49 protein-coding genes (1 of these 49 running past the window's edge) are annotated in these 57,671 nt (G+C 38.5%); 30 read left to right on the top strand and 19 right to left on the bottom strand.

Features of this window, described 5'->3' with window-relative positions:
- The 5 genes from putA to H4J69_RS11875 all read left to right on the top strand — a co-directional run.
- Positions 1 to 3,101, top strand: partial view of a bifunctional proline dehydrogenase/L-glutamate gamma-semialdehyde dehydrogenase PutA gene (gene putA / locus H4J69_RS11895; protein WP_182244683.1) — the 3' portion only. Its footprint begins 724 nt before the window's first position; the window shows 3,101 of its 3,825 coding nt (coding positions 725-3,825); its start codon lies beyond the left edge, outside the window; its stop codon occupies positions 3,099 to 3,101.
- Between the two features lie 225 nt (positions 3,102 to 3,326).
- Positions 3,327 to 3,797: a Dps family protein gene (locus tag H4J69_RS11890; RefSeq protein WP_182244682.1), complete on the top strand. Its 471-nt coding sequence runs from the start codon at positions 3,327 to 3,329 to the stop codon at positions 3,795 to 3,797.
- A gap of 88 nt (positions 3,798 to 3,885) precedes the next feature.
- Positions 3,886 to 5,004: an efflux RND transporter periplasmic adaptor subunit gene (locus H4J69_RS11885; RefSeq protein WP_182244681.1), complete on the top strand. Its 1,119-nt coding sequence runs from the start codon at positions 3,886 to 3,888 to the stop codon at positions 5,002 to 5,004.
- A 2-nt stretch (positions 5,005 to 5,006) separates the two neighbouring features.
- Complete coding sequence (locus H4J69_RS11880; RefSeq protein ID WP_182244680.1) at positions 5,007 to 8,048, top strand: efflux RND transporter permease subunit; 3,042 nt, start codon at positions 5,007 to 5,009, stop codon at positions 8,046 to 8,048.
- A 303-nt stretch (positions 8,049 to 8,351) separates the two neighbouring features.
- On the top strand, positions 8,352 to 9,080 hold the full coding sequence (locus tag H4J69_RS11875; RefSeq protein ID WP_182244679.1) for a PRC-barrel domain-containing protein: 729 nt from the start codon (positions 8,352 to 8,354) through the stop codon (positions 9,078 to 9,080).
- A gap of 352 nt (positions 9,081 to 9,432) precedes the next feature.
- Here H4J69_RS11875 and H4J69_RS11870 read toward each other — a convergent pair whose 3' ends face one another.
- Complete coding sequence (locus H4J69_RS11870) at positions 9,433 to 9,636, bottom strand: hypothetical protein (protein ID WP_182244678.1); 204 nt, start codon at positions 9,634 to 9,636, stop codon at positions 9,433 to 9,435.
- 445 nt (positions 9,637 to 10,081) lie between these two features.
- On the opposite strand from H4J69_RS11870, the gene H4J69_RS11865 reads away from it, so the two are divergent.
- The 3 genes from H4J69_RS11865 (at position 10,082) to H4J69_RS11855 (ending at position 12,883) form a co-directional block, all read left to right on the top strand.
- Positions 10,082 to 10,537 (top strand): hypothetical protein, encoded by a 456-nt coding sequence (locus H4J69_RS11865; protein WP_182215228.1) that lies wholly within the window; start codon positions 10,082 to 10,084, stop codon positions 10,535 to 10,537.
- Positions 10,538 to 10,675: 138 nt separating this feature from the next.
- Positions 10,676 to 12,211, top strand: a complete 1,536-nt coding sequence (gene nhaC / locus H4J69_RS11860) for a Na+/H+ antiporter NhaC (protein WP_182243512.1) — start codon at positions 10,676 to 10,678, stop codon at positions 12,209 to 12,211.
- A 201-nt stretch (positions 12,212 to 12,412) separates the two neighbouring features.
- Positions 12,413 to 12,883 carry a low molecular weight protein-tyrosine-phosphatase gene (locus tag H4J69_RS11855; RefSeq protein ID WP_182244677.1) on the top strand — a complete coding sequence of 157 codons (471 nt, stop codon included), beginning with the start codon at positions 12,413 to 12,415 and terminating at the stop codon, positions 12,881 to 12,883.
- A gap of 100 nt (positions 12,884 to 12,983) precedes the next feature.
- Here H4J69_RS11855 and infA read toward each other — a convergent pair whose 3' ends face one another.
- From infA to ald, 6 genes are all read right to left on the bottom strand, one after another.
- The gene (infA, locus tag H4J69_RS11850; protein WP_011043571.1) at positions 12,984 to 13,202 is read right to left on the bottom strand and encodes a translation initiation factor IF-1; all 219 of its coding nucleotides are present in this window, start codon (positions 13,200 to 13,202) and stop codon (positions 12,984 to 12,986) included.
- 84 nt (positions 13,203 to 13,286) lie between these two features.
- Positions 13,287 to 13,988, bottom strand: coding sequence for an arginyltransferase (locus tag H4J69_RS11845; protein ID WP_182244676.1), 702 nt, complete (start codon positions 13,986 to 13,988; stop codon positions 13,287 to 13,289).
- A 1-nt stretch (position 13,989) separates the two neighbouring features.
- A complete protein-coding gene (gene aat / locus H4J69_RS11840) occupies positions 13,990 to 14,640 on the bottom strand; it encodes a leucyl/phenylalanyl-tRNA--protein transferase (RefSeq protein ID WP_231907399.1) in 651 nt (216 codons plus the stop codon).
- A 68-nt stretch (positions 14,641 to 14,708) separates the two neighbouring features.
- A complete protein-coding gene (gene trxB, locus H4J69_RS11835) occupies positions 14,709 to 15,665 on the bottom strand; it encodes a thioredoxin-disulfide reductase (RefSeq protein ID WP_070373538.1) in 957 nt (318 codons plus the stop codon).
- A gap of 163 nt (positions 15,666 to 15,828) precedes the next feature.
- The gene (locus tag H4J69_RS11830; RefSeq protein ID WP_070373539.1) at positions 15,829 to 16,668 is read right to left on the bottom strand and encodes an isopenicillin N synthase family oxygenase; all 840 of its coding nucleotides are present in this window, start codon (positions 16,666 to 16,668) and stop codon (positions 15,829 to 15,831) included.
- A gap of 160 nt (positions 16,669 to 16,828) precedes the next feature.
- Positions 16,829 to 17,950 carry an alanine dehydrogenase gene (ald, locus tag H4J69_RS11825; protein WP_182244675.1) on the bottom strand — a complete coding sequence of 374 codons (1,122 nt, stop codon included), beginning with the start codon at positions 17,948 to 17,950 and terminating at the stop codon, positions 16,829 to 16,831.
- 134 nt (positions 17,951 to 18,084) lie between these two features.
- Between ald and lrp the strand changes: the two genes are divergently transcribed.
- The 12 genes from lrp (at position 18,085) to H4J69_RS11765 (ending at position 32,155) form a co-directional block, all read left to right on the top strand.
- Complete coding sequence (gene lrp / locus H4J69_RS11820; protein ID WP_182244674.1) at positions 18,085 to 18,567, top strand: leucine-responsive transcriptional regulator Lrp; 483 nt, start codon at positions 18,085 to 18,087, stop codon at positions 18,565 to 18,567.
- Positions 18,568 to 18,707: 140 nt separating this feature from the next.
- The gene (locus H4J69_RS11815; RefSeq protein WP_220467885.1) at positions 18,708 to 21,233 is read left to right on the top strand and encodes a DNA translocase FtsK; all 2,526 of its coding nucleotides are present in this window, start codon (positions 18,708 to 18,710) and stop codon (positions 21,231 to 21,233) included.
- 46 nt (positions 21,234 to 21,279) lie between these two features.
- Positions 21,280 to 21,972, top strand: a complete 693-nt coding sequence (gene lolA / locus H4J69_RS11810; RefSeq protein WP_182230892.1) for an outer membrane lipoprotein chaperone LolA — start codon at positions 21,280 to 21,282, stop codon at positions 21,970 to 21,972.
- 46 nt (positions 21,973 to 22,018) lie between these two features.
- Entirely contained in the window at positions 22,019 to 23,347 is a 1,329-nt protein-coding gene (locus tag H4J69_RS11805; RefSeq protein ID WP_182221977.1) for a replication-associated recombination protein A, read from the top strand.
- A complete protein-coding gene (gene crcB / locus H4J69_RS11800) occupies positions 23,340 to 23,741 on the top strand; it encodes a fluoride efflux transporter CrcB (RefSeq protein WP_146800116.1) in 402 nt (133 codons plus the stop codon). The genes H4J69_RS11805 and crcB overlap by 8 nt, the downstream gene beginning before the upstream one ends.
- A gap of 49 nt (positions 23,742 to 23,790) precedes the next feature.
- The gene (gene serS / locus H4J69_RS11795) at positions 23,791 to 25,071 is read left to right on the top strand and encodes a serine--tRNA ligase (RefSeq protein WP_070373544.1); all 1,281 of its coding nucleotides are present in this window, start codon (positions 23,791 to 23,793) and stop codon (positions 25,069 to 25,071) included.
- 147 nt (positions 25,072 to 25,218) lie between these two features.
- Positions 25,219 to 25,704, top strand: a complete 486-nt coding sequence (locus H4J69_RS11790; RefSeq protein WP_310733602.1) for a TlpA disulfide reductase family protein — start codon at positions 25,219 to 25,221, stop codon at positions 25,702 to 25,704.
- Positions 25,705 to 25,777: 73 nt separating this feature from the next.
- Positions 25,778 to 26,905: a carboxypeptidase family protein gene (locus H4J69_RS11785; RefSeq protein ID WP_182215217.1), complete on the top strand. Its 1,128-nt coding sequence runs from the start codon at positions 25,778 to 25,780 to the stop codon at positions 26,903 to 26,905.
- A 131-nt stretch (positions 26,906 to 27,036) separates the two neighbouring features.
- Complete coding sequence (locus tag H4J69_RS11780) at positions 27,037 to 28,527, top strand: sodium:alanine symporter family protein (RefSeq protein WP_182244673.1); 1,491 nt, start codon at positions 27,037 to 27,039, stop codon at positions 28,525 to 28,527.
- A 139-nt stretch (positions 28,528 to 28,666) separates the two neighbouring features.
- Positions 28,667 to 28,993 (top strand): zinc ribbon domain-containing protein, encoded by a 327-nt coding sequence (locus tag H4J69_RS11775; RefSeq protein ID WP_182244672.1) that lies wholly within the window; start codon positions 28,667 to 28,669, stop codon positions 28,991 to 28,993.
- Between the two features lie 49 nt (positions 28,994 to 29,042).
- On the top strand, positions 29,043 to 29,333 hold the full coding sequence (locus H4J69_RS11770; RefSeq protein WP_070373547.1) for a YeaC family protein: 291 nt from the start codon (positions 29,043 to 29,045) through the stop codon (positions 29,331 to 29,333).
- Positions 29,330 to 32,155: a DUF349 domain-containing protein gene (locus H4J69_RS11765; protein ID WP_182244671.1), complete on the top strand. Its 2,826-nt coding sequence runs from the start codon at positions 29,330 to 29,332 to the stop codon at positions 32,153 to 32,155. The genes H4J69_RS11770 and H4J69_RS11765 overlap by 4 nt, the downstream gene beginning before the upstream one ends.
- Positions 32,156 to 32,526: 371 nt before the next feature.
- Here H4J69_RS11765 and ansA read toward each other — a convergent pair whose 3' ends face one another.
- Positions 32,527 to 33,537 (bottom strand): asparaginase, encoded by a 1,011-nt coding sequence (ansA, locus tag H4J69_RS11760; RefSeq protein ID WP_182215212.1) that lies wholly within the window; start codon positions 33,535 to 33,537, stop codon positions 32,527 to 32,529.
- Positions 33,538 to 33,657: 120 nt separating this feature from the next.
- Positions 33,658 to 35,544: a signal peptide peptidase SppA gene (gene sppA, locus H4J69_RS11755; RefSeq protein ID WP_182230894.1), complete on the bottom strand. Its 1,887-nt coding sequence runs from the start codon at positions 35,542 to 35,544 to the stop codon at positions 33,658 to 33,660.
- Between the two features lie 270 nt (positions 35,545 to 35,814).
- Here sppA and H4J69_RS11750 point away from each other — a divergent pair, with 270 nt between their 5' ends.
- Positions 35,815 to 36,363: an NAD(P)H nitroreductase gene (locus H4J69_RS11750; RefSeq protein WP_182215208.1), complete on the top strand. Its 549-nt coding sequence runs from the start codon at positions 35,815 to 35,817 to the stop codon at positions 36,361 to 36,363.
- A gap of 17 nt (positions 36,364 to 36,380) precedes the next feature.
- Positions 36,381 to 36,800, top strand: coding sequence for an N-acetyltransferase (locus H4J69_RS11745; RefSeq protein WP_182204314.1), 420 nt, complete (start codon positions 36,381 to 36,383; stop codon positions 36,798 to 36,800).
- A gap of 66 nt (positions 36,801 to 36,866) precedes the next feature.
- Here H4J69_RS11745 and asnS read toward each other — a convergent pair whose 3' ends face one another.
- Entirely contained in the window at positions 36,867 to 38,267 is a 1,401-nt protein-coding gene (gene asnS, locus H4J69_RS11740; RefSeq protein WP_070373551.1) for an asparagine--tRNA ligase, read from the bottom strand.
- 303 nt (positions 38,268 to 38,570) lie between these two features.
- On the opposite strand from asnS, the gene H4J69_RS11735 reads away from it, so the two are divergent.
- Positions 38,571 to 38,834 (top strand): hypothetical protein, encoded by a 264-nt coding sequence (locus H4J69_RS11735; RefSeq protein WP_259364644.1) that lies wholly within the window; start codon positions 38,571 to 38,573, stop codon positions 38,832 to 38,834.
- A 49-nt stretch (positions 38,835 to 38,883) separates the two neighbouring features.
- Here the strand turns inward: H4J69_RS11735 and bioA are convergent, their stop codons facing one another.
- The gene (gene bioA / locus H4J69_RS11730; RefSeq protein WP_182215200.1) at positions 38,884 to 40,185 is read right to left on the bottom strand and encodes an adenosylmethionine--8-amino-7-oxononanoate transaminase; all 1,302 of its coding nucleotides are present in this window, start codon (positions 40,183 to 40,185) and stop codon (positions 38,884 to 38,886) included.
- A 112-nt stretch (positions 40,186 to 40,297) separates the two neighbouring features.
- Between bioA and bioB the strand changes: the two genes are divergently transcribed.
- Genes bioB through bioD form a run of 4 tightly spaced genes read left to right on the top strand, consistent with a single transcriptional unit; the run spans position 40,298 to position 43,986 of the window.
- Positions 40,298 to 41,344, top strand: coding sequence for a biotin synthase BioB (gene bioB / locus H4J69_RS11725; protein ID WP_070373554.1), 1,047 nt, complete (start codon positions 40,298 to 40,300; stop codon positions 41,342 to 41,344).
- Between the two features lie 35 nt (positions 41,345 to 41,379).
- Complete coding sequence (locus H4J69_RS11720) at positions 41,380 to 42,519, top strand: 8-amino-7-oxononanoate synthase (protein ID WP_182244670.1); 1,140 nt, start codon at positions 41,380 to 41,382, stop codon at positions 42,517 to 42,519.
- Positions 42,519 to 43,304, top strand: coding sequence for a malonyl-ACP O-methyltransferase BioC (gene bioC, locus H4J69_RS11715; RefSeq protein WP_182215194.1), 786 nt, complete (start codon positions 42,519 to 42,521; stop codon positions 43,302 to 43,304). Before H4J69_RS11720 ends, bioC begins: the two co-directional genes overlap by 1 nt.
- Positions 43,297 to 43,986: a dethiobiotin synthase gene (gene bioD, locus H4J69_RS11710; RefSeq protein WP_182215192.1), complete on the top strand. Its 690-nt coding sequence runs from the start codon at positions 43,297 to 43,299 to the stop codon at positions 43,984 to 43,986. Before bioC ends, bioD begins: the two co-directional genes overlap by 8 nt.
- Before the next feature lie 262 nt (positions 43,987 to 44,248).
- Here the strand turns inward: bioD and H4J69_RS11705 are convergent, their stop codons facing one another.
- The 4 genes from H4J69_RS11705 to H4J69_RS11690 all read right to left on the bottom strand — a co-directional run bounded on the left by H4J69_RS11705 (position 44,249) and on the right by H4J69_RS11690 (position 48,467).
- On the bottom strand, positions 44,249 to 44,647 hold the full coding sequence (locus H4J69_RS11705; RefSeq protein ID WP_070373558.1) for a type II toxin-antitoxin system HicB family antitoxin: 399 nt from the start codon (positions 44,645 to 44,647) through the stop codon (positions 44,249 to 44,251).
- A gap of 507 nt (positions 44,648 to 45,154) precedes the next feature.
- Positions 45,155 to 46,558, bottom strand: coding sequence for an alkaline phosphatase (locus tag H4J69_RS11700; RefSeq protein ID WP_182244669.1), 1,404 nt, complete (start codon positions 46,556 to 46,558; stop codon positions 45,155 to 45,157).
- A 28-nt stretch (positions 46,559 to 46,586) separates the two neighbouring features.
- Positions 46,587 to 47,768: an endonuclease/exonuclease/phosphatase family protein gene (locus tag H4J69_RS11695; RefSeq protein ID WP_182244668.1), complete on the bottom strand. Its 1,182-nt coding sequence runs from the start codon at positions 47,766 to 47,768 to the stop codon at positions 46,587 to 46,589.
- A 54-nt stretch (positions 47,769 to 47,822) separates the two neighbouring features.
- Positions 47,823 to 48,467 (bottom strand): TetR/AcrR family transcriptional regulator, encoded by a 645-nt coding sequence (locus H4J69_RS11690; RefSeq protein ID WP_259367747.1) that lies wholly within the window; start codon positions 48,465 to 48,467, stop codon positions 47,823 to 47,825.
- 661 nt (positions 48,468 to 49,128) lie between these two features.
- Here H4J69_RS11690 and H4J69_RS11685 point away from each other — a divergent pair.
- The 3 genes from H4J69_RS11685 to deoA all read left to right on the top strand — a co-directional run bounded on the left by H4J69_RS11685 (position 49,129) and on the right by deoA (position 54,163).
- Positions 49,129 to 52,269: a TonB-dependent receptor gene (locus tag H4J69_RS11685; protein ID WP_182244667.1), complete on the top strand. Its 3,141-nt coding sequence runs from the start codon at positions 49,129 to 49,131 to the stop codon at positions 52,267 to 52,269.
- Between the two features lie 160 nt (positions 52,270 to 52,429).
- Positions 52,430 to 52,849: a cytidine deaminase gene (locus H4J69_RS11680; protein WP_070373562.1), complete on the top strand. Its 420-nt coding sequence runs from the start codon at positions 52,430 to 52,432 to the stop codon at positions 52,847 to 52,849.
- Positions 52,850 to 52,861: 12 nt separating this feature from the next.
- Positions 52,862 to 54,163: a thymidine phosphorylase gene (gene deoA / locus H4J69_RS11675; RefSeq protein WP_182221936.1), complete on the top strand. Its 1,302-nt coding sequence runs from the start codon at positions 52,862 to 52,864 to the stop codon at positions 54,161 to 54,163.
- A gap of 91 nt (positions 54,164 to 54,254) precedes the next feature.
- On the opposite strand, the gene upp is transcribed toward deoA, so the two are convergent.
- The 4 genes from upp to H4J69_RS11655 form a co-directional block, all read right to left on the bottom strand.
- Complete coding sequence (gene upp, locus H4J69_RS11670) at positions 54,255 to 54,881, bottom strand: uracil phosphoribosyltransferase (RefSeq protein ID WP_182221937.1); 627 nt, start codon at positions 54,879 to 54,881, stop codon at positions 54,255 to 54,257.
- An 80-nt stretch (positions 54,882 to 54,961) separates the two neighbouring features.
- Positions 54,962 to 55,537, bottom strand: coding sequence for a thymidine kinase (locus H4J69_RS11665; RefSeq protein WP_070373565.1), 576 nt, complete (start codon positions 55,535 to 55,537; stop codon positions 54,962 to 54,964).
- Positions 55,538 to 55,561: 24 nt separating this feature from the next.
- A complete protein-coding gene (gene deoC, locus H4J69_RS11660; RefSeq protein ID WP_182215182.1) occupies positions 55,562 to 56,335 on the bottom strand; it encodes a deoxyribose-phosphate aldolase in 774 nt (257 codons plus the stop codon).
- Positions 56,336 to 56,359: 24 nt separating this feature from the next.
- On the bottom strand, positions 56,360 to 57,604 hold the full coding sequence (locus H4J69_RS11655; protein WP_182244666.1) for a NupC/NupG family nucleoside CNT transporter: 1,245 nt from the start codon (positions 57,602 to 57,604) through the stop codon (positions 56,360 to 56,362).
- Between the last annotated feature and the right edge of the window lie 67 nt (positions 57,605 to 57,671).

Below are 57,671 nucleotides of genomic sequence, written 5' to 3'. Positions count from 1 at the left end.
ATGATCCTCGTAAAGTTCCTGGTATTTCAGTGAAACTTTCTGCTATTCACCCTCGTTATGAATTTAACCACAAAGAACGCGTTATGGCTGAAATTGTGCCAAAACTTAAGGCGCTTTGTTTACAAGCTAAAAGCTACAATATTGGTTTAACCGTTGATGCCGAAGAGTCTGAACGCTTAGATATATCACTTGATATTATTGAAGCGGTTTTTAGTGATAGTGATTTAGCAAATTGGACTGGCTTTGGTATGGCATTACAAGCTTATCAAAAGCGGGCTATTTTTGTCGTTGATTGGTTACGTGAATTAACGGTGCGAGTTGACCGAAAAATGATGGTCCGCTTAGTAAAAGGGGCTTATTGGGATACTGAAATTAAAAAGGCTCAAAAAGAGGGTCATCAGCATTTCACTGTATTTACACGAAAATCTTCTACTGATGTTTCTTTCCGCGCTTGTGCAAAAAAATTATTAGCTTATAGAGATACCATTTATCCACAGTTTGCTACGCATAATGCATACACTGTTGCCGCCATTCTTGAACTCGTTGATGGCAATAAAGAGGGTTTTGAATTTCAATGTTTACATGGCATGGGGAACTCTTTGTATGATCAAATAGTTTCTAGTGAAAATATTCAATGTCGCATCTACGCCCCAGTTGGTCATCATGAAGAGCTATTAGCTTATTTAGTGCGGCGTTTGCTAGAAAATGGTGCTAACTCTTCTTTTGTTAATGCCATTGTTGATGAGACTCAACCTGTTGAATCTTTATTGAGAGATCCCGTTGAAAAAACGCAGCGTTTAAAAGATAAATATAACACCCAAATCACCAAACCCATAGCCTTATACCATGATGAAAAAGGTCTCGGTCGTGATAATTCTAAAGGCGTCGATTTAGCTGATATTAATACAATCACACCCTTAAAGTCGTTTTTAGATAGCTGGTTTACTGATCATCTACTCTCTGAAAGTAACGTTCCAAAAGGGGCTTTTGCCGTTAATAATCCTGCCAACCAAACTGAAATAATAGGCTTTTATCGTCATCACAACGAAGAAGAAATGCTGGCAATGATAACGTTGGCTAAAACAGCATTTTCATCATGGTCACAAACACCAGTATCTGAACGCGCAGCGTTATTGTGCCGCGTTGCCGATATTCTTGAACATCATATGGACGAGCTTATCGCCTTATGTATTAAAGAAGCGGGTAAAACAGCTCAAGATGGCATCGATGAAGTACGTGAAGCGGTTGATTTTTGTCGTTATTATGCTGAAAAAGCTATTAATCTTGCGGAAGACGAACGTTTCGAAGCTCGTGGTGTAGTGCTCTGTATCAGCCCATGGAATTTTCCTTTAGCGATATTTTTAGGGCAGATCGCTGCAGCCATTGTTACGGGTAATACTGTATTGGCAAAACCCGCTGAACAAACCAGTTTGATTGCGCTGCGCACCATTGAACTGATGAAATCTGTTGGACTACCTGAAGGCGTTGTACAAGAGGTTATTGCCCGTGGTAGTAAAGTGGGTAGTGTAATTATTCCGGATGATCGTATTAAAACCGTTATTTTTACTGGCTCTAGTGACACAGCGACAATAATTTCACAAACCTTGGCTGATAGAGGTGGCGATCAGGTGCCTTTCATCGCTGAAACGGGTGGACAAAATTGTATGATAGTTGACTCAACTGCCTTGCCTGAGCAAGTTGTTGACGATGTTATTTCTTCAGGATTTCAATCGGCAGGTCAACGCTGTTCTGCGCTTCGGGTATTATTTTTACAAGAAGACATCGCTGATAATGTTATTACTATGCTTAAGGGTGCCTTAGCAGAATTACATGTCGGTAATCCAGCGTACTTAAGCACTGATGTAGGGCCTGTTATAGATAAAAAAGCACTCGGCGTTTTAAATGCGCACAGCGATTATATGAAAACACATGGTCAGTTATTATACCAATGTGAAATATCTGCCGAGGTAGAAAATAATGAGCATTTCTTTTTTGCCCCGCGTCTTTATGAAATTGAAGATATTAGCGTGTTAGAAAAAGAAGTCTTTGGTCCTTGTGTGCACATTGTACGTTTTAAAGGTAATGAGATAGAAGGGGTTATCGATAAAATTAATGGTACAGGTTTTGGTTTAACCATGGGTATTCATACGCGTATTGAACACCGTGCCTTTGATTTAGCTAAGCGGTCACGTGCCGGTAATGTTTATATCAACCGTAATATAATTGGCGCCATTGTTGGTGTACAACCTTTTGGTGGTCGAGGTCTTTCTGGTACTGGGCCAAAAGCAGGGGGTCCCAATTATTTAACGCGCTTAGTGAAAGAAAAATCTACCCCTGATGCGGCGAAACTTAATGTATCGCCCTCACAAGAGGAAGTGTTAGAGGGAGATGAAAAAGCTAAAAAAGAGGCAATTTTACTTATGGATAAGGCCGATGTCGCTGAAAAATGCTGGCGTTTAACTGAGTTAAATACGCGTATTTCTTGCGTGCGTCAATTGTTAGCCAAAATTGCTGATGTTGATATTGTTGATGATTTATTTGATGACCTAAATCTTACGTTAACAGCGGCTCGTGAACAATTAATACGTATTGAAAAACACCTTAAAAAGCCACTAACTCTACCTGGGCCAACAGGTGAGTCTAATATGTTGTATTTAGAAAACCGCGGTAATATTATTTGCTTTGCGGATAAAAATGTCAGCTTTCAGTTTTTGTTGATGTCTATTATAACGGCGTTGGCGACGGGTAATACCGTTATTACGGTTGTCTCTGATTTATTTTATCAGGAAGCTTTAGCCTTTAGAGATAAGTTTGTTGCAACAGGCGAAGATGAAAATGTTTTTCAAGTTGCCAAGTTATGTCATTTATCAGCGCTGTTAGCGCATCCTGCTTTGTCAGGTGTTGTTGTTGATAGTCATTGCGACCGAAAACATTATATCAGTGAGAAGTTAGCTGAACGTCAAGGCGCAATATTACCGGTGATCAGTTCAGAATATTTGGATAATTTAATTCAGCGTCTATTAACAGAAAAATCAGTTAGCATTGATACGACCGCTGCTGGTGGTAACACATCGCTTATGACTTTAGAGGAAGAATATTAGTTAATAATCCATTGTTAGCCGTTAGATATTGTTATAAATCTACAATAACTATCGGCAGGCAACCTAAAGCCAATAGAGTTATCCCCCGTATACTCATCAGCCAAACGTTTTTGGTTCGATATCGCACAGAGCCTAAATCGATAAAGTCGTACACTATGTTTTTGGTGGGGCGGCAAAAATCGCCTCCCTATATTGATTTTTTTAATGAAAAAAGGAAAAGTAATTATGAGCACCATTGATATTGGTATTGATGAAAAAGATAGAAGTAAAATCGCTGAAGGATTAAAAAAATTACTAGCAGACTCTTATACGCTTTATTTACAAACACATAACTTTCACTGGAATATTACGGGGTTGAGGTTTAGAGAGTTACACTTAATGTTTGAGGATCAATATACAGAATTAGCAATTGCTGTAGACGACATTGCAGAACGTATTAGAACGCTTGATGTTGCCGCGCCAGGCACTTATAAAGAATTTTCCAGATTAAGCTCAATCCACGAGGTGGATGGTGTTCCTAATGCCACAGAAATGATTGCAGTATTAACTGTTGGGCATGAAACACTTATAAAGACCGCACGTGACGTTTTAAAAGTGGCTCATCAATTAGACGATGAATCAACGGTATCTCTTGTCTCTGACCGAATGCGAATTCATGAAAAAACATCGTGGATGCTAAGAGCTTCAAATAAGTAGCTTGAGTAATTACCTTTCAATGTTTTGAAATTAAATTCGTTATATATTTCAACGTTATTCACCTATTTTATTTAAAAGGATCACCAGAATGGGCACTTTTTCTCGCTTTGCAATGGCTATTGTTTTACTGCTTGTTTTGCTTGGTGGCGTATTCAGCTACAAGTTTTATCAACTAGAGCAAATAAAGGCGAAGTTCTCGCAGCCACGACCACCTGCGGTTGTTGAAGCCACAGAGGTTGTTATGGCTACCTGGCAAACGAGCATTCAATCAATTGGCAGTATTAGGGCTATAAATGGTGTTCGGATCGCTAATGAGATGCCAGGCGTTATAACTGAGGTCTTATTCGAATCGGGTCAGCGTGTTGAAAAAGGTGATATCCTTATTCGCCTGAATAGCGAAATAGAGCAAGCCATACTTAAAAAAAGTAGGGCTGAGGAACAGCTTGCATCGAAGGAGTTTCAACATAACGTCGATCTGATTTCCAAACGAGCTGTTTCACAGTTAGCCTATGATAAAGCTAAGGCTGCGGAAGATTCTGCCAGAGCAAGAGTGCAAGAGGCAGAGGCTCAGCTTGGCAAAAAAGTCATTACAGCACCTTTCAATGGTGTTCTCGGGCTCCGTTTAGCCGACATTGGCCAATATCTATTCGTAGGTACGCCTATCGTTGAAATCAATATGCTTAACCCAATTCTTGTTGAATATACACTTTCTGAAAAAGAGCTGCGAAGTGTTGACATAGCAGACCCTGTTGAAGTCACTGTTGCGGCAAAAGGTTCCGAGGTATTTAAGGGGTCCGTTACCGCTATCAACAGTTCGGTCACACCTGAAACACGCACCGTTAAATTACGTGCTCAGCTTCTTAATTTACAACAAGGACTCAAACCTGGAATGTTTGCTACTGTCAGAACCTTCGCAGAAGGTCCTCGAGAGGTGGTAGCGATCCCAAACACGTCAATATCATTCAACACCTACGGTAACTTTGCCTATGTATTAACAGAAAATTCAGCGGGTCAACTGGTTACTGAGCGCCGAACATTAGAAACAGGTTTTAAACGAGGAAGTATGACAGAAGTTAAGCAAGGACTTGAAGCTGGAGAGCGTATTGTTGCCTCAGGCCTCTTGCGCCTCAGGGCTGGCCAGCAAGTAAAAATCAAGCAGAACGACTCCTCACTCGACCCTGCTTCTGTTAGCACAGGAGTAAAATAGCCATGCGTTTTACAGACATATTCATAAAACGGCCCGTTTTATCCACGGTAGTAAGTTTGCTGATATTACTGGTTGGTGTGCGATCCATCATGGAAATGGAGATCCGCGAATATCCTTTGCTAGAAAGCACTAAAGTCACGGTTACGACTGCATATCCAGGTGCTAGCAGCGAACTAATTCAGGGGTTTATCACCCAACCTTTGCAACAGGCCATCGCCGAAGCTAAAGGCATCGACTTCTTAAGCTCTTCGAGCACGCAGGGGTTTTCAACTATCGAAGCACAGATGGAACTTAATTACGATGCTAATGACGCGTTGGCCGAGATCCAATCTAAAGTCGCTAGTCAGCGGAACGCATTACCTGTAAACGCTCAAGACCCTGTTATTAATTCGACAACAGGTGAAGGTCGCGCGCTTATGTACATTGCTTTCTTCAGTGAGACTATGCGGGTACCAGAAATCACCGATTATCTTGCTCGTGAAGTACAGCCAAAACTACAGGCACTATCGGGTGTGGGTAAAGCTGAACTTTTAGGACGGCGTTTTGCTCTGAGAGTTTGGTTAGACCCCCAAAGACTTGCTGCGGTTAATCTTACCTCGACCGAGATTGTTCAGACCCTGCGCGAAAACAATTATCTCTCTGGTGTTGGACAAACAAAAGGAGAGTTAATAAAGATTAGTCTTACCAGTAACACTGACGTTTCTAACACTGAACAGTTCAAGAATCTTGTTATCAAATCAACTGAAGACACGATTATTCGTCTCAAGGATGTTGCGAGGGTGGAACTTGGATCGCAAACCTACGAAAACATTGCGTTATACAAAGGAAAACCATCGACCTACGTGGCTATTAGCCTCTCTCCTGGCTCAAATCCGCTGTCTGTGGCAGAACGGGTAAAAGAACTTCTACCTGAGATTAAATCTCAACTACCGTCTGGTTTGCTGGTTGAACTGCCTTATGATGCATCAGAATTTATCGACGATTCAATTAATGAGGTCATTAAAACGCTGATCGAGGCAATAGGTATTGTGCTTGTTATTGTGTTTTTGTGTCTTGGTTCCCTTCGCGCTGCCATCATTCCATCACTAGCGGTTCCACTCTCACTGATTGGTGGTGCCTTTATAATGCTTGTACTGGGTTTCTCACTCAATTTACTGACATTACTTTCACTTGTTTTGGCCATTGGCTTAGTCGTCGACGATGCTATTATTATTGTCGAAAATATCCATCGTCACATCGTTAATGGTAAGTCAAAGAAGGAAGCTGCGATCATTGGCGCCCGTGAAATGGCAAGTCCAATTATTGCGATGACAATCACGCTGGTGGCTGTTTATGCACCTATTGGCTTTATGGGAGGGCTAGTTGGCTCGCTATTTACTGAGTTTGCTTTCACGCTTGCAGGTGCGGTCGTTATTTCAGGGATCATCGCCTTGACCTTATCGCCTATGCTAGCTAGCAAGGTACTGAAACCTCATGGAGAGTCGTCGCGTTTTGAAAGTGCTGTAGAAGGCTTGTTTGAAAAGCTCGCCAACGTTTATCAGCGCTCATTGACTATCGTTGTTAAGGCCGTGTCACCTGTGATCATGTTTGCATTGGTTGTTCTCGTGTCGATATTTTTTATGGTCATGTTAAGTGAGAAAGAGCTGGCACCCACTGAAGATCGTGGCATTATCCTATTTCAGGGCAAAGGACCACAGACAGCTACCCTTGAATACTTGCAAAAGTATGGCGCGGAAATGCAGACAGCGTTTGAGCAGGTGCCAGGCTACGACGAGACATTTATGTTGGTGGGTATGACAAGTTCCGATGCTGTATTTGGTGGTTTCAAAATGAAACCTTGGAGTGAACGTGATATATCGCAGTTCGACATAATGCCTCAACTACAGGCATCTGTGGCAAATATTACTGGTTTAAAAACAGCATTATTTCCGATCCCCTCCTTGCCTGGTTCCAGTGGTGGTTTACCTTTTCAGTTTGTAGTGACTTCAGGGAGTGATTTTAATCAGCTTAACCAGGTGGCAGATGAATTGGTTGGAGCCGCCATGCAAAGTGGCAATTTTACCTTCGTGCAAAAATCAATCGATATCGACAAGCCAGTTACTCGGGTAAAGGTTGACAGAGATCGCGCTGCAGATTTAGGTTTGTCGATGGAAGAAATCGGTCAGGAGCTCAGTAGTATGCTTGGTGGTGGCTATATTAATCGTTTTAATATGGAAGGGCGCTCTTACGAAGTTATTCCTCAGGTTGAGCGTTATGCTAGAGATAGTGAACTGGCAATAAACGATTATTACATCCGCGCTGATTCTGGCGAGTTGGTTCCACTTGGTTCGGTCGTTAATTTCGAACATGATGTTGAACCCTCGTCAAGGACACAATTTAATCAGCTAAATTCGATAACAATTGAAGGTATTCCCGTGCCATCAGTACCCATGGGAGATGCTGTTGGTTTTATGAAAGCCAGGGCTGCTGATATCTTGCCACGCGGCTTTAGCTACGATTTTAAGGGCGAGTCTAGACAATTCGAAAATTCTGGTAGCGCACTAATCGTTACCTTCTTTATATCGTTACTCGTTATCTACCTTGTGCTGGCGGCGCAATTTGAGAGTTGGCGCGATCCACTTATTATACTGGTGTCTGTACCTATGTCTATTGCCGGCGCTATGGCTTTTATTATGCTTGGTTTTGCTTCAATGAATATTTATACGCAAGTGGGCCTGATCACTCTGATTGGTGTAGTCGCAAAAAATGGTATTCTCATCGTGGAATTCGCGAATACTCTACAACAGCGAGGGCGCGACAAACGCGACGCGGTCATTGAAGCGGCTGCGATTCGCTTGAGACCCATTATTATGACGTCGCTGGCACTTATTGTGGCTATGATCCCGCTGTTAATTGCAGTGGGTCCAGGCGCACAGTCGCGCTTTGCGATTGGTATTACTATTGTTGCAGGGCTTGGTATTGGTACTATATTAACACTGTACGTGTTGCCAGCGTTCTACATTGTGTTAGCAAAGAAAATTAAGACGTCAAATCAGGAAACATAAGGACCTCCAACGATAAAGCTATCATCATCTAAGAGTGAACTTTCTTTTTAAGAAAGTTCACGTTGATTGAATCTACCATGATTTATATCTATATCGAGTAGAACAAGGGTATGTACCCGCTACCAATCAAAATGCATGTTTCAGGTGCTTGATTGATAACAGGTATAAATATTATCTCCATGTTTTTGAGTGAAAATATCACTGCTAAGTGTGTTGACGTACATACGAAAAATAACTGACCGAGTATGATATAAGCCATGACTTTCGAAAATTAAAGCTTAATTAATATAGAAGGGTAGGACAATGTTACGAAGTCTCAATGAACTTATGCGTTTTCAATTACAAGGTATCGACAAAACAATAGGTCTTTGTAAAGATTTCCTCTTTGACGATAAATTATGGGTAATACGTTACATAGTTCCTGATACTAAAAAGTGGCTCTGTGGAGAACGAAAAATATTAATCAGCACCATCTCACTGCAAAAACCTCAGTGGGAACAGTACAAATTCCCTGTTGATTTAACTCAACAAAAAATTAAAAATAGTCCTCCACTTGAGGAACACCAACAAATATCTCATCAATATGAAACTGAATTATTTCAATTCTACGGTTATGCTTACTATTGGATGAACGAAGGATTATGGAGAACTTCTCCTAGTCCCAACCCCCTAGTTGATACAAAGTTATCTAAGGATAATACTCAAGTAAAATCAGAAGATTGGCATTTACATTCAACCAATGATGTTAAGAAATTTGAGATCTATGCGAAAGATCAAAAAATTGGCCATATTAAAGACTTTATTTTAAATGACGATAATTGGACTATTTCGTATATCGTCATAGATACGCGTAATTGGGCACCCGGTGGTCGCAAGGTTTTGATTAGTCATAAATGTATTGAGGCAGTCAATTGGACTGACTCTTATATAACCGTTAATGTAAACGCTGAGAAAATAATGGAAAATCCACCATTCGATCAAGAGCGGTTTATTGACCCAGAATATGAAAACGAGCTCCGTAAGTATTATTAAAAGTTATTAAACTTTGTTAAGGGTTACCGTTAGCCAAGGTAAATAAGCGTTGGCTAACAAAAATGGATAATATATTACGATACCTTCTCCATTCTTAAGCTAGAAATTTTCGTTAAACTCTAACGTAGTAACAGGTTAAGTTGCGCGACTATTTCAGACCATAAAGCTGTTTCGTGTCGCTTAACATCGCTGGCTATAGGCGCATTGTTACCAATAAAATTAGATAATCAATAAAATAGATATTAGCCTTTCTTGTTCCTTGCTAGCCCTGTTGATTAAAAAGTCATTCAATTGAATGCATTGGTGCTTGCATCTGGAACTCTTTAAATTGTGATGTTAAGTTTTAATTAATTCATTCGTTTATTGGGCTTTCTTCAATGAGTTTTATTATAGTAGGATTGTTATTTAATTTTGCTAAGTCAATAAGATAGCTTTTTTCAAGTGCATGTATTGGCTGCTTTGCTAATAATTCTTTTACTGATTGTGTTTCTCCATTTGCTATGCAAGTTTTTAAAGCCGCAAAGGTCGCGATACTGCGTTCGTTTTCATTGCTCATATTAAATCCCAATAGTTCAGTTTTGTTAAATTAGTTAAGTTATAGGTTACGGCTATTATTTTGCACGGAATGTGAAAATAAATATGTACGCCATCACACAAAACTTAACGGTTTTCTTATCTACAAAGCTACTACCCCCTGTATTGCTATATTCTCAGTAGTCTAGGTTATATTTAAATGTGTATATTAGCGGTATAAGTAACATATCTCCCTTTAGGCTTTTTATAATGCTAAAAATTGATTTTTGTTCTGCTACATCAATTAAGTATGTGCGCTAGCGCACATCTAGCAGGCTGATATTTTGTTACTTTGAGTTGTAAAAATAAATCCTACATGACTAAATTATTCATAAGCAGAAAATTCAAGTGGCGTTGTTTAATTTATAAGTTAATCGTTAGGTTCTTCGAAAATAGGCTCACAAAAATTTAGAATAGGAAGGAAAGTTATGCGTTATCACCAGTTAAGTGAAGTATTTGAACACCTAATAACATTGAATACCGCAACGCTAGCGTTTTATGAGAGAAGTCTTAAAGTGACAGAGCAAGAGCGCGCTAGAATGTTTTTACATTATTTAACAGACAAGCAAAAAGTCAGAAACCAATATTTAATCACCTCATTGATAGAGGCGCCTATTAAAACATTTGAAATGTGGTTTGATGACGATATTGACGAACAATTATTAGTTTATATAGAAACACTAGCGTTAGCTCCTAATGCAAACAGTGAAACAATAACCACTGTAATGCTAGAGGTAAATGAGAAGATAGAAATGTGGTTAAGATCCATTTTACCCTTGATAATCAACAATTACAGTAAAGAGTATCTTCTGGATCTGATCAATAATTTACATCAAAAAAATCAGCAAATAATGCATGGCCTCCAAAGGATGAATGATGTGTGACCCTACCTTTGTTATCCCTTATATCTACGATGTAATGATTCTTTCAAAGCCGTAACAAGTTAAATTGGCCTATTGCTTTACCCATCACGATGACTGTTCTTCACCTAATCTATGAATAACAAAACATGAGGTATTTAAATGAAACGGACAAAAAATGCCAATCCGGGTTTATTACTTGCCTTGACGCCTGTCGTATTAACGCTACTTATTCTTGGGACACAAATATTTTACTTTGGCGTTTTTGAGCCACACATTCCTCTTGCCATTGGTTTAGCCATTACCAGTATTGTTGGCATTAAGTTAGGGCTGAAATGGAAAGATATTGAAAGAGGAATTTTTCACGTTATTCACGTCGCTTTACCTTCAGTGTCTGTTTTAATAACGGTTGGGATGATTATTGGGGTCTGGATTGCTAGCGGTACAGTACCCAGCATTATTTATTATGGTTTAAAGGTCCTTTCGCCTGAAATCTTTCTGGCTGCTGGTATGGTCATTTGTGCTGTTGTTTCACTTTCTCTTGGCACTAGTTGGGCGAGTGTCGGTACGGTTGGTTTGGCCTTAATGGGCATTGGCGAAGGTTTTAACATTCCTGCATATTGGACAGCTGGCGCTGTAGTTTCTGGTGCTTTTTTTGGTGATAAAATATCACCACTTTCCGACACAACTAATTTGGCCCCTGCAGTGACTGGAACCGATGTTTTTTCTCATATAAAAAATATGATGGCAACGACCATCCCAGCTATGCTCATCGCTCTTATCATCTATTTGTTGGTGGGGTTTTTCGTCATCGACACTCAAAGCATTTCATTTGAAAGAATTGACGCTATCACTAACACCCTAGACGAAAACTTTTATATTTCAGGATGGGTATTATTACCTGCTTTGGTTGTCATGGGTTTAGCGATAAAAAAATATCCCCCTATGCCATCATTATTCGCTGGCGTTGTTGCGGGTGGTGCAACGGCAATGGTTGTACAGGGGCAGAGTCTGCAATCAATTTTTGATTTTGCCAATAATGGCTACTCGATAAGTACGGGGATTGAAGAAATTGACAGCTTGTTAAATAGGGGAGGCATACAATCGATGATGTGGACCATTTCCTTGATATTAATTGCACTAGGCTTTGGCGGTGCACTCGAAAAAACAGGTTGTTTGAAGTCAATTATTAATGCTATTAAAAGTAAGGTGAGTAGTTTTGCCGGTATTCAAACCGCAGCGATTGGTACTGCCTTTGCGACTAACCTAGTTGCCGGTGACCCTTATTTATCGATTGCTTTACCGGGACGAATGTACTCGCCTGTTTATCGTGGTATGGGCTATTCAACCTTAAATCTATCACGTGGAATCGAAGAAGGTGGAACATTAATGTCTCCCCTTATTCCATGGAATGCGGGTGGTGCATTTGTAATTTCAGCGCTAGGTCTTGGTATTGCTGATGGCAATATAGAAAACCTTTTGTATATCCCCCTTGCTTTTGCCTGCTGGATGGCACCACTTATTGGGATCTTCTATGCTTTTACTGGATTATTCTCACCCAAAGCAACCGAAGAAGAAAGAGAGCATTGGGAATCTTCTGGTGAAGCAATAGCTGAATTTAATGCTAACGGTACACCAAAAGTTGAAGATACTGCGAAAGATGATGTAGATAACAATTCAGTCACGAAAAAGTCATAGTGTTGTTGATATGATTTATTACACCATTGAATTTAGTTTGACGTAAAGTAACTTTCTATCAAGAATTATCCTTTACCTTCTTATAAAAATAGCTCAAGATAGTTTCGTTAAATACACTAACAATACATAAGTCATTGATTTTACTGGTATGAAAACACTAGTGATCAGATGTCAAATACATGGAGATTGGTAACTAAACTTATGAATTATAAAGAAATAAATAGCATTCTGTTTGTCTGCATGGGCAATATTTGTCGTTCGCCAAGTGCTGAGGCGGTCTTTCGTCATAAAGTTAAAGAAAAGGGTATTTCTTTAACGATAGATTCTGCGGGTACAACGGGCTCTCATGCGCGTGAAAAGCCCGATCATCGTGCGCAAAAGATAGGTACTGAACGTGGCTACTCATTTGACAAAATTAAAGCACGTAAAGTTATTATTGAAGATTTCACCAAATTTGATTTAGTCTTAGCGATGGACGAGCAAAATGTTAAAGAGCTAAAAAAGTTAGCACCAGAGCATTTACATGAAAAGATTCAATTATTTTTAGAATATGCAGATAATTTTGAAGAACGAGAAGTACCTGATCCATATTATGGTGGGGCGAGGGGATTTAAGTTTGTCTTAGATTTAGTTGAAGATGCTAGCGACGGCTTATTAAAAAAGCTGGCTTAATCGTCAATGATTGAATGTTAGGTTTAAGGATCTATAACTAAAGTAATAAAAAAGCCCTGTGAATATTATTCACAGGGCTTTTAGCTTTATAGGGTCTTAATTATCTAGCACGGAAAATAATACGGCCTTTAGATAAATCATACGGTGTCAATTCAACCGTTACTTTATCACCCGTTAATATGCGAATGTAGTTCTTACGCATTTTTCCTGAAATATGTGCCGTAACAACATGACCATTTTCTAGTTCAACGCGGAACATAGTATTTGGTAAGGTATCAAGAACCGTACCTTGCATTTCAATATTTTCTTCTTTCGCCATTGGGCGCTAAACCTCTAAAGTTGTGCATAAACAAAAATCTGGGCAGATGATGCCGAAAACAGGCCGGAATGTAAAGCTATAGTGTTATTTATTTACTGTTTGCCATCTGTTTTCTATCAATACTTGATGTGGGTAATAACGATCCTTGTAGTTCATCTTTTTGCAGTCATCAATTTGGTAACCCAGATAAAGAAAGTTCTTCTGCCTATCTTTTGCTAAATACACTTGTTGCAAAATAGAAAACACGCCTAAGCCATACTTATTGTAATCCGGATGATAAAAGGTATATACGGCTGATAGAGCATCTTTTAGTACATCGGTTACTGCAACACTAATAAGTTGATTATCATGCCAAATTTCAAGGTAGAGCTGCTCTGTGACATTACAACGGATAAAACTATTGTATTGATCGTTTGTCGCCGGGAACATTGAGCCATCGGTATGTAAAGTATTGATGTAATTTTCGTACAGCGGGTAATAAATAGCTTTTTTTTCAGTTGAAATGTTAATAGTAAATAGGTTGTTTTTCTTTATATTTCGTTTTTGACTTTTAGATAACAAAAATTCCTTAACTAAGACCCGCAGAGATTTGCATGCAGAGCAAAGTTCACAATGAGGTCGGTATATCTGATCACCACTGCGTCTAAAGCCTTGTGACATTAACCAACCATAATGTTCACTGTTATGTAAACGTTCATCGGTTGCAATCAGTAAACGTTCTTCTTGGTTGGGCAAGTAGTTACAAGGAAACGAACCGGTAATGCCTAACTGAAAATTTGTGCTCATACTAAGGCTCTTCTGTCAGTTGGCGGGGTAGCCAAAAATCCGGTGGTAATGAAACCGTTAATGCTTGTGCTTTCAATGTCATAAACTGCGAGCGTGAAACCTCAATACAGCCCATGTCTTCTAAAAAAGGGTTGAGCATTTGGCAGTCAATTAATGGAATGTTTTGGCCTTTTAATAAAGCATTTAAATAAACTAATGCGATTTTAGAACCATTGCTTTTTCGATAAAACATCGATTCCCCAGAAAAGCTGCCATTAATTGCCACGCCATATAAACCGCCGGCCAATTCACCATCCATCCACACTTCTATCGAATGTGCGACACCATTGTCATGCAGTTGTTGATAAGCCGCTAACATATCATCAACTATCCAAGTATCTTCCTTACGAAAGGGAGCATCGGCACAATAATGAATAACACGGTCAAAGGCTTGATTTAAGGTTACGGTGAAGTTCTGTTGTTTTAGTACTTTTCGCAAGGTGCGATTAATACGTAATTGGTCGGTTAGGATAATACCACGCGGATCTGGGCTCCACCACATAATGGCTTCGCCAGCACTGTACCAAGGAAAGACACCACTTCGATAGGCCGACTTTAATCGCGCTACAGATAAATCACCACCAAAAGCAAGTAAGCCATTAGGTTCAATCAACGCATGCTTTAAGGGTGGAAATGCCAGATCATCGACATCGAGTAATGCGACAATCTGGTTTTTAATGACTAAGAGCCTTTAGCGTCTAAGTAACGTTCTGCATCAAGGGCTGCCATACAACCAGCTCCAGCAGAGGTAATTGCTTGACGATAAATATGGTCAGCTACATCACCCGCGGCAAAAACACCTTCAACACTGGTCTGTGTTGCATTACCGTTAGTGCCACTTTGTATCGTTAAGTAGCCATCTTTCATCGCTAATTGGTCGTTGAAAATATCAGTGTTTGGCTTATGACCAATCGCAATAAAACAACCCATAACGTCAATATCTTTAGTCGTGTCAGATTGCGTTTCTTTTAAACGTACACCAGTAACACCCATTTTATCGCCTAACACTTCATCTAAGGTTTGATTTAAGTGTAAGGTAATATTGCCGTTTTTAACTTTTTCGTATAAACGGTCAGTTAAAATCTTTTCAGAGCGAAAAGTTTCACGACGATGCACTAAGTGAACTTCAGAGGCAATATTTGATAAATATAACGCTTCTTCAACAGCGGTATTACCACCGCCAACAACAGCAACTTTTTGGTTGCGGTAAAAGAAACCATCACAGGTAGCACAGGCTGAAACGCCTTTACCCATAAATGCTTCTTCTGAAGGTAAACCTAGGTATTGTGCAGAAGCACCCGTACAAATGATAAGCGCATCACAAGTATAGCTCATGCTATCGCCTTTTAAGGTAAAAGGGCGTTTCGAAAAGTCAACTTCATTGATATGGTCAAAAATAATCTCGGTATCAAACTTTTCTGCATGCTTTTGCATACGATCCATTAATGCTGGACCCGTAAGGTCATCGGCATCACCAGGCCAGTTTTCAACTTCAGTGGTCGTTGTTAATTGACCCCCTTGCTGCATGCCAGTGATCATCACTGGTTTTAAATTTGCGCGTGCGGCATAAACTGCAGCAGTGTAACCAGCTGGACCTGATCCTAAAATGAGTAACGGGCAATGTCTTGCTTCGCTCATGAATGACTCCAAAGATTGATAAAAAGTATAATTATAAGGTATTAGTTGGGAGTTTAAGCAAAGAACTCAAGAGGGTAAATTAATTTTTTGATAAAAATTTCTATGAGTGCAATGTTAAATGTACAGTGATGGCATATAAACCCTTATACACCACCACTCATCGCTATTTTACGCCAAGCTCTTTTAATCTTTCTAATAAGTAGCTTTTTTGAGTATGTCGTTCAGACAAGACGACTTCGTCTCGTGGATGAAGAAACAACGGCAATGATATTCTAGACTTTTTACTGGCCTTACCTGAAGGATTAATAACCCGATGGCTGGTAGATGGGAAATATCCACCTGAGGCTTCTTGCAACATATCACCAATATTAATAATTAAACTGCCAAAATCACTGGGAACGTCAATCCAAGATCCGTCTTGCTTTTGTACTTGCAGACCAGGTTCATTTGCTGCCGGTAATATGGTTAATAAATTAATATCTTCGTGCGCAGCGGCTCTCACTGCGCCCGGTTCTTCATCTCCACTTAGTGGCGGATAATGTAAAATACGTAATAAAGTATTTGGCGTATCTTTTATCATATTCGCTAGTTGTTCTGAATATTTTTCTGAGACGTCGACTGGACTATATTTTTCTACCCAATCAAGTAATTCTGCAGCAAGTTCAGAGGCTTTCTGGTAATAGGTAAGTATTTCATCTTTAAGTTGATCAGGGATCCTGCCCCAAGGATAAACATGAAAATATTCTTTTATATCTTTATTTGCATGACCCTTAGCCGTCTCAGATATCTCGGTTGAAAAGTAGCCATCTTGTTTCTTTGGATCAAAACTTAAGTTATGCTTTTCTTCACCGCTAAAAAATTCATACCAATTTTTATAAATAGATTCAACAAGCTGTTGCTCAATAGGGTGATTAATTAATACACCGAAACCTGTTTCTCTTAAGCTTTGAACAAATAATTTTCCAGCATTTTTATCTTGATAGTCGACAACCTGAATTTCCATGATTGATTCCCTAACTCTAATTTTAGTGATATTTATTGAAATATAACACAAGCTAACCAAATGGTCAGGTTTAAGATTCATCGTAAAAAAAACCTCTATTAAATATATAACAGAGGTTTATTGTTTTTATGCAGAACTCACAAAGTATTATTTTCAGTCGTTATAAAGTCGCTATAGCCACTTCAGGTGGTATGTAGTCGTAGCCTAAAACTTCAGCAACAGGTTGGTAAGTGATTTTTCCGCCTAATACGTTTAAACCATTCATTAAGTGTACGTTGTCAAGCATGGCTTGTTTTGCACCCTTATTGGCAAGCATTACCGCAAATGGCATGGTTGCATTAGTTAATGCCATTGTTGATGTGCGTGCTACGCCACCTGGCATGTTAGCTACACAGTAATGTACTACGTCGTCAACAACATACGTTGGGTCTTGATGAGTTGTTGCTTTTGATGTTTCAAAACAACCACCTTGGTCAATCGCGACATCAACAACAACAGCACCTTTTTTCATCATTTTGATGTGGGCTCTTGTTACCAATTTAGGTGCAGCTGCACCTGGAATTAAGACCGCGCCTATGACTAAGTCAGCTTCAACAATTAATTGGTCCATCGCATCGGCAGTAGAGTAAACTGTTTTTAAACGGCCATCAAATTCAGTATCTAATTGACGTAGACGGGGTAATGAACGATCTAATATCGTTACATCAGCGCCCATACCTATTGCCATACGAGCAGCTTGAGTACCAACAACACCGCCACCTATAATTAATACTTTCGCAGGAGCAACACCCGGAACACCACCTAATAAAGCACCTAAACCGCCTTGTGCTTTTTCAAGCGCATGAGCACCTGCTTGAATAGACATACGTCCAGCGACTTCAGACATTGGCGCTAATAAAGGTAAACCACCTTGAGCAGAGGTTACCGTTTCGTAGGCAATACAGGTTGCGCCAGAAGCAACTAATAATTCAGTTTGCTTAGCATCGGGTGCTAAATGTAGGTAAGTAAAAAGTATTTGACCTGGGCGTAGCATTTTACACTCATTAGGTTGTGGCTCTTTTACTTTTATTATCATGTCAGCGGTTGCAAAAATTTCCGCCGCCGTGTTTATAATTTTGGCACCAGCTGCTATGTATTGCTCGTTTTCAAAACCAATAGATTCGCCGCCGTTATTTTCAACAATCACTACATGACCATTAACCGTTAGTTCATTAACACCTGCTGGAGTTAAGCCTATACGGTACTCATGGTTTTTAATTTCTTTAGGAACACCAATAATCATAATCGTCTCACCTGTTAAATGTATTTATATTATTTGCGGCTATTATAGTGCGTTATTCTCGAATTAACCTATCGTAATATTTTATATATCGATATATAATCCTGTCACAACTAGAAAATGTAGTGTTTTATATAATGTCGTCTTCTCAAAGCAAAACTATTGATCGCATCGATCGTAATATTCTCATTGAGCTGCAAAAGAATGCTCGTATATCCAATATAGAGTTGTCTAAAAGAGTAGGGCTAAGTCCAACACCATGTTTAGAAAGGGTTAAGCGATTAGAAAAAGAGAAGTATATCAAAGGCTACCAAGCGATATTAAACCCCCAAAAGCTTGAAGCTGCATTACTTGTATTAGTGGAAATAACCTTAACCAAAACCAGTCCTGATGTTTTTGATGATTTTTCTAGGGCGGTCCATGACCTTGATGTTATACAAGAGTGTCATTTAGTGTCTGGAAACTTTGACTTTTTACTTAAAACCCGCGTTGCAGATATGGTCGCCTATCGAGAATTACTAGGTGATACTTTACTTCGTTTGCCCTCTGTAAGCGAAAGTAGAAGTTATGTTGTTATGGAAGAGGTTAAATCGACTAATTTTCTACCGATTAAACGTTAATCGCATCATTGAGCTCAAGTAAGTGATTTAAACATTTAACTCCTTACAATAGTTTGTTATTTTACTGTATATAAACATACCCGTATTACTGCAACTTGAGTGGTATGGCTATAAAATAGTTATTAACTCGGTTTATTATATTGTCTACAGAATCTCCTACTCAAAGTAAATTAAATGGTGTGCAACGATTACTAGAAGCTGGTTTGTTGGTTTCTTTTCTTTTTGCCATGTTTATTATGTTAGCGCTATTTAGCTTTAACCCCGCTGATCCTGGTTGGTCTCAAAGTGGTTATCAAACACCTATTCGTAATTTAGGCGGTGCTGTTGGTGCTTATATTTCTGACCTACTGTTAAACTTATTTGGTTTTATTTCTTATAGTCTACCCTTTGTTACTGCAATAACAGGGTGGTTATTGTTTCAAAAATATCATCGCTTAATTCAATTAGATTACTTAACCTTAGGGTTAAAGTGTATTGGCTTTATTCTTTTTTATATTGGTATAACATCAATTGCCAGTATGAATTTTGATGATGTCTTTTACTTTTCAGCTGGTGGTATTATTGGTGACGCGTTAAGTCAAACGGTGCTGCCTTATTTTTCTTTTGTCGGTAGTACTTTATTATTCTTGACCTTTCTCCTCTCTGGTTTTGTGCTACTAACCGGTTTCTCATTGATCGCCTTTATTGATAAAACCGGTGCTTATACAATACTATTCGCCCAATATTTATTAACGATACCTCAAAAACTACAAGCCTACTTCACTGCATTGAAGACTGAAAAAGTAAAAAAACAAGTATTGGTTAGTACTGTTGAGAAAAAAGAACAGCCAGTGGCTTTACCTGAGCTAACTGAAAAACAAGCGGCAAGTTTTCAAATAGATGAAAATCTAGTGGATGAAAACGAAGAGCTACATCATGCTTTTGATGCAATAAATGAACAAGAATATGAAGACATTATTGCCCCGAGTAAAAAAGATCTTTCTTTTGATCTCGAAGAAGACATTGAGCACTTTGTCGCAATAGATGACCTTATCGGTGAACCACTCGCTTTTAATGTTCAAGAACATGTTAGCGATGATGAAATAACGGCTGCCTTTGAGAAAGTTGATCCAATCAATGTTGAAGAACCGATAAAGGTCGCGGTAAAAAGAGATAGCGCAACTTACCAAGGACTACCGGGGCTTGATTTATTAGATCGCCCCAACCGGACTGAAAACCCTATTGACGAGAAAGAGCTTGAATTAGTCAGTCGACTAGTTGAGGAAAAACTCTTAGAATTTGGTGTAAAAGCTGAAGTCGTTGGTGTTTATCCCGGACCTGTTATTACCCGTTTCGAGTTAAATTTAGCGCCAGGTGTTAAAGCCAGTAAAGTAAGCGGTTTGTCGCAAGATATTGCCCGTTCTTTATCCGCTAAAAGTGTCCGTGTCGTTGAAGTTATTGAAGGTAAATCTGTCATTGGTGTTGAGTTACCCAATAAATATAGAGAAACGGTGTATTTTACTGATGTCATTTCTGCCCCGGCATTTGCTGCATCAAGATCCCATTTAGCCATGGCGATTGGTAGCGATATTTCAGGTAAACCCGTGATAGCCGATCTAGCCAAGATGCCTCATTTATTAGTGGCAGGAACAACAGGCTCAGGTAAGTCAGTTGCGGTTAATACCATGATTGTCAGTATATTGTATAAATCCACACCTGAAGATGTGCGGATGATAATGATCGACCCCAAACAAGTTGAACTCTCTGTTTATAACGGTATTCCACATTTGTTAGCTGAAGTGGTTACCGACATGAAAGAAGCGGCTAACGCGCTGCGCTGGTGTGTCGGTGAAATGGAACGTCGCTATAAACTTATGTCGTCTCTGGGTGTACGTAACCTTAAAGGCTACAATGAAAAAGTGCTTAATGCTATTGAAGCTGGAGAGCCGTTAATCGATCCTACTTGGCAACCTAATGATGCTTTTACGCAAACGCCGCCTTTGTTAGAAAAATTGCCTGCGATTGTTATACTCGTTGACGAATTTGCCGATATGATGATGGTTGCAGGTAAAAAAGTCGAAGAACTTATTGCGCGTATTGCTCAAAAAGCCCGAGCGGCGGGTATGCACTTAATTTTAGCGACTCAACGCCCCTCAGCGGATGTAATTACCGGTTTAATTAAAGCTAATATTCCAACCCGTATGGCACTGCGAGTACAATCAAGAATGGAGTCACGTATTATTCTTGACCAACAAGGTGCTGAACAGCTGTTAGGCATGGGAGATATGTTTTATTTACCGCCTGGCGAGGCTGTTTCTGTGCGTGTTCACGGCGCTTTTGTTAACGATGACGAAGTACATGCTGTTGTTGCCGACTGGAAGTCTCGTGGCGAACCTAATTATGTTGAAGAAATATTGTCAGGTGATACTGATAATGAAATTTTATTACCCGGAGAGCAAGCCGAAGCCGATGAAGCGGTTGAACTTGATACCTTGTATGACGAGGCGGTTGAATTTGTCACTAAAGGTCGACGTGTCTCCATATCAAGTGTGCAACGTAAATTTAGAATTGGTTATAACCGTGCAGCACGTATTGTTGAAGATATGGAAAACCAAAGTGTGGTAAGTTCACCAGGCCATAACGGTGCCCGTGAAGTATTGGCACCACCACCTGTAAGAGATTTGTAGGTGTTATTTTTCCCGACTTATGTAGTCAAGTTATAAGGATAACTGAATGAATTTTTCCCTAAAAAAAACAGCACTTTTATCATTTTTTTCTGTTGTTGTATTAAGCAGTGCAAGTACCTCCGTTTTTGCTTTGCCGTTCAATGAACCGACCAATGTTATAGAAAAGCCAAGCAACGATGCTCTAATCATTAAAAGTAATTTAATACAAAAATTAGCAAAACTTGAATATTTTACGGCAAATTTTAACCAGCAAGTTCTGGATGCTGAAGGTAATGAGTTACAAAACGCTTTGGGTACTCTAGCGGTTAAAAAACCTAACTTAGTACACTGGAAAACGGCAGAACCAGATGAGTCATTAATCGTTTCAGATGGTGATACCTTATGGTTTTTTGACCCGTTTGTAGAGCAGGTTAGTGCTTATCTTTTAGAAAAAGCGCTACTCAATACCCCCATTTTATTATTAACAAGCAGCGATCCAACACTATGGCAACATTATAGTGTTAGCTCGACCGATGAAAACAATTACCTCATTCATGCCAATGATAATAATGCCCAAGTGAAGACGTTAGAATTACGTTTTAAGAAAAATAGTAATATGCTTACTAGCTTTACTATTTTAGACGCAACAGGGCAGTTAAGCCTGTTTAAGCTTTCACAGTTTGACCAAGTAACTGTTCCCGAAAGTGCACTATTTACCTTTAAAATACCCGAAGGTGTTGAGTTAGATGATCAACGCTAACGACGACGCTAATGGCTCTTTACCTTTAGATTTCGCTGATGAAGGAATGATTGAAACTGACAATGACGATGATCAGTTTCAACCATTAGCGGCCAAACTTCGCCCTAAAACATTAGCCGATTATCAAGGTCAACAACATATCTTATCGCCAGGTATGCCGTTAACGATCGCGATTGAGCAGGGGAAGTGTCATTCTGTTATCTTTTGGGGGCCGCCGGGTACAGGCAAAACCACCTTAGCAGAAATTATCGCTAGTCATGCAAATGCCGAGGTTGAACGCTTATCGGCGGTAACCTCGGGTATTAAAGATATACGTCAAGCAATAGATAATGCTAAGCAACGTTTACTTCGCCATAAAAAACGCACCGTATTATTTGTTGACGAAGTTCACCGTTTTAATAAAGGACAGCAAGACGCTTTTTTGCCTTTTATTGAAGATGGCACCATTATTTTTATTGGCGCGACCACTGAAAATCCCGCTTTTGAACTTAACCAAGCAGTTTTATCACGTGCACGTGTTTATACTTTAAAAAAGTTAACGCGTGATGATCTATCAATTATTTTAACGCGCGCTTGTGAGAATCAGCAAAACAGCAAAAACATTAAGATATCTATTGCCGATAATGCCCAGCAGCAATTATTAACCTTGGCGAATGGCGATGCACGACGTCTATTGAATGTCTTTGAAAACTGCGTTGATATTCTGTCAGGATCCAAAATCACTATTACTTTAGAAACTGTTGTGCAAGTAGCGGGCAATAAAATTGCTTTATACGATAAAGGTGGTGATGCCTTTTATGATTTGATCAGTGCTTTTCATAAATCTGTGCGCGGTAGCTCTCCTGATGCCGCACTTTATTGGTACGCGAGAATATTAGCAGGGGGCGGAGATGCACTTTACGTCGCCCGTCGGCTGTTAGCGATCGCCAGTGAAGACATTGGTAATGCCGACCCCAGAGCAATGCAACTCGCTATTAATGCTTGGGATACTTTTCAGCGTGTCGGACCTAGTGAAGGTGAGCGAGCTATAGCTCAAGCAACTGTATACATGGCTTTAGCACCGAAAAGTAATGCCGTATATATGGCTTTTAACCAGGCCAAAGAGCTTGCTAAAAATACTGCAGAGCTCGACGTCCCCTTTCATTTAAAAAATGCCACCAGTAGTATTACTAAAGAACTCGGTCATGGCAGCGAGTATAGGTACGCTCATAATGAAGATAATGGCTTTGCTGCAGGGGAAAATTATTTTCCTGAATCCTTGCAACATACCTTGCTTTATCAACCAACAGACCGTGGCTTGGAAAAACAGTTAAAAGATAAACAAAATTTTCTCAATGAATTAAATAACCAAAGTAATAATAAACGTTATGACTAATACCATTAGTACCTTTTCATTATATCTATTTGTAGCACTTGGCGGAGCGTGTGGGGCAAGTCTACGCTTTTATTTTTCGCAATTAATATTGAATTGGCTCGGAAAAGGTTTCCCTTTTGCGACATTGGCGGTTAATATTTCCGGTTCATTGATCATGGGCACCTTATATGGTCTTATTGAAAATGGTGTAATTGAAGTAAGTGTCTACCGAACCCTAATAGGTATCGGGTTTCTAGGAGCTTTCACCACATTTTCAACCTTTTCATTGGATACACTTTTGTTAATGCAACAAGGTGAATTCCTAAAAGGCATGATAAATATATTACTTAATGTCAGCTTATGTGTTTTTGCTGCTGGTATTGGGCTGTACTTAGTAACTTATGCGACTAAGTAAACAAAGCTAAAATAAATAAACAACCACTTAACTTGTAGATGTGAATAAAATGCTTGATCCAAAATTATTTAGAAATGATATCGAAGCCACTGCGGCACAATTAGCGAAACGTGGCTTTTCTTTAGATACTGCGTTATTAATCGATCTAGAAGAGCAACGAAAAGCTTTTCAGATCAAAACCCAAGAATTACAAAATCAACGCAATACCCGTTCAAAATCTATTGGCCAAGCTAAAGCGCGTGGAGAAGATATTCAGCCATTATTAGCTGAAGTGAGTCAATTAGGTGCTGATCTAGATGCTGCCAAAATTGAACAAGATGATGTGCTTGCTAAAATTGATGATATTCTTTCGGCGGTACCAAATTTAATCGATCATTCAGTCCCAGACGGGGCAAGTGAAGATGATAATGTTGAAATTAAACGCTGGGGAACACCTCGTGTCTTTGATTTCGAAGTTAAAGATCATGTTGATGTTGGTGCTGGTATTGGCAACGGTTTAGATTTTGAAAGTGGTGCTAAACTTGCGGGAACACGTTTTGCGGTTTTACGTGGCCAAATTGCTAAAATGCACCGTGCGCTTGCACAGTTAATGCTTGATGTTCATACCGAAGAGCATGGTTATCAAGAAATGTACGTGCCTTATTTAGTGAATCAAGATTCACTTTATGGCACAGGACAGTTACCTAAATTTGGTGAAGATTTATTTCACACTGATTTAAGTAATAAAAAATTCTCTTTGATCCCAACGGCTGAAGTCCCTTTAACAAATTTATTAAGAAATGAAATTGTAGAAGAGGCCGAGTTACCTATTAAGATGTGCGCGCATACCCCATGTTTTAGAAGTGAAGCCGGTTCAGGTGGTCGTGATATTCGCGGTCTAATTCGCCAGCATCAGTTTGATAAAGTTGAAATGGTGCAGATTGTTAAGCCAGAAGATTCATTTACCGCGTTAGAAGCCTTAACAGGTCATGCTGAAAAAATTCTTGAAAGATTAGAATTACCTTACCGTACCGTTATTTTATGTACGGGTGATATTGGTTTTAGTGCAACTAAAACATTCGATATCGAAGTATGGTTGCCTGCACAAAATACTTACCGTGAAATCTCTTCTTGTTCTAACATGGGCGACTTTCAAGCTCGCCGCATGCAAGCACGCTTTAGAAGCAGTGAAACGAAGAGACCTGAATTATTGCACACCTTAAATGGCTCTGGCTTAGCGGTTGGTCGTACATTAGTCGCTATTTTAGAAAATTACCAACAAGCTGACGGCAGTGTAAAAATTCCAACAGCATTACAACCTTACATGAATGGTTTAACACAGATAGGCTAACGCTACTTGTTAACCTTCCTCTATTAATAGCAATAAAAATCCAATACCTAGGTATTGGATTTTTTTGTTTTAATTTGAATTTTTAATCGGGTGATCGGGTCTATAAATATAACTATTTCGTTATTATATTATTTATAAAGGTGAGTTGTGTTGAAGAGTTTATTTATTCAAGCTGTGGTGTTTTTAGCTATCTTTCAAGCACTGACAATGTTCAGAGAATCAGACATGCTATCAACGGGAGAACAGATAACGCCACAAACTGTTTCATTAGAAACGCTCGATGATAAAACCATTGAACTTGCCAATTTTAAGAAAACTACCATTATTTATTTTTTTGCTCCTTGGTGTCAAATATGTCATATCAGTATCAGTAATCTTCAAGAGACATATGAAAATAACCAACAGATAAATGTTATCGCCATTGCATTAGATTATGTTGATAAAAAAGAGGTCTTTGATTTTTCTAGCCAGCATCAATTAACTTTCCCTATTGCTTTAGGTACAGAGCAAATCAAGCATCAATTCAAGATAGAAGGTTATCCAAGTTATTATGTCATTGATGATAAAAATACCGTTATTGCAAAATCAATGGGCTATTCTTCTGAAATTGGGCTGTTTCTTAGAACACTTTAACGCATATTACTTCTGATCTTTTCATTGTTTGTGTACACTGTGGCTATTCATAATAAAAATAGCAGATCCTGTCATGCAAATTACCTCTAACTTTGATAGTGGAAATATCCGCGTTATTGATGCAAGCCAAGCCGATAATATTCAACTTGAAATTGTTAAAGACAACCAATCTGATTTTTATCAGTGGTTTCATTTTAAACTTAATAATACCGATCGTTGTGAACATACCCTTCATTTAATGAATGCTGGAACTTCTGCTTACACAGAAGGATGGACAGATTATCAAGCAGTGGCTTCCTACGACCGTGAGCATTGGTTTCGTGTACCAACTGAATTTGATGGAGAAAAACTGAGTATTACTTTAACCCCAGAATATGATTCAGTTTACTTTGCTTATTTTGCTCCGTATAGCTACGAACGTCATCAAGACTTACTGCATCAAGCGCAATTAGATATTGATTGCCAGTTGCAAGTTTTAGGACAAACCCTTGATGGACGCGATGTGTCAGTATTAAAAGTTGGAGAAGAAGGTCCCAACAAGAAAGTTATTTGGGTTACTGCTCGTCAACATCCTGGTGAAAGTATGGCTGAATGGTTTATGGAAGGTTTTATTGACCGTTTGCTCGATGAAGACGATGGCGTTGCTCGCTCACTCTTAGACAGTTCGGTGTTTTATTTAGTGCCTAATATGAATCCTGATGGTTCAGTTCGAGGACATTTAAGAACAAATGCTATCGGTACTAATTTAAATCGTGAGTGGTTAGAGCCTTCAATGGCACGTAGCCCAGAAGTATTCTTGGTGCGTGAGAAAATGTTAGCTACCGGTGTTGACATGTTTCTTGATATTCATGGCGATGAAGCTCTACCGTTTAACTTTGTTGCTGGCTGTGAAGGTGTCCCCGCATATGACGCTAAACATCAAGCCTTAGAAGAAAAATTCAAAGCCATTCTTCTAGCGGTAACTCCTGAGTTTCAAGATGACAAAGGATATGATAAAGATGAACCCGGCCAAGCTAACTTAACTGTGGGTGCTAATTGGGTGGGTAATAACTTCAAATGTTTGTCTTATACCGTAGAAATGCCTTTTAAAGATAATGACTTATTACCAGACCGCAGTGTCGGTTGGTCAGACACGCGTAGTAGCTTATTTGGTCGTGACTTTTTAACAGCTATTTATCATGTTGTTGATGATTTACGCTAAACCTATCTAAAATCAATAATTGAAGTTCGATGATCGTTTAAGTGCTATATCAAGTTGCACTTAAATGATTAGCGGCCCTCAACCGTCGAACAACAAATTAAATAATAATAATAATAAATCTGGAGTGTCATGTGGAAGCGATTGTAAATACCATTAACGGCTATATTTGGAGCCCGTACTTAATTTATCTCTGTTTAGGAACGGGGGTCTTTTTCTCTGTTTTAACGCGATTTGCGCAAGTACGTCATTTTAGAGAAATGTTTCGCCTATTGCTTTCGGGTAAAAGCTCAGAAAAGGGTATCTCATCTTTTCAAGCATTAGCGGTGTCTTTATCTGGACGTGTTGGTACTGGTAATATTGCAGGGGTTGCCGCTGCCATTGGTTTTGGTGGACCTGGCGCGGTATTTTGGATGTGGGTGGTTGCCTTTTTAGGCGCAGCAACGGCTTATATCGAATCAACTAATGCTCAAATTTATAAAGAAGAAGAGGACGGTCAGTACCGTGGTGGCCCAGCTTACTACATTGAAAAAGCCTTAGGTCAAAAATGGTATGCTTGGATATTTGCTTTATCAACTATTCTTGCCTGTGGTGTTTTATTACCTGTTGTGCAATCAAACGGCATCGGTGATGCTATGGTCAATGTGTTTGGTGCCGGTGGTTCAGTTAGCTCTTTTATGGGCGACTTACCTTTAACGAAAGTATATGCAGCAGTATTTATTGTTTTATTACTTGGTTTTATCATTTTTGGTGGTGTTAAGCGTATTGCTAACTTTACCCAAATTGTGGTGCCTTTTATGGCGCTTGCTTACATTATCATTGCGTGTACTATCATAGCATTGCATATTGATCAGCTACCTGGTGTCTTTATGCTAATTATTACCGATGCTTTTACGCCAATGGCGGGGTTTGGTGCAGCAATTGGTTGGGGTGTTAAACGCGGAGTTTATTCAAATGAAGCCGGACAAGGTACTGGACCACATGCTGCTGCTGCTGCAGAAGTTGAACATCCAGCGCAACAAGGATTAGTGCAAGCCTTCTCAGTTTATATTGACACCTTATTTGTTTGTTCTGCTACTGCGTTTATGATCTTAATCACACAGTCGTATAATGTTATGCCAGAAGGCGCGACTAGTTTTGTTGTTAGTAACTTAGCCAGTGACGTTGTTATTAGTGGTCCTGCTTTTACGCAAATTGCGGTCGATAGTGTTTTAACCGGTTTTGGTAAACCCTTTATTGCTATTGCTTTGTTTTTCTTTGCCTTTACAACGGTACTAGCTTATTACTTTATCGCGGAAAATAATGTTTCTTATATTAATAAAACAATTAAAATGCCGGCACTTAGATTCCTCCTTAAAGTGGTGCTAATGTCAGCAGTCTTTTACGGTACTGTTGCAGAACCTAGTGCTGCTTGGAGTCTTGGTGATATTGGTGTTGGGTTAATGGCTTGGTTGAATATTTTTGCACTTATCGCCATCTTCTTTATGGCTAAGCCCGCGATTAAAGCACTAAAAGATTATGAACGTCAGCAGAAATTAGGGGTGACAAAATTTACCTTTGACCCTAAAAAGCTTGGTATTGAAAAAGCTAAATTCTGGGAAGATCGTTTTAATAAAAACAAGTAATTTTATTTATAATTGATTTACTTTTATTAATTTGCAATAAAAGTAAAATTACTTTAAAAAACGTCCAATAGGACGTTTTTTTTTGCTTAAATTTAGGTAGAATATTAACACTAATTATTTTATGGAGCGTTATCTTCCTATGGCTGTAATTAATTGCCCAAACTGTAAGAAAAAGATATCTGACAAAGCGAAGTTTTGCTCTCATTGTGAAATCGATTTGACCAAAGTTGATGCCAGTCAAATAGCATCAATGAAAAAATTGAGCAAAATAGATCAATCCCAAAAACTGATGAATCACTCATTTATCGCTATGTTACTTTTTTGTGGTGGTTTTCTATTTTTGTATTGGCAAGACGCACAGCAGGGCACATGGCAATATTTTATAAGTATTGGTGCGGCAGTGGTTGGCTTTATTTGGTATATTGCAACTCGCATTCGTTTGCTGATGCTTAAATACCGAAATTAACATTAACTTTTCTCGTAAGAATTAAGAAACAAAGGCTGTAAATATAACAATGGATATTATTTCATTAGTAGACGATATGTCAGAAGAAATGTACTTGCGCTTAAAGTGTGCCGCTGAAACGGGCAAATGGCCAGAGGGAACTATAGTTGATACAGCACAAAAAACATCAGCGCTGCAAATTACCATGGCTTATCAATCAAGACATTTAAATTCAGATCAAATCTTAAGCGTTGGCGCAGATGGACTTATCGTAGATAAAACTAAACGCCAGTTGAAAAGCGAGTTCGCTGATCTTAAAAACAACCCAGACAATAATATTGCAAGGTTTTCCGATTTATGATTTTTTCTAAATTTTTCAAAGCAAAATGGCAAAGTAAAGAACACAATGTTCGGTTAACGGCAATCAGTGAAGATTTATTACTTAGCAATCCCGATGACTTAGTTATATTAACAAATCTTGCACAAACAGACCCTAACGAATTAGTGCGCCGCGCTGCTCTCATTAAAATGGCTGATTTTACTGTTTGGCATAGAAACAGTATCGACAACGATAATAAAAAAGTCCGTGAATATTGTATTAAGCAAGTAGAAAAGATTCTGCTTGGCCAGCACGAAATAACGATCAGTAATCAAGACAAATTAATCTTATTGAAAAGCAATGATAAGTTACCGTCCTTGGAACTATGGTTACAAAATGAAACACAAGCCGATGTTGTTATCGCTTTATTTGAAAAAATTAATAAACCATCGTTAACCCATTCAATTTTTACCCATAAGCAAGATGAAGTCGTACAAGCTTATTTACTCAAACAAGTATTGCCTCTTGATGTATTAGATAAATTACTTAAAAAATCATGTAATGAAAAAATAAAAACTAATATTGAGCAACAGTTACAACATTTACACGAGTTGGCAGAACAACCTGACAAAATTAAAAAAGGTGTTCAGTTAGTTTTAGCAAAGTTACTTGCTTTGAAAGAGGTCAATGATTATCTGCAACTCAAAGAAAAACAAGCTGAATTAGAAACGCAGTGGCAAAACTATTATCAAGACTTCTCTTGTCTCTCTTCGCCAGAAGCTGAAAACTTTACAGACAAGTATAAAATCATTAATAGCCAACTCATTAAACATTTTTCTCCGTTACATGAAGCCCATCAACAAGAAATCATTGCTGAAAAATTAGTGGCAGACAAACGTTTGGCTAATGAGCATTTTAATAGTGCCCTTAATGAAATGAGTAAAAAGCTTACCACAACAATTTTTGAAAGTGGTGACCTTGATGAAGCTGAGTATCAAGATAAACTTGAACAATTACGTGGAGAAATAACCTCTTCAATATTAAACAGTAAAGAACAACAACACTTTATTGCTTTAGTAAAAGCCCAAGCAAAAAAACTGGCTCAATTGCCTGAGATTGCACAATCGGTGAGTGATGCAACCCATCTAATTTCAAAAATATCACAAGTAGCTTTACCTAAAAACATTGAAGAATTGAACCTTCGTAAACCTCTGTTCGATCAGTGGCTACAAGAATGGAAAACTGTTGAGCTAAAAGCGGCAGGGGTATTACCACAATCTATTGTTGACGCCTTTAAAGAAATAAAACAACAATGGCAGCAAGGGCTAAAATCGTTAATTAAAGAACAAGGCTTACTCTTATCACAATGCCAGAAAAAAGTTGCTGACGTAAAGCGCTTAATAATGACGGGTAAGTACAATGCGGCTTTTGGTGTTTTCAAAAAAGCTAAAAAACATTTTGATGGTTTATCAGAAGAGCAAAAGTCACGAGTTCAACGTGACTTTGATGATATAGCAGATAAAATTGCCGAATTAAGTGATTTAGAGCAATCTATTGCTACGCCTAGAAAACAGCAGTTACTTGTGGATATTAAGTTACTCGTTGATCAGCCAATTGATAACCCCAATGAGCAAGCAGCAAAAGTTAAACAATTTCGTGTTACGTGGAATTCACTTGGACATGCTGAAGAATCAATTGAAAAAGAGTTAAATTACCAATTCAACGCACTTTGCGAACAAGCTTTTGCTCCATGTCGGTTATTTTATGCAGAACAAGAAAAGTTACGTGAACTACATCTTGAATCTCGCCAACAACTTATTAGTAAAGCGCAAAGCTTTGCCGACGACTTTTCTGCAAAACTCAATGAAGGCATTGATAATGAAGCCATCGATTGGAAGTTTACTGATGCAACACTCAATAAATTAATACAGCAATGGCAAAACGCGGGGCAGGTTGATAAAACTAAATTCAACTTACTTAGTCAATCGTTTACGGCGAGCTTACAACCCGTTAAAGCTGAATTAAGAAATTATCATCAACGTAACAGTGATAGCAAAAACCTATTGATTGCTCAAGTTACTCAAGCATTGAACGACGATGACGTTTTCTCTGCAATTGAGAGTGTTAAAAAACTGCAAACACAATGGCAAGCCATTGGCTACAGCGGTCAACGTGAAGAGAATCAGCTTTGGCAAAAATTTAGAAAAGTGAATGACCAGCTATTTTCAAAGCGTGATGAAGCTAAGTTGCTTGAACAATCGAACCGTGAAAATCAACAAATTGAATTATCACAACAATTACAAAGCTATCAGCAACAACTAGTCGCGGATATATCAGAAACAGCGTTATTAAGCTTACAAGTAAGTATTGAAGAATTACGTGTAAAAATTACCAGTCAACGTCCGGTAATAAGAAGTGCCGTAACCTTAGCTGAAAAATTACTTGCGCAAATATCTCAACAACTCATGCAAATGACAGAAAACAAAAAGGCCAAGACTTGGCAACTTGTTTTCGATTGCTTAGAAAGTTTAGCTACTAATAAACCGGAAACGGCAGCAGATTTTTCTGAAACACTGGTAGATTTACCCAATGTTTGGCAGAAACGTTTACAAGAGTGTTATCAAAACAGAAAACTGATTGACCGAAGTAACAAAACCCTTGAACTCGAAATTTTAGCAAGTAAAGAGTCACCTGCAGAATTTAAAGCCGAGCGGATGCAAGTACAGGTACAATTATTACAAAATCAAATGTTGTCAGGGCAATCTATCGATTTAACTAAATCGCTTATTGAATGGTTAAAATTAGGGGCGTTATCTGCAAATGATTTACCATTACTGGCCAGAGTTAAACCTATTTACTGTTAATGTAACATAAGTTTTATATGAGTTGAATGTGAGTTTATTTCATTAATTATACTTAACAATAGCCCAAAGCCACTGATTATTTAGTGGCTTTTCCTTTTCTGGTGTTTACTAAATATTGCCAGTTTTTTAAGGAGAGTAAAAACGGGCTACTATTATATTTAATGTTGATTTTATCCCGATCACCGGTAACGCGTAACTGTTTATTTAAAGGATAATCCTTGTAAATCGACGAGTATAAGTACCGGTGTTGTTCTAAGTTGTTGATTTTAAATGTTTTATATTCTTTGTTTGGGCTAGGGGTGATTTGGCAGTATAGGAGAGATAAATAAGGCTGCCATGTTTCTTAATCATAGCAACCAGAGCGTAATGGTTTAATGAGTCGTGAGTTCACCACGGAGATTTTCTTGTAAAAGACGACAAATTTCAGCTTGAGGTAATTCTTTACTGAGTAAGTAATGTAGTTTAGTTAATGTTGCTTCTAGCGTCATATCTCCACCACCGACAACACCACATTTACTTAATGCGACGCCCGTTGCATAACCTTCCATATTCACAGTCCCTTTTATACATTGGCTACAATTTACCACGACAATTCCTTGATGATAAGCTTGCGTTAAACAAGCAAGTAGCTGTTCATCTTGTGGCGCATTACCGACGCCATAACTGCGAATAATTAACGCTTTTACCGGTTGCTTGATAATATTGGCGACTAGTTCACTAGAAATCCCTGGGTACAAATGAACAACACCTATCGGTTGTGGTGTTATTTGTGCGACCGAGAATGGTTGGGTAACAGCAACGTTGAGTTTACCTTCAAGGAGCTTAATATTAATTCCAGCTTCGAGAAGTGGCGACATATTGGGGGAATCAAAAGCGTTAAAACCATCAGCGTAAGCTTTAATGCAACGGTTACCCCGGTATAATTTATTATTAAAATACAAGCCCACTTCATTAATGGGGTAGTTTGCCGCAATATAAAGTGAATTTAACAGATTTACTTGTCCGTCTGAGCGTAATTGGCTTAACGGAATTTGTGAGCCGGTAACAATGACAGGTTTAGATAAATTTTCAAACATAAACGAAAGCGCAGAGCTGGTATAAGCCATGGTATCTGTACCATGAAGAACAACAAAGCCATCGTAATTATCGTAATTAGCTTTTATATCATCGGCAATACGTTGCCAATCTTGCGGCGTCATATTTGATGAATCAATTAATGGTGAATATTCATTAATGGTAAAGTCAGGCATCTCTTGTCGATGAAAATCAGGCGTACCATTAATTGACTCGGTTAAATGTCCTTTTACCGGAACACAACCTTGGCCGCTGTTTTTCATGCCGATGGTACCGCCAGTGTAGGCGATATAAATGCGTTTTTTCATGCTGTTACCTTAGAATTATTACTATCTTGTCGTTTGGTCTGATAATCACGTGCGCTTGTTAAATATTGTTCTCTATTCACTTCCATGTGAATATAACAAAGCGATTTAGGTCACTGCGAACTAATTAATTTCACAGGTCATACATAAGGAGTAAACCCCTTGCGGATCATTAAGTATGTTGAGGTGAGATAGCTGTGCTTTCATTTCTAAAAATAATTTATCCGTATTGCTTAGAGTCATTATTTCAGTTTCAGGAAAGAAAGTCTTCGCTTGACCTAATAACCCTTGCAGGAAAAGATCTTTTGGCGTTTGTTCTATTTCAATCAATAAGGTTTCAAACGTTGCTAACTCGGCTAATTCTGCTGCTGCATTAATAGCGGTCGTTAAGTTGCCTAACTCATCAACAAGCCCTAACTCTTTCGCTTTTGCACCTGACCAGACACGTCCTTGGGCTATACTATCAACTTGCTCAAGGCTCATATTTCTATTTTCAGCGACAAGGCCAATGAAGTCTTGATAGCCTCTATTAATATTTAATTGAAATACTCTTGCCATGCCATCAGTCAGTGGGCGGGTTACACCAAATCCGGCTATATCAGTGGTACCAACGCCATCAGTGTAAACACCTAGTTTGCTTAATGAATTCTCAAAGGTCATGAAAAATCCATAAATACCAATTGAGCCGGTGATCGTTGCTGGAGAAGCTATTATTTTATCAGCAGGTGCCGATATCCAATAGCCCCCAGAAGCGGCATAAGTTCCCATTGAAGCAACAACAGGTTTTCCTGCTAACTTGATCAGTTCAATTTCTTGACGAATAATTTCAGAGGCATAAGCACTTCCACCCGGGCTATCGACACGAAGAACTACCGCTTTCACCTTATTGTTTAAACGCGCTTCTCTTAATAGTGATGCTGTACTATCCCCGCCAATGGTTCCTGGCTTTTGGCGACCATCTAAAATAGTCCCCTTAGCAACAATAACGGCGACTTTATCGGTATTTGGGTTAACCATTGGATACATAGGTTTAGTGGCAGACAAATAATGTTTGAAACTAATATGATTATAGCTATCACCGGCTGAATTTTTTCCAACAAGTTTAATCAAAGACAGCTTCATCTCTTGACGATTTTTTAACGCGTCAACCCAAAGATTATCTAAAGCATACTGCGCAATATTACCATCAGCTTGCTCAAGTTTTGCCACTAAAACATCAGCATTTTCATCAAAATTATCAATCGAAAATTTTCGGTTGCTTGCGACATCACTTTTATATTGTGACCATAAATCAGTTAACCATAATTTGTTGGCTTCTTTAGCCGCCGCTGACATATCGTCGCGCATGTATGGTTCTACAGCAGATTTATAGGTACCGACTCGAAATATATGTTGGCTAATAGAGAGCTTATCTAATGCAGATTTAAAATAAAGTTGATAACGGCCATAACCGTCAAGTAACAACCAACCACGAGGATTGAGCCATACTTCATCAGCAGAGCTTGCCAAGTAATATTGGTCTTGAGAATATTGATCGCCAACAGCAATTATTTTTTTACCAGCAGCTTTAAACGTCTCTAAAGCTTGGGCAATGTCTTGTAATTTACTTAAACCCGTGCTGTTAAGTCCTTGAAGCTGTAATACGATCATTTCTATACGGCTGTCATTTTTTGCTCTTTCAATGACATTCAATAAGTCGCTAAGTAAAACTTCTGGGTTTTTTTCTTTTTCTTCTAAGGCTTCTGATATTAAAGCATCCATCGGGTCAATCGCATTCTTTTGTTCAACGATATCTCCAGTAAGATTTAACACTAAGGCTGTATTGTTAGGAACAACGATCTTGTCATCATCGCTGCCAAGTGCCGCGATAAATAAAAATAAAACCAGAAAAAAAACAACATTAATAATTATTTTTCTAAATGAATTTAATAAACTAAAAAATTTTAAAGTAACTCGTTTTAAAGCACTTTGCTTTACAGGAGCATTAGGTAACGATGTGGGTTCTGTCATAATATCCGGCACAGTTAGTATGTAATTGTAATTACTGGCTATGCTACTTAATTATTGATCACTTATGTAGTCTGATTAGTAAATAAATGTGTTATTAGCGAACTTTTTTCATTATATGTTACGCCTTTGATTTTTTGTGCAGGTCTGTTGACCCGTATTGATTATTATCTATGTTGTTTATTAAACAAGATGTAGGGATCCGCGTGCACTTTGAAGGATAACGGGTATATAATCCTTAGTATTGAAACTACCCATGAGTCTTTATAATTAATGAATGCCAAAGAATTATTATTAAAACGACAATCTAATCCTAGGTTAATATCACCAGCCCCTGTTGCTAGCGATGTTGAATTTATATTGAACGCTGGAATGCGTGTTCCTGATCACGGTTGTTTATCACCATGGTTTTTTACCCTTGTTAAAGAACAAGGGTTAGATAAGTTAAGCCAGATATTTGAAGATGTCGCTAAAGTTCATCAGTTTACTGAAGCTAAAATACAAAAAGCCAAAAATATGCCGTATCGTGCACCGTTAATTATCGTTGTTAGCACGCGGTATCAAGCGCACGACAAAGTGCCTAAATTTGAACAAGCAATCGCAGCAGGTTGTTGTGCCCATGCTATGCAAATGGCTGCCTTTAGTTTAGGTTATGGCGCTGTGTGGCGAACGGGTGATTTTAGCTACGATTCATCAGTAAAACGTGGTTTAGGAATAGACCAAGACGATGATATTATAGGATTTATTTACATAGGCACCGCCGAAAACGATCGTCCTATTAAACCCGCTAAAAGCTTAACGTCTCATGTTTCATATTTGTAAAATAAAGGGGGGGAGCGATGAATATTGAAATTTTGGATGCGCCTGAGCAAGCACTAATAGATTTTTTAGATAAAAAAATTGCAGATTTCAATTGGGCTCACTGGGAAGTAAGCGAACGAAAGCCATTAGCTATTCAAATAAAGGACGAACTAGGTAACATTATTGCTGGTTCATCCGCACGCACCTTTGGTAATTGGCTGTTAATTAATACGCTGTGGGTTGACGAGTCACTTCGTGGTAAAAAAATGGGTGTTAAGATATTAGCACAACTTGAAACTGCAGCAGTGGCGAGGGGATGTACGTTAAGTATGCTTGATACTCTGAACTTTCAAGCAATGCCATTTTATGAAAAGCAAGGTTATCAAACAAAATGGGTACAAGAAAATTATCCAAAAACAGGCTGTAAATATTTTATGGTAAAAGAACTTACTGAGTAAACCAGATATTTCACCCATAAAAAAACCTCAATAATGAGGTTTTTTTATGGGATTATTATTCTTAGCCTAGAACGCAGCGTTGTTTGGCGTTCTTGGGAAAGGAATTACGTCACGAACGTTTTGCATACCGGTAGCATAAGCCACTAAACGCTCAAAACCTAAACCAAAACCTGAATGAGGAACAGTGCCGTAACGACGTAAATCGCGATACCAACTGTAATCATCTTGGTTTAAATTCATTTCGGCTAAACGCGCATCAAGTACATCAAGACGTTCTTCACGTTGGCTACCACCAATGATTTCGCCAATACCTGGTGCTAAAATATCCATAGCAGCAACGGTTTTGCCATCATCATTTAAGCGCATGTAAAATGATTTAATATCTTTAGGGTAATTTTGTAACACGACTGGGCCATTAAAATGTTCTTCGGCTAAGTAACGCTCGTGCTCTGAATTAAGATCAACACCCCAAGCCACTTTGTTTTCAAATTTCTTATCACAATTTTCTAATATTGTAATAGCGTCAGTGTAATCTAAACGGACAAAATCATTATTAATAACAGAATTCATACGGTCAATAACTGTTTTATCAATGCGTTGTTGGAAGAAATTCATGTCATCACTACGTTCATCAAGCACAGCTTGGAAGACATATTTCAGCATTTCTTCTGCGAGGTCAGCAGCATCAGACAAATCAGCGAAAGCGATTTCTGGTTCAATCATCCAAAATTCTGCAAGATGACGTGTTGTGTTAGAATTTTCAGCACGGAAGGTCGGTCCAAAAGTATAAACTTTTGAAAGGGCACATGCATAAGTCTCAACGTTCAATTGACCTGAAACGGTTAAGAAAGTTTCTTTACCAAAAAAATCTTTAGCGTAGTCAACATTACCTTTATCGGTGCGAGGTAAGTTTTCCATATCAAGCGTACTAACACGGAACATTTCGCCAGCGCCTTCACAATCTGAGCCAGTAATTAACGGCGTGCTGATCCAAAAGTAACCTTTACTGTGTAAAAAGCGATGTACCGCTTGAGCTAACGTATTACGAACACGAGCAACAGCTCCGCCCATATTAGTACGAGCACGAAGATGTGCTTGCTCTCGTAAAAATTCAATGCTGTGACGTTTTGCTGCCATAGGATAGGTATCAGGATCATCAACCAAACCAAGTATCTCTACTTTAGTTGCTTGAATTTCAAAAGATTGGCCTTGGCCCGGAGACTCAACCAAAATACCGGTGACTTTAACTGAAGCACCCGTAGTCAATTTTAATATTTCTGATTGATAATTATCGAGATCACTGGGTGCGATAGCTTGAATCGCATCAAAACATGATCCATCATGAACCGCTAGGAATGAAATACCTGCTTTAGAATCACGGCGAGTGCGGATCCATCCGTGTACTGTAACTGCTTCACTTACTGGGTACTTACCAGCAAGTACATCAGTGATTGAGATAACTGACATTATCAACCTCTTTTCTTTATTTAATTATTGTCATAGATTTTGTCGGTGCACAGACCCAGTGTAGAATACTGAATTTATTTGCACTAACTTTAAGGTGTGATATGTTACCTTTACTGCGGTGTTTAACAAGTAAAAGTTGCTGATCCGGTCTATATAAAAACAAAAAACAGTAATATTGACTTTAGAGGGTTTGAATCAATGATATTGGGATTAAAAAACAGGCGACATTCAACAGATTTTTGGGTTCTCTTAAGCCGAACTTTGGCATTAAGCGGATGGATATTATTCATTTTTGCTATTGTTATGTCTTATTATGCTGCACCAGAGCAAGATTATGGTTTATTGCGCTTTAGAAATATCGAAATAAGGCAATTTTGGTTAACGCCATTAACGGGCTATTTATATATCGTGCTTTGGGTAAGTGCACTTTGTAGTTACCTTTGTTTGGTTGTCGATCACTATCGCACTAGAAGAGAACAAGACAGTAAGCATTTTAATATCGTTCTGCTACTAACGATAACGGTTGCTTGGGTCATCTATATATTAGTGAAACTTAACTTGGCGTAAGATTATTAATAATTCTACGCCGTTTTACCTAACAGCAAATCTGTGTCGGTTAATCTTCAAAACACTGCTGCTCATCGAGTACCGTGCTTATCGCCTTAACAAGTTTCGCTAAAGCCCGTTCATCACTAATAAAGGGCGGCATAATATAAATAAGCTTGCCAAACGGTCTGATCCAGACACCCAATTCAACAAATCTTTTTTGTATCTTTGCCATATTAACCGCAACCCTTGTTTCTACCACACCTATACCGCCTAAGACGCGGGCATTTTTTACTCTTGAATGTTGATTTAACACTAATAAGTGTCGCGTTAAATAATCTTCAATAAAACTCACTTGCTGTTGCCATTCTCCTGTTGCCAAAAGCTCTAGACTTGCATTTGCAACCGCACAAGCCAGCGGATTAGCCATAAACGTTGGGCCGTGCATAAAACATCCGGCTTCTCCATCACTGATGGTCTTTGCGATTTCTTGCGTACACAAAGTTGCTGCCAGGGTCATATAACCGCCGGTCAGGGTTTTTCCTAAACACATAATGTCAGGACTTATATCCGCCCAATGACAAGCAAACAATTTTCCTGTACGGCCTAAACCCGTAGCAATTTCATCAACAATAAATAACACCTGATATTGCGTACATAAGGCGCGACAAGCTTTTAAATACTCAGGATGATAAAAGCGCATACCACCAGCACCTTGGACAATAGGTTCAATAATAAAGGCGGCAATATCATTATGGTGTTGTGCAAATAAGGCTTTTAAGGGCGCTAACTCAGCGTTATCCCAAGGTTGATAAAAATCACACTGTGGCGCAGGAGCGAAAATGTTTTTCATTAATACACTTTCAAAAATTTGGTGCATACCATTAACAGGATCGCATACCGACATTGCGGCAAAAGTATCACCATGATAACCATTTTTAACGGTCAATAATTTATGCTTCTCACTTTTGCCCTGACTGTGCCAATACTGTAATGACATTTTTATGGCAACTTCTACCGATACAGAGCCAGAGTCTGATAAAAAAACTTTTTGTAGCGGCTCTGGTGTGATCTCAATGAGCTTCTTACACAAGTTAATAGCGGGTTCATGCGTTAGGCCCCCAAACATAACATGTGCCATCTTTTGTGTTTGATCAACAAGCGCCTGATTTAACTTTGGATGATTGTATCCGTGTAAAACAGACCACCAGGACGACATACCATCAACAAGTTCTTCACCCGTAGCTAACTTTATATAAACGCCCTTGGCCGATTCAACTAAGTATGAGGGCAGAGGGTTTGACATCGATGTGTAGGGATGCCAAACATGTTTCTTATCAAAATCGATTAAATCTGTATGTTTTTTGTTCATATGTAAAGCTTGCAATGTTTTTTATGTTGACAATTAATGACTGGCGTATAGATTACCTGCTAATATTTAGCGATGCAATTTTCACATTTACATTTTACAGTAAAGGTTTCACATGTCACAAACGAATATACCTCGTCATGATTGGTCAATAGCAGAAGTGGAAGCATTGTTTGCTCGACCTTTTAGTGACCTTATGTTTCAAGCTCAAACCGTTCATCGTGAACACTTTAATCCTAATGAAGTACAAGTTAGTACCTTATTGTCAATCAAAACAGGTGCTTGTCCTGAAGATTGTAAATATTGCTCGCAAAGTGCACGCTATAATACTGATGTTCAAAAAGAACGTTTGATGGAAGTTGAAAAAGTATTAGAAGCAGCAAAGGTAGCGAAAGACCAAGGGTCAACGCGTTTTTGTATGGGGGCAGGTTGGAGAAATCCAAAAGCTCGTGATATGCCCTTTGTGTTAGAGATGGTCAAAGGTGTTAAAGCACTTGGCTTAGAAACCTGTATGACATTAGGCATGATTAACGGAGGTCAAGCCGATGAATTACAAGAAGCTGGGTTAGATTATTATAACCACAACTTAGATACTTCTCCTGAACATTATAACTCTATTATTACCACACGCAGCTATCAAGACCGATTAGATACACTGCAAAACGTCCGTGATTCGGGAATGAAAGTTTGTAGTGGTGGTATTGTTGGTTTAGGCGAAAATGCTCAAGACAGAGCGTCATTTTTAGCACAATTGGCTAACTTACCTAAACATCCTGAAAGTGTTCCAATTAATATGCTGGTAAAAATTGCCGGAACACCACTCGCAGATGTTGACGATTTAGAAGCTTTTGATTTTGTTCGTTGTATAGCGGTTGCACGTATTATGATGCCTAAAAGCCATGTGCGTTTATCAGCTGGGCGCGATGCAATGAACGAACAAATGCAAGCAATGTGTTTCTTAGCCGGTGCCAACTCAATATTCTACGGTTGTAAGTTGTTAACTACAGGCAACCCTGAAGCCAATAAAGATATGCAGTTATTTGCAAAATTGGGCATTAATACTGAAACAGTGGCCACCGATGATATTGAGACTGAGCAAAAAATAACGACTGCCGTTGTCAATCAGCAAAATAAAGAACTTTTTTACGACGCTGCGCTTTAACGTTTATTTACTGATCAAGAGCCAAGCTGAAATTTATGTCTTTTAACTTTATTGCTGAGCAAGTCGCTCAGCAAAAAGAAAAATCACAATATCGCCAACGCCAATGTATAAGCGAGCAAAATGGCCGAGAGGTGGTTGTTGCAGGAAAACGCTATTTAAATTTTTCTTCTAATGATTATCTCGGCTTAAATCATCACCCTTCAATAAATAAAGCCTGGCAAGAAGGTGTCGATAAATACGGCAGTTGCGCAAGTGCTTCCAGTTTAATAACCGGTTTTCATTATGCACACCAAGCTTTAGAAGATGAAGTTTGTCAGTGGTTAAATAAACCACGGTGCTTACTTTATAGCAGTGGTTTTGCAGCTAATTCCGGTGTATTACAAGCCTTGGGTAAAAAAGACTGCCAATTTTTTCTAGACAAGTTAAGTCACGCTTCTTTAATTGATGGTGCTTTGGCTAGTGAAGCTTCCGTGAAGCGATATTTACACAATAATCATCAGCAACTTGAACAATATTTAGCGAAAAGTCCTGTTGACAATAAACTGATTATTTCTGAAGGTATTTTTAGCATGGATGGCGATCGCGCAGACGTTAGCCAGTTAATTATGATTGCTCAGCAGCAACAAGCTATGCTTTACATGGATGATGCACACAGTATTGGAATTATTGGTCATGCCGGTCAGGGCAGTAGTAGCTTTGGTCAGGTCGATATAGTAATGGCAACTTTTGGCAAAGCTTTAGCCACTAGTGGTGCATTTATCGCTTGTGATGAAGATGTTTATGATTACTTAGTCAATTTTTCTCGTCATTATATTTATTCAACCGCGATTTCCCCCGCCGTTGCTTGGGCGACAAAAACCAGTATCAAGCTTGCTCAAAAAGAGTCTTGGCGTAGAGATAATATTTTTGAATTGAGCGCGCTTTTATCAAATAAACTTGATAGTCAAATAACAATAATTCCGTCATCCTCTTCTATTCACGCTATTGTTATTGGCAGCGAAAAAAGAACACTAGAAATATGTCAACATTTGAAAAACAGAGGTATTTGGCTAACCGCGATACGCCCACCAACGGTTGCTAAAAACAGCTCAAGGTTACGCGTTACCATTACAGCTAACCATAAAGAATGTGATATCAAATACTTAGCTAATTGTTTGAATGAGGTTTTACGTTAATGCCTGAAGTGTTAAACAGAATTAAAATAGCCAAGTCATTTGGCTTAGCGAGTCAGTCGTATGATATTTCATCTCGATTACAACGCTATACGGGTAAGCACTTAATGTCTTTATTACCCAACCGTTCAGATCTAACTGTCGTCGACTTAGGCTCAGGTACCGGTTTTTTTACTGACATTCTTGCCAGTAAATTTCAACAAACTATTGGCGTTGATATCTCCGCTAAAATGCTGTCTTTTGCTCAAGAAAACCGCAGTAAGGAAATCTGCTGGTTAGAAGCTGATGCGTATTACCTGCCTTTTAAAGCCAACACAATTGATGTTATTTATTCTAATTTGGTTATTCAGTGGTGTGATCCACTCGATGATATTATTGAAGAAATATTACGCGTGCTCAAACCAGGAGGATTGTTTATATTTTCCACCTTACTCGATGGCACATTACATGAGTTAAAATCATCTTGGGCACAAGTCGATGATGAACAGCACGTGATTGACTTTAAAACAGATGCAAACCTAAAAGCTATTTTTGATAAGGCCTCATGTAAATTACTTGAACAAAAAACTCAAGACTTAGTATTAGAATATCAAAATGTTATACATCTAGCGCGAGAGTTGAAAGGGCTAGGCGCAAACCATGTCCCTAAACAGCAAGGCAAGGGTTTAGCGGGTAAAGATAAATGGCAAAAGATGACTAATTGCTATCAAGACTTTCAAGAGCCTAGTGGTATTTATCCGGCGACTTATAAGGTGTATTCTGCAATTATGGTAAAATTAAATGCTTAAAATTTTTATTACTGCCACAGATACTGATGCTGGAAAAACCTATTTTGCGCAAATACTCACCGCAGCCTTAGTTAAAAAAGATTATCAAGTTGCTGTATTTAAACCTATATCTGCAGGGTGTGAGCTTAAGCATACAGCGCAGGGTGAAATACTGGTCAATGAAGATGCACAATTATTGTTGCAGCAAGCAAACTGTGGACAAGGTATTAGTGAAATTAACCCTATTGCATTTGAACCGGCAATAGCACCACACATCGCCGCTAATTTAATGAATGTTGACATTAAACTCGCTGATATAAATGCGGGTTACGAGCGAATTATTGCTAGGGCTTGCGATATTGTTATCACTGAAGGTGCAGGGGGATGGCGACTACCTTTAGGTAAAGGTAGGTTTTTATCTGAGTTCGTACAGCAGACAAAACAGCAGGTAATATTGGTGGTGAATATGAAACTAGGGTGTTTAAATCATGCGGTTCTCACCTATGAAGCGATAGTTGCCGATGGTCTTGATTGTATTGGTTGGGTAGCAAACTGCGTTGAGCCAATGAATTATCTCGCTGAAAATATAGCTGAACTCAAAACACTTATTCCAATTCCAATGATTGCTCAACTCGGTTTTGAAACAGATATCAATAAAGCCAGTTCAAACGTTAATGTATCGTCGATAACGGCACGGCTTTAGCGACTAGTTTTACTTTAAATTATAGATAGAACAAGCAATAAGTGAGTGCCTTATCTGATTTATTGCTTGGTTTATTAATAGATAATTATCAGGCTTTTATCCTTACGAAAAAAGTCTAACGATAAAAGACTATTATCAATTTAATGCACTCCCTTTAACAATCCTCACAACTAATCTTGCAGTGTTTATCACCATGAACCTTGTTAAGTCTTACTCTTTCTTATTTTTCCATAATTTATAAATAATAATTCAGGGAAAACTCTTATTTATTTAACTCACTGATACACGCGCTTGCGATAAAGCCGGAACGTGTTTTATAAGTTGAAGACTTACTGACTCGGTTATCAATTTGTTTAATCAACAACTCCGGTAAGGTGACATTGATTTTATGACTTTTCCCTAAATAGGGTGTTATATCGATATCAAGAATACACCAAATAACATTTGGATAGGCTGTTAGATGATTTTCAATCGTTGTAGCGTGTGGGATGGCTTCACCATATTCGGCCAATATAGAAAGATGTGCAGCGATGCTGTCATTAATATTGTTTAAAGAGACATCAATACTCTCACCATTACCTACACAACCGGGTAAGTCAGGGACGTATGTTTTGTAGTTTTCAACGCCAATTATTTTCTTTAATGCGATAGGGTATTTCATTGTTTTTGCCTCTTTAATTAACGCCCTTAAGTGTAACTCCGGCAACCCCGGATAGCAACAACATAACAACCCTGATAACTCCTTACTTAACTACTCAGTAACCCCGGTAACTCCTGCGATTACCACAAGGACAACTCCAGTAACTCCATATGTATTGCGAAGTGATTGGTCACTTAGCACTAGACACCGTAAAAATAAGGAAAGTGATAACGAGTTAAATTTTATCGTTATAGATAGTCAAGAATGCTTTAACGAAGCTAATACAGGGGGGTTGGGGTTACTTTGATTAAGTTGTTTGAGGGAGATTAACAAACAACAAAGGATTTTTAGCGACTCTTTCTAGCTGAATTATTCACATAAAGTAAGGTAGTAAAGGTATGGATAAACGTTTAATCAATAAAATATTTATTGATGAGATAAAGAGGTTTTATAGCAGGGAGTGTAGTTTTTGAACACAAAAAAAACGGCTAATTTTCATTAGCCGTTGTTATATTATTAACGTGGAGGTTACTTTTTACCGAGTAATAAAAATATTTGTTTAGCTACGTCGGTATTATCAACCTTGCCCTTTAAGACTTCACTGCTTTTACCTAGTGTATGTAAAGGAACATCAATTGCGGTGTGGCCGCCTGATGTCCAGCCAGTGTTTGTTCTAATATCTATAATGTTTTTAATTGCACTTGATATGATGTTATTCATGGTGGGCTCTTTAGTCTTTAGTTTTTCTTGTTCATCAAGTGATTTGTAAGTAGTAATTTCCTCAACTGCAAATATTTTCGCCGCTTCAATTTGTTCAACTTCGTTATTTGTTACATCGAAGTTAAGCAATTTACTTAATTCTTGTTGTGTTATTTGGCTGTTAGCTAACTGTTTAGCTATTGTGCTTGGCGAACTTTTCATTGTGCGTAAAACTTCAGGGTGCCACTCATACTTGCCACGTGCACCAACGGTTAAACCACCCGTACTATGATCAGCTGTTAATATAACTAACGTATCAGGGTTTTGTTTTACGTACTCTTCTAAGTACTCCATCGTTTTAGCTAAATCTGACATTTCAGCCATCGCCGTTGCTATATCATTAGAGTGACCAGCCCAATCTACTTGACTAGCTTCAACGAGCATAAAATAACCTTTACTATTTTCTAGTTGTTTAATTGCAACTTTAGTCATGGCGGATAAACGATATGGGTCACTATCATCTAAGGCTGACGGTAAACCAGTATCATCAAAAAGACCAATAACAGGCATATCTGCTTTAAGCGTGTTTAAGGCGTTGTAGTTATCAATATACTGAAATCCTGACGCTTTAAATTCTTCAATTAAATTTCTATCTTCACGTATAAAGTATTTCCAGCCCCCCCCAAAATAGACATCTGCTTTTATACCGTTATCTATATAGCTATCAGCAATAGCATTATAATTATTTCTGCTTTCATTATGTGTTAAATATCCAGCAGGGGTCGCATGATTTATTTGTGATGTTACGACAACACCTGTTTTTTTACCTTGTTTTCTGGCAAATTCAAGTACAGTTTCAACGCTGTTTTTATTCACGTCTAAAGCAATTGCGCCGTTGTAAGTTTTATAACCCGTGGCAAGTGCAGTAGCACCAGCGGCGGAATCAGTGACAACACCAGAAACACTTGCTGGATAAGTACTAGCTGAGCCAACAAGTAAGCGGTCAAATACTGTTTCTTCTACAATGTCAGTTGTTGGGTCGTCATTAAAGTATCGGTACGATGTTGTATAAGCGGGACCCATGCCATCAGCTATCACCATAATGATATTTTTTGGTGAAGGAATATTCTTAGCAGTCTCTGTATTTAAAAGCATTGCTGTTGAGTCATTATCAATCGTTTGACAGGCTGTTAATGCAAGTATAATGCTAACAGCAGATAGGAGTTTTTTCATTTTTATCTTCTTATATAAGTGTTAATAATTAATAAGGGTTGGTGATTATTTCAGATGACTCTTTAGTCTTCAGTAACAGGTCAATCCATACCATACGGTGATCGGAAGATGCTGCTCTGTTTTTTATTAACCTAAAAGTCTCTTTATTTTCTGTTGGCCAGTAAACGCCTGATTTTTCAATAACTAATCCATATTTCGATGGTAACGCGTAATCGGCTCTCATTCGCCATGAGGCCGTATGGTAATTTGCATGTTCGTTATTTTTACTGTGCTGTTTTCCCCCTTCACTTTGGGGTAATGCATCTTGAATTTTATCATTATTTAGTAAGCTTGATATGGCCGAATTTAACGCATCACCCTCAACATTAGACGCATTAAGATCACCCAAAATAACAAAAGGTTCAAGGGATTTTAAACCTCCTTTTTGACCCTTGTCATCGTAAATGTATGCTGATTTTTCCGGCGAAATGTAATCATCCCAAAAACGAATTTCATCATGATTACGTTTACCATTTCTATTTTCTGGACCATCAAATATCGGCGGTGTAGGGTGGCTTGCTAAAATATGAACGACTTGCCCATTAACCTCAACCGGAATATCCCAATGAGATTTAGAAGATAAACGCATGTTTTGCCAAGCTTCATCACTAAACCAAGATGTCGAGGTTTTAGGATCTAAAGGTTGAAGGGCGTTAGGCATATCTCGCCACTTAAAGTACTGGAAGGTACGAATAGCGTTACTATTAATCGGGTGCTTTGACAAGAGTACCAAACCAAAGTGACCTGAAAAATGTCCGTAACCAAAACCATCACCCGGCAAAACACCTTGTTTACCGTCGCCATCTAGATCATAGCCTGAATTGACACCCGTATTAACGGGTCCTTGATAAAAATAAGGAAAATCAATTTCTTTTTGTCCATTTTGGCTTTTGTTCAAATAACGTTTAATGAAAGTCTTTAGGGCGTGGTGGTGGTTATTGTTGCTATTATCTTGATTATCAAATTCATTCAGTAACAGAATGTCTGGGTTATTACGCTGAATAATTTCTGCAATATTTTTAATTTGTTGATGATCACTGTCTATGGCTATTTGCAGGGTGTTATTTGAAATATTAGGAGCCTCAGAACTCAGCGCAGACTGATAGTTTAAAGCCTCCATACTTACATTAAATGTTGCTATTTTAAGAGGCTGTGCTTGTGTTCTACTCATATAAGTTAGTGCTAATGTTAAGTAATAGGTTAAGTGTCGATGATTATATCAACGTTAGTGTAAACCGCAGCCACGTAAAATCATGTCAGTTAGAAAAGCGATGACATCTTCAACATCTTCATCTTCGTAATCCGCTCTATTCATAATCGTTAAAATTTGTGTTTCAAAATCGGCATAGTGTTGAGTTGCTGACCAAATAAGAAAAATTAAATGAGTAGGGTTAACATCGCGCATTTCTCCATTATCTATCCATTGCTGGAATAGTTGTGCTTTCTCTCTCACCCATTTTCTTTGATAGGTACGAGCAAAATCTTTCAAATGTTGTGCACCTTGAATAATCTCCATGGCATATATCTTTGAAGATTCAGGGTGTTTAAAAGACATCCTTACTTTTGCTTCAATAAATTTTTCAATAGCTGCTTTAGGACCGTCTTCAGGATTTATATCACCTATGCCTTCGTCCCACATTTGTAGGGTATGTTCTAGTACGGCATGGTATATATTTTCTTTATTCTTGAAATAATAAAGTATATTAGCCTTAGGTAGGCTTGCTCTATCGGCAATGGATTGTACCGTAGCGCCTTTATACCCTTGTAAAACAAATTCTGTACTAGCCGCTATTAAAATCTTGTGCTGGCTTAGTGCGCGAATATTCCCTGTTTTTTTTATTTCTTTGTTATTTTTCATTAAGTTGCTCAATATTTAAAATGCATAAATAAAACATTTTTAAGTTAAATTGTTATTATAATTTTACTTTAATACTATCTGTTGACCAAATAGTTAACTTTTATGGTTTGTTATACTTATCTTTATTTTATCATTGATTTAAATCACTAAATGCCATTTTTCAATGAAATTCTACTATAAATGTTTAGCCATTTATATGAAAGGGAACTTTAGTGCTTTAGTTGATGTTTTTAATTTCTCTATATAAAAACATTTAGTTAAATAATGAGTATTAATTGGCTTAAGGCCATGTATATATGGCTAATTGTTTATTATGGTCTGTTTTTTATCTAAATTGGCTCACTAAGCTTATAACTAAAAAGCCTTAAACCTGTTTATAGATAACAATATCTTATATAAAGGCCATCTTCGTTATTAATATAAATGATAGTCATAAGCTTACGATGCATCCCGTTGTTTATTAAAGCTTTTTAAAATACTTTTCTGGTTGATTTCTTTTTAATCACTAACAGATACTATTTGAATTTCAAAAACTCTGAAAATATGTAATGAAAGTGTAATAAAAATCTGGTCTAATTTCATCCGAAATTAAAAACAGAGCAACTGGTTAAGTTTTTTGGTTGCTAAAAAAAATAATTCGTAAACACTTAAAAACGTAATCAAGGAATAACCGATGAACACTCAACGTCTCTCACTTATTTCAAGTGCAGTTATTTTTGCACTTGGCTTATCGACTTCTGCTATGGCAAACGATACCTCCTCCGCTATTCGAGGTAGTATTGAAAATTCAGCGGGTGCTATTTCAGTTAACGCAAAAATTGAAATTATCCACGAACCTTCAGGCACAAAAACGCTTACCACTTCTAACGACGCTGGTAACTTTTCAAGTAAAGGTCTTCGCGTAGGCGGTCCTTACACGATTAAAATCACTGGTGAAAAAGGTGTTACTGTTTACAGAGATATCTTTTTAACACTAGGTGATACCTTTCGTTTAAATGCAAAACTTGAAGCTGCAGACGATGTTGAACGTATTTCTGTAACAGGTAGCAAGATTTTTTCTAATAATATTGGTAGCAACAGTTATTTTGGTGCTGATGATATTGTTAATGCTCCAAGTTTCGACCGTGATATCAAAGATATCGTTCGTAACAACCCTCTAGCCGTTTTATCTTCTAAAGATGGCGAGTTAAGTGTTGCCGGTACTAACCCAAGATTTAACAGCATCAGTGTTGACGGTATTAGCCAAAATGATGACTTTGGTCTGAATGCCAATGGTTACCCTACAACGCGTTCACCTATTTCTCTTGACGCGATTGAACAGGTAACTATCGATGTTACTCCTTTCAATGCAAAAGACAGCGGCTTCCAAGGCGCTAAGATTAACGCAGTAACAAAATCAGGTACCAACGAGTTATCAGGTTCATTCTTTTATGAAACTCAAAATGACGGCATGGCCGGCACACCTAAAAATGGTACAGACGAAGCACCATTAGATTTTGATGAAACAACTTTTGGTGCAACCCTTGGTGGCGCTATTATTGAAGATGAATTGTTTTTCTTCGCTTCATACGAATATTACGAAGCAACATCAACTGTTGAGTGGGGACCAGATGGCGCTAACGTACCTAACTCTGCTGATGCCAGCGTTGCTGATGTTTTAGAAGTACAAAGAATTGCTCGTGAAGTCTACGGCGTAGAGCCAGGCGAATGGGATTTATCTCCTAAAGTAGACGATGAAAAATTATTGTTGAAACTCGATTGGAACATTAACGATGATCATCGTTCAGCGTTTACTTACCAATATACTAAAGGTAACAGTACACGTAACCAGTCTACTTATGGTGGCGAATTACGTTTATCATCACATTGGTATGACAGAACTGAAGAATTAAACAACTACGCGTTTAAACTTTATTCTGATTGGAATGACGATTTTTCAACTCAACTTAGCCTAACTTACCTTGATAACCCAACAACTCAAGCTTCATTAGGTGATTATTCTGACACTGTTATTCAAGCTGATTCTGGTGATATCGCAATTGGTGCAGATCACTCTCGCCATTCTAACGATTTACATAAAAAGACTTTTATCATGGCTTTAGACGGTGATTACCTAGTGGGCGATCACAGTTTAACTTTTGGTTACCAGTTTAAGCGTTTAGACATTTTTAACTTGTTTTTACAAAACACCAAAGGCGATTACCGTTTTGGTAGTATTGAAGACTTTGAAAATAAAGTGGCAAACAGAGTTATCTACCAAAATGCAACGAGCTTAGATGCAAATGACGCAGCCGCTTCATTTGTTCGTGACGAGCATGCTTTTTACATTCAAGATGAATGGATGTTCAATGACGATATTACTATCGACATGGGTTTAAGATACGAAATGTTAGCGTCTAGCGACATACCTACCTATAACGAACAATCTCAAGCACGTACAGGTTATGACAATACTGACAACTTAGACGGTACGGGTATTTTCTTACCACGCTTTGGTATTAAGTGGGATGCAAGTGATGACCTTATCGTTCGCGGTGGTGTTGGTCGTTATTCTGGTGGTCAACCAACAGTTTGGGTATCTAACTCTTATTCAAACCCTGGCGTTGGAATCGGTAAAGTTTTTGAAAACGGTACCTTTGAAAATGTAGATATTAGCGGTCCACGTCAAGAAGATAAAGACACAGTAGCTAATTCAACCACATTTGCTGGCACAAACTTTGTTGATCCAAACTTTGATTTACCTTCTGATTGGCGCTACCAGATAGCTCTTGATTACCGCTTCGATATTCCGGTATTAGGTGAAGACTTTTTATTAACCACAGAATACTTATACAAAAAGTCAGAGAATACTGCTTTTTGGCAAGATGCAAGTTTGTTGGGTGATGAAGATGGCACGACAGCAGATGGCGGTCGTACTATTTATGATGATGCCGATGGTTCAATTACTGACTTAATGTTAACAAATGCCGGTAAAGATGGTCGTTCTAAAATCTTCAGCGTTGTTTTGAACAAAGATTGGGACAGTGGTGTTAGATTAACAACGTCATACACTAACCAAGATGTAACTGATGCACACACAAGTACAAGTGCTACAGCAGGCAGTAACTTTGGCTATAATACGGTGATTAACCGTAATGACGCTGTAGTAGGTCGTTCTGGTTTTGAAACAGAACACAGATTTGTTGTTAACTTAGGTTATGAAACTGAATTTGTTGCAGGTTACAAAACTAATATCAACTTGTTCTTCGAACGCCGTTCAGGCAAGCCAGTAACTTTCTATGCTGACGGTACTGACGTAGATGGAAGAAGTGGCCCAGGTAGCGACCCTTATGGTTTATTAAGCCCTGGTACTACTAACGATTCGTTCTTACCTTATATTCCTACACCAGGTGATACTAACGTTGTTTTCAGTTCAGCGGAAAATGAAGCTAACTTCTTTGAAGCGATTAACGACTTAGGTTTAGATAAATATGCCGGTGGTTACTTACCAAAAGGCGTAATAACTACTCCATGGGTAACAACACTTGATTTAAGCATTCGTCAAGAAATCCCAGGGTTTAAAGAAGGCCACAAGGGTATGGTTTACTTAACGGTTGATAATCTATTAAATCTTGTAGATAGCAGCAAAGGTAAAGTATACGGAAGCGACTTCGGTACTCAAGAGTTAGTTGAATTTACTGTTGACCCAGCAACAAGACAATATGTATATGGCCGTTCTATCTCACAAAATGATGATGGTAGTTACGCAGACAATAAATTTTATACGACTGATTCTGCATGGCGTATAAAAGTGGGTGTTAGCTACAAGTTCTAACCACACTGTAATCTATTGAAATATAAACCCTTTAGTTTACTAAAGGGTTTTTTTTTACAAAAAATTTAGCCATGTAAGTGATACCTTAAATGCATTACTTGACCACTTGGTCAGCTATGGTATTCTCACAGGTCTACATTACTCTTGAATTTTTACAATAATGAATAAAAATACCATAGAAATACCTGCAGAATTAAAAGTAGCCGCTAAAGAAGCTTATTTAAAAGCTTATGCGCCTTATAGTAAGTTTCATGTCGGTGCTGCGGCTTTAACCACTTCCGGTACGATTGTCCAAGGGTGTAATGTTGAAAATGCCTCTTACGGTTTAACTGTCTGTGCAGAACGAAATTGCATAAGCCATGCCGTGATAAAGGGTGAGCAAAGTTTTCAAATGATCGTTATATATACCGAGCAAGAAAAAATGACACCTCCGTGTGGCGCTTGCCGACAGGTTATTGCTGAATTTTTTGAACAATCAGCACCTGTGATAGCGTTTAATCACAAAGACAAACAACAAGTGTGGAGTGTCGCTGAGCTTTTACCTGATGCTTTTACGCCAAAATATTTATTGGACATTTAAGGATATCCATCAATGATATTACCCCAAGAAATTATTCGCACTAAGCGCGATGGTAAAATTCTCAATCAAAGCCAAATTCACGATTTTGTTAATGGTTTAGTTGATGGTAGCTTTTCTGACAGCCAAGTCGGTGCAATGGCGATGGCAATTTTTCAGCAAGGATTATCGGTTGAAGAAAAAGTAACGCTCACCACCGCCATGATGAACTCGGGTGATGTGCTCTCTTGGGAGGGCTATGATGCCCCTATCGTTGATAAACACTCTACGGGTGGCGTAGGTGATAAAGTCAGCTTTATGTTAGCTGCTATTGTTTCTGCGTGTGGCGCTTATGTGCCAATGATCTCAGGTAGAGGGTTAGGGCATACCGGAGGTACATCAGATAAATTAGAAAGTATTGCCGGTTTTAATGTAGAACCAACAATTAGCGAGTTTAAGCGTATTGTTAAAGACGTGGGCGTAGCCATTATTTCTCAAACAGATAATTTAGCGCCAGCAGATAAACGCCTTTATGGTATTCGTGATGTGACCGCGACGGTTGAATCTATTCCACTGATAACCGCTTCAATTTTATCTAAAAAACTTGCGGCAGGTCTTGATACTTTAGTGATGGATGTCAAAGTGGGTAATGGCGCGATGATGTCATCTCTTGAAGATGCTAAAGCGCTTGCCGATAGTATTTCTAGTGTCGCCAATGGTGCAGGGGTTAATACTCAAGCGATCATTACTGACATGAATCAGGTATTAGGCACCAGTGCCGGTAATGCCATTGAAATGTATGAAACCGCTAAATATCTGACGGGTAAACAACGCGAACCTCGTTTACATAAAGTCGTTAAAACATTAGCCTGTGCGATGCTTGTGAATTCGGGCTTAGCCAGCGATGAGCAAACCGCTTACCTTAAAATTGACAAAGCCCTTCATTCAGGTCAAGCAGCTGAAATATTTGAGCGGATGATAGCGGCGTTAGGCGGGCCAAAAGATTTTGTTGAAAACCCATGGGGCTCAATGAATAAAGCGGCCATTATTATGGAAGTTAAAGCCAGTCAACATGGCTATTTAGCTCAAATGAACACTCGAGATATTGGTATGTCAGTGGTGGGATTAGGCGGCGGAAGAACTGCGCCAAAACAAAAAGTTAATCACAGTGTTGGCTTCGATAGAATTTTACCGCTTGGGGTTCAGGTTAATAGTGGTGAAGTCATCGCTCGTGTACACGCCAAAGACGAAAATTCAGCGCTGTTAGCCGCAGAGCAATTTAAACAAGCGATCACTTATTCTGAAGAAAGTCCTGAATTACCACCGGTTATTTATTAAATAAGGCCGTTATAAACAATGCCGATATAGGTAATATCTTGCTAACTAATCACTTATTAAAAAAGTGATTAGTTTAAGCAAGTCGCATTAATTACAGCGTACCAAAGATTTTATCACCGGCATCGCCCAGACCCGGTAAAATATAACCTTGTTCGTTAAGTTTCTCATCTATCACACCAATCGTTAACGTGACATCCGGATGAGCATCCTCAAGCAATTTTATACCTTCAGGGGCAGCGACCAAAAATAGTGCAATGATTGTTTTACATCCCGATGCCTTTAATAGATCTATGGTTGCTAATGCTGTGCCGCCAGTCGCTAGCATAGGATCAATAATAATCGCTGTTCGACTTTCTATATCAGAGATAATATTCTCGTAATAACTTTCTGGCGCTAATGTGTCTTCATTACGTTGTATACCGACAACACTTATTTTTGCACATGGCAGTATTGACAGTGAGCCTTCAAGCATACCTAAACCGGCACGTAGAATGGGTACCAGTGTGGGTTGTTTATCAGCAAGAGTTGGCACTGAAATTTCGCCAGACCAACAAGTTAATGGGATATTTTTAATACTAAGGTGTTGAGTGGCCTCAACCGTTAATAACATTGATATCTCTTTGGTTAATTCTCGAAAGGCTTTAACTGAAATATTATTATCGCGTAGTAAACTGACTTTGTGTTTAACCAGAGGATGAGAGCTTTCAAAAACTGACATGGAATATTCCTTGTTTTTTAAAGGTATAGAGGAAATTTAGCTGAATATATTGTTAGCAATAAGTGCTTTAATCTAGATGTTTACCAGACCAACTGTTTAAAATGGGCTCTGCATAATGGCTCATAACGTTCATTGCCGCCAACTTCTACTTGTTGACCTACTTTTACAGGTACACCATTTTCATCTTGTCTGATAACAAAATTAGCTTTGCGGCCACAATGGCAAATTGTTTTTAATTCGACTAACTTATCGGCCCAAGCAAGAAGGGCAGCGCTGCCTGAAAAAGTTTCACCAAGAAAGTCAGTTCTTATTCCGTAGGCTAACACGGGAATATGTAAGAGATCGACAACATCCGTTAACTGCTTAACTTGTTCAGTTGACAAAAACTGTGCTTCATCAATCAGTACGCAATCTATTTTAGCGGCTTGATGTTTATCTTTTATTTCAGTAAACATATTGATGCTATCATCAAATAAGAAAGCATCTGCGTCTATACCTAAGCGCGAAGCGACTTTGCCTTTGGCGAATCTGTCATCAATTTGCGCCGTATAAATTGCGGTAGTTAAGCCGCGCTCTCGATAATTATAAGACGATTGCAGCAAATGAGTAGATTTACCCGCATTCATTGATGAATAATAAAAATACAGTTGTGCCATGAGTTACTTCTTTATCAAAGGAGATCAGTAGTTAGTTGCTGAGGTATTTTCTGTGCTGTGTCCTAGTGTGTCAAGTAAACTGTTAAGTAAGCTACTTGCACCAAAGCGAAAGTGGTTATTATCAGCCCACTCACTGCCTAAGATACTATCGGCTAAAGCAAGATAAACGGCTGCATCTTCTGCGTTTTTAACACCACCTGCGGGTTTAAAACCGACATTGATATTTTTGTTTTTTATCACTTCAAGCATTATTTTTGCGGCTTCTGGTGTTGCATTTACCGCAACTTTCCCCGTTGAGGTTTTGATAAAGTCAGCACCGGCATTAATAGCAATTTCACTGGCATGTTCAATCAACGCAGGTGATTTAAGCTCACCCGTTTCAATAATCACCTTCAACTTAGCAAATTCACCACAAGCTTGTTTACACACTTTGACCATATCAAAACCAATCGCTTCATTACCTTCCATTAGTGCTCGGTAAGGAAAAACTAAATCGACTTCGTCGGCGCCGTATGCGACAGCGGCTTGTGTTTCAGCTAATGCGATATCTATATCATCATTACCGTGCGGGAAGTTAGTGACGGTAGCAATTTTTATCTGTGGTGTTTGTTGCGCTTTTAACGTCTTTTTTGCCAAAGGCACAAAGCGAGGAAAAATACAGATAGCAGCAGTGACGCCACCGATAGAATTTGCTTGTTGACACAAGGCTATAATTTCTTCTTCTGTTTCGCTATCGGTTAAACTTGTCAAATCAATTAACGAAAGTGCGCGTTGAGCGATGGCTTTAAGGTCAGACATAACGTTTATTTTCCTATCAATTATTTATAAAGAAATGAATACGCCAGCAATAGCTGCGCTCATTAAATTAGCTAAGGTTGCCGCTAACATTGCGTGCATACCAAGTCGTGCGATATCACGTCGGCGACTAGGCGCCATTGAACCAATACCACCTAACAAAATTGCGATGGAAGATAAGTTAGCAAAGCCGCACAATGCAAAGGTGACGATGGCTTGGGTTACCGGAGAAAGTGTATCTTTAATTTCAACAAAATTAACATAAGCAAAAAATTCATTGACCACAACTTTTTGGCCGATAAAACTACCTGCTTGTAGCATTTCATTAACCGGTACACCAATAATGAAAGCGAAGGGAGCAAACACGTAGCCTAAAATAAGTTCGATGGTAATATTATCGTAGCCGAATAAACCACTAATACCGCCAACAATGGTATTGAGGAGAGCAATTAAAGCAATAAAAGCTAATAGCATCGCACCCACATTCACCGCTAGTTTTAATCCAGATGCCGCGCCAGATGCAGCAGCATCAATAACATTAGCAGGCTTTTCATCGCCTTCATCAAAGTCTATCGAGTCTTGAACAATTTTTTCAGGCTCTGTTTCAGGGCAAATAATTTTAGCCATCAGTAAGCCACCCGGTGCCGCCATAAACGACGCCGCTATTAGGTATTTAAGCTCTATGCCTAAACCCGCATAACCCGCCATAATAGAACCAGCAACAGAGGCTAAGCCACCAACCATAATGGCAAATAGTTCAGACTGAGTCATTTTAGCAATGTAAGGTCGAACAACTAAGGGGGCTTCTGTTTGACCAACAAAGATATTGGCAGTCGCTGATAGTGACTCGGGTTTACTGGTTTTTAACAGTTTTTGTAAACTACCACCAATAATTTTAATAACCCACTGCATAATGCCAAGATAATAAAGTACGGCGATTAATGAAGAAAAGAAAATAATATTAGGTAAAACACGTACAGCAAAGACAAAACCAACACCATTCTCGTACATAGCGTCTGTGCCTAAGCCACCAAAGAGGAAGTTAATACCGACCTTGGCACTATCAATAACACTTTGAACACTTGAAGTAATCGTGGCCAATACGTCTTTGCCAAAGGGGACATATAAAACAAACGCACCAAGTAATAGTTGCAGCAAAAATGCAAAACCTACCGTACGAAAATTAATGTCCTTTCTACTTTTAGAAATTCCATAGGCAATGGCTAATAAAACAAATATGCCTATTACCCCTCTAAATGCGGCAAAATCCATACATACCCCTTAATATTTTTTATTGTTATTGTTATTGTTATTGTTATTGTTATTGTTATTTTTGTAG

Source organism: Colwellia sp. BRX10-9 (assembly GCF_014077405.1).
Lineage (GTDB): Bacteria > Pseudomonadota > Gammaproteobacteria > Enterobacterales > Alteromonadaceae > Colwellia_A.
This window is presented reverse-complemented; position numbering and strand designations above follow the sequence as displayed.

Bases quoted from the DNA above. Each gene is read 5' to 3' on its own strand.
- H4J69_RS11890 (WP_182244682.1), top strand. From the start codon at position 3,327: ATGAGCACCATTGATATTGGTATTGATGAAAAAGATAGAAGTAAAATC.
- H4J69_RS11885 (WP_182244681.1), top strand. From the start codon at position 3,886: ATGGGCACTTTTTCTCGCTTTGCAATGGCTATTGTTTTACTGCTTGTT.
- H4J69_RS11880 (WP_182244680.1), top strand. From the start codon at position 5,007: ATGCGTTTTACAGACATATTCATAAAACGGCCCGTTTTATCCACGGTA.
- H4J69_RS11875 (WP_182244679.1), top strand. From the start codon at position 8,352: ATGTTACGAAGTCTCAATGAACTTATGCGTTTTCAATTACAAGGTATC.
- H4J69_RS11870 (WP_182244678.1), bottom strand. From the start codon at position 9,636: ATGAGCAATGAAAACGAACGCAGTATCGCGACCTTTGCGGCTTTAAAA.
- H4J69_RS11865 (WP_182215228.1), top strand. From the start codon at position 10,082: ATGCGTTATCACCAGTTAAGTGAAGTATTTGAACACCTAATAACATTG.
- nhaC (WP_182243512.1), top strand. From the start codon at position 10,676: ATGAAACGGACAAAAAATGCCAATCCGGGTTTATTACTTGCCTTGACG.
- H4J69_RS11855 (WP_182244677.1), top strand. From the start codon at position 12,413: ATGAATTATAAAGAAATAAATAGCATTCTGTTTGTCTGCATGGGCAAT.
- infA (WP_011043571.1), bottom strand. From the start codon at position 13,202: ATGGCGAAAGAAGAAAATATTGAAATGCAAGGTACGGTTCTTGATACC.
- H4J69_RS11845 (WP_182244676.1), bottom strand. From the start codon at position 13,988: ATGAGCACAAATTTTCAGTTAGGCATTACCGGTTCGTTTCCTTGTAAC.
- trxB (WP_070373538.1), bottom strand. From the start codon at position 15,665: ATGAGCGAAGCAAGACATTGCCCGTTACTCATTTTAGGATCAGGTCCA.
- H4J69_RS11830 (WP_070373539.1), bottom strand. From the start codon at position 16,668: ATGGAAATTCAGGTTGTCGACTATCAAGATAAAAATGCTGGAAAATTA.
- ald (WP_182244675.1), bottom strand. From the start codon at position 17,950: ATGATTATTGGTGTTCCTAAAGAAATTAAAAACCATGAGTACCGTATA.
- lrp (WP_182244674.1), top strand. From the start codon at position 18,085: ATGTCGTCTTCTCAAAGCAAAACTATTGATCGCATCGATCGTAATATT.
- lolA (WP_182230892.1), top strand. From the start codon at position 21,280: ATGAATTTTTCCCTAAAAAAAACAGCACTTTTATCATTTTTTTCTGTT.
- H4J69_RS11805 (WP_182221977.1), top strand. From the start codon at position 22,019: ATGATTGAAACTGACAATGACGATGATCAGTTTCAACCATTAGCGGCC.
- crcB (WP_146800116.1), top strand. From the start codon at position 23,340: ATGACTAATACCATTAGTACCTTTTCATTATATCTATTTGTAGCACTT.
- serS (WP_070373544.1), top strand. From the start codon at position 23,791: ATGCTTGATCCAAAATTATTTAGAAATGATATCGAAGCCACTGCGGCA.
- H4J69_RS11785 (WP_182215217.1), top strand. From the start codon at position 25,778: ATGCAAATTACCTCTAACTTTGATAGTGGAAATATCCGCGTTATTGAT.
- H4J69_RS11775 (WP_182244672.1), top strand. From the start codon at position 28,667: ATGGCTGTAATTAATTGCCCAAACTGTAAGAAAAAGATATCTGACAAA.
- H4J69_RS11770 (WP_070373547.1), top strand. From the start codon at position 29,043: ATGGATATTATTTCATTAGTAGACGATATGTCAGAAGAAATGTACTTG.
- H4J69_RS11765 (WP_182244671.1), top strand. From the start codon at position 29,330: ATGATTTTTTCTAAATTTTTCAAAGCAAAATGGCAAAGTAAAGAACAC.
- ansA (WP_182215212.1), bottom strand. From the start codon at position 33,537: ATGAAAAAACGCATTTATATCGCCTACACTGGCGGTACCATCGGCATG.
- sppA (WP_182230894.1), bottom strand. From the start codon at position 35,544: ATGACAGAACCCACATCGTTACCTAATGCTCCTGTAAAGCAAAGTGCT.
- H4J69_RS11750 (WP_182215208.1), top strand. From the start codon at position 35,815: ATGAATGCCAAAGAATTATTATTAAAACGACAATCTAATCCTAGGTTA.
- H4J69_RS11745 (WP_182204314.1), top strand. From the start codon at position 36,381: ATGAATATTGAAATTTTGGATGCGCCTGAGCAAGCACTAATAGATTTT.
- asnS (WP_070373551.1), bottom strand. From the start codon at position 38,267: ATGTCAGTTATCTCAATCACTGATGTACTTGCTGGTAAGTACCCAGTA.
- H4J69_RS11735 (WP_259364644.1), top strand. From the start codon at position 38,571: ATGTCTTATTATGCTGCACCAGAGCAAGATTATGGTTTATTGCGCTTT.
- bioA (WP_182215200.1), bottom strand. From the start codon at position 40,185: ATGAACAAAAAACATACAGATTTAATCGATTTTGATAAGAAACATGTT.
- bioB (WP_070373554.1), top strand. From the start codon at position 40,298: ATGTCACAAACGAATATACCTCGTCATGATTGGTCAATAGCAGAAGTG.
- H4J69_RS11720 (WP_182244670.1), top strand. From the start codon at position 41,380: ATGTCTTTTAACTTTATTGCTGAGCAAGTCGCTCAGCAAAAAGAAAAA.
- bioC (WP_182215194.1), top strand. From the start codon at position 42,519: ATGCCTGAAGTGTTAAACAGAATTAAAATAGCCAAGTCATTTGGCTTA.
- bioD (WP_182215192.1), top strand. From the start codon at position 43,297: ATGCTTAAAATTTTTATTACTGCCACAGATACTGATGCTGGAAAAACC.
- H4J69_RS11705 (WP_070373558.1), bottom strand. From the start codon at position 44,647: ATGAAATACCCTATCGCATTAAAGAAAATAATTGGCGTTGAAAACTAC.
- H4J69_RS11700 (WP_182244669.1), bottom strand. From the start codon at position 46,558: ATGAAAAAACTCCTATCTGCTGTTAGCATTATACTTGCATTAACAGCC.
- H4J69_RS11695 (WP_182244668.1), bottom strand. From the start codon at position 47,768: ATGAGTAGAACACAAGCACAGCCTCTTAAAATAGCAACATTTAATGTA.
- H4J69_RS11685 (WP_182244667.1), top strand. From the start codon at position 49,129: ATGAACACTCAACGTCTCTCACTTATTTCAAGTGCAGTTATTTTTGCA.
- H4J69_RS11680 (WP_070373562.1), top strand. From the start codon at position 52,430: ATGAATAAAAATACCATAGAAATACCTGCAGAATTAAAAGTAGCCGCT.
- deoA (WP_182221936.1), top strand. From the start codon at position 52,862: ATGATATTACCCCAAGAAATTATTCGCACTAAGCGCGATGGTAAAATT.
- upp (WP_182221937.1), bottom strand. From the start codon at position 54,881: ATGTCAGTTTTTGAAAGCTCTCATCCTCTGGTTAAACACAAAGTCAGT.
- H4J69_RS11665 (WP_070373565.1), bottom strand. From the start codon at position 55,537: ATGGCACAACTGTATTTTTATTATTCATCAATGAATGCGGGTAAATCT.
- deoC (WP_182215182.1), bottom strand. From the start codon at position 56,335: ATGTCTGACCTTAAAGCCATCGCTCAACGCGCACTTTCGTTAATTGAT.
- H4J69_RS11655 (WP_182244666.1), bottom strand. From the start codon at position 57,604: ATGGATTTTGCCGCATTTAGAGGGGTAATAGGCATATTTGTTTTATTA.